Annotated in this window: 57 protein-coding genes and 1 pseudogene (1 of these 58 running past the window's edge); 23 read left to right on the top strand and 35 right to left on the bottom strand. The window is 39.2% G+C overall.

The window, feature by feature from the left end; all coding sequences use genetic code 11:
- On the top strand, positions 1 to 299 hold the end of the coding sequence (locus JCM9152_RS13010; RefSeq protein ID WP_035345011.1) for a M23 family metallopeptidase. Its footprint begins 637 nt before the window's first position; 299 of the gene's 936 nt are visible here — the last part of the coding sequence; its start codon lies off the left edge, out of view; its stop codon occupies positions 297 to 299.
- 29 nt (positions 300 to 328) lie between these two features.
- Positions 329 to 727, top strand: a complete 399-nt coding sequence (locus JCM9152_RS13005) for a bactofilin family protein (RefSeq protein ID WP_035345009.1) — start codon at positions 329 to 331, stop codon at positions 725 to 727.
- Positions 728 to 1042: 315 nt separating this feature from the next.
- On the opposite strand, the gene JCM9152_RS13000 is transcribed toward JCM9152_RS13005, so the two are convergent.
- Entirely contained in the window at positions 1043 to 1834 is a 792-nt protein-coding gene (locus tag JCM9152_RS13000) for a TIM barrel protein (protein WP_052015943.1), read from the bottom strand.
- 173 nt (positions 1835 to 2007) lie between these two features.
- On the opposite strand from JCM9152_RS13000, the gene JCM9152_RS12995 reads away from it, so the two are divergent.
- Positions 2008 to 3561 carry a histidine kinase N-terminal 7TM domain-containing diguanylate cyclase gene (locus JCM9152_RS12995; RefSeq protein WP_035345006.1) on the top strand — a complete coding sequence of 518 codons (1554 nt, stop codon included), beginning with the start codon at positions 2008 to 2010 and terminating at the stop codon, positions 3559 to 3561.
- A 69-nt stretch (positions 3562 to 3630) separates the two neighbouring features.
- Positions 3631 to 3810 (top strand): H-type small acid-soluble spore protein, encoded by a 180-nt coding sequence (locus tag JCM9152_RS12990; protein ID WP_035345003.1) that lies wholly within the window; start codon positions 3631 to 3633, stop codon positions 3808 to 3810.
- A 49-nt stretch (positions 3811 to 3859) separates the two neighbouring features.
- Here the strand turns inward: JCM9152_RS12990 and JCM9152_RS12985 are convergent, their stop codons facing one another.
- Positions 3860 to 5383, bottom strand: coding sequence for an AbgT family transporter (locus tag JCM9152_RS12985; RefSeq protein ID WP_035345000.1), 1524 nt, complete (start codon positions 5381 to 5383; stop codon positions 3860 to 3862).
- 333 nt (positions 5384 to 5716) lie between these two features.
- Between JCM9152_RS12985 and JCM9152_RS12980 the strand changes: the two genes are divergently transcribed.
- Complete coding sequence (locus JCM9152_RS12980) at positions 5717 to 6217, top strand: cupin domain-containing protein (protein WP_035344997.1); 501 nt, start codon at positions 5717 to 5719, stop codon at positions 6215 to 6217.
- Between the two features lie 432 nt (positions 6218 to 6649).
- Here the strand turns inward: JCM9152_RS12980 and JCM9152_RS12975 are convergent, their stop codons facing one another.
- From JCM9152_RS12975 to JCM9152_RS12950, 6 genes are read right to left on the bottom strand one after another with little or no spacing between them, the layout of a single operon-like run.
- Positions 6650 to 7726 carry an ABC transporter ATP-binding protein gene (locus tag JCM9152_RS12975; protein ID WP_035344995.1) on the bottom strand — a complete coding sequence of 359 codons (1077 nt, stop codon included), beginning with the start codon at positions 7724 to 7726 and terminating at the stop codon, positions 6650 to 6652.
- Positions 7723 to 9450 (bottom strand): ABC transporter permease, encoded by a 1728-nt coding sequence (locus JCM9152_RS12970; RefSeq protein ID WP_035344991.1) that lies wholly within the window; start codon positions 9448 to 9450, stop codon positions 7723 to 7725. Before JCM9152_RS12970 ends, JCM9152_RS12975 begins: the two co-directional genes overlap by 4 nt.
- Before the next feature lie 15 nt (positions 9451 to 9465).
- Positions 9466 to 10539, bottom strand: coding sequence for an ABC transporter substrate-binding protein (locus tag JCM9152_RS12965; protein ID WP_035344989.1), 1074 nt, complete (start codon positions 10537 to 10539; stop codon positions 9466 to 9468).
- Complete coding sequence (gene surE, locus JCM9152_RS12960) at positions 10536 to 11330, bottom strand: 5'/3'-nucleotidase SurE (protein WP_035344985.1); 795 nt, start codon at positions 11328 to 11330, stop codon at positions 10536 to 10538. The genes JCM9152_RS12965 and surE overlap by 4 nt, the downstream gene beginning before the upstream one ends.
- A complete protein-coding gene (locus JCM9152_RS12955) occupies positions 11327 to 12124 on the bottom strand; it encodes a sugar phosphate isomerase/epimerase family protein (protein ID WP_035344981.1) in 798 nt (265 codons plus the stop codon). The genes surE and JCM9152_RS12955 overlap by 4 nt, the downstream gene beginning before the upstream one ends.
- Positions 12121 to 12951 carry a PHP domain-containing protein gene (locus tag JCM9152_RS12950; protein ID WP_052015941.1) on the bottom strand — a complete coding sequence of 277 codons (831 nt, stop codon included), beginning with the start codon at positions 12949 to 12951 and terminating at the stop codon, positions 12121 to 12123. The genes JCM9152_RS12955 and JCM9152_RS12950 overlap by 4 nt, the downstream gene beginning before the upstream one ends.
- A gap of 351 nt (positions 12952 to 13302) precedes the next feature.
- Here JCM9152_RS12950 and JCM9152_RS12945 point away from each other — a divergent pair, with 351 nt between their 5' ends.
- Positions 13303 to 14502: a YecA family protein gene (locus JCM9152_RS12945; protein ID WP_035344979.1), complete on the top strand. Its 1200-nt coding sequence runs from the start codon at positions 13303 to 13305 to the stop codon at positions 14500 to 14502.
- Positions 14503 to 14558: 56 nt separating this feature from the next.
- Here JCM9152_RS12945 and JCM9152_RS22665 read toward each other — a convergent pair whose 3' ends face one another.
- Complete coding sequence (locus tag JCM9152_RS22665) at positions 14559 to 14720, bottom strand: hypothetical protein (protein WP_156314996.1); 162 nt, start codon at positions 14718 to 14720, stop codon at positions 14559 to 14561.
- 11 nt (positions 14721 to 14731) lie between these two features.
- Positions 14732 to 15706: a helix-turn-helix transcriptional regulator gene (locus JCM9152_RS12940; RefSeq protein ID WP_035344976.1), complete on the bottom strand. Its 975-nt coding sequence runs from the start codon at positions 15704 to 15706 to the stop codon at positions 14732 to 14734.
- A 110-nt stretch (positions 15707 to 15816) separates the two neighbouring features.
- Here JCM9152_RS12940 and JCM9152_RS12935 point away from each other — a divergent pair, with 110 nt between their 5' ends.
- Positions 15817 to 16650, top strand: a complete 834-nt coding sequence (locus JCM9152_RS12935; protein ID WP_035344975.1) for an SDR family NAD(P)-dependent oxidoreductase — start codon at positions 15817 to 15819, stop codon at positions 16648 to 16650.
- Positions 16651 to 16789: 139 nt separating this feature from the next.
- On the opposite strand, the gene JCM9152_RS12930 is transcribed toward JCM9152_RS12935, so the two are convergent.
- From JCM9152_RS12930 to JCM9152_RS12910, 6 genes are all read right to left on the bottom strand, one after another.
- Positions 16790 to 17431, bottom strand: coding sequence for a lipase family alpha/beta hydrolase (locus tag JCM9152_RS12930; RefSeq protein ID WP_052015939.1), 642 nt, complete (start codon positions 17429 to 17431; stop codon positions 16790 to 16792).
- 76 nt (positions 17432 to 17507) lie between these two features.
- Positions 17508 to 18062, bottom strand: a complete 555-nt coding sequence (locus JCM9152_RS12925; RefSeq protein ID WP_035344969.1) for a maltose acetyltransferase domain-containing protein — start codon at positions 18060 to 18062, stop codon at positions 17508 to 17510.
- Between the two features lie 198 nt (positions 18063 to 18260).
- Positions 18261 to 19157: an alpha/beta hydrolase gene (locus JCM9152_RS12920; protein ID WP_035344967.1), complete on the bottom strand. Its 897-nt coding sequence runs from the start codon at positions 19155 to 19157 to the stop codon at positions 18261 to 18263.
- 84 nt (positions 19158 to 19241) lie between these two features.
- Positions 19242 to 20492 (bottom strand): multi antimicrobial extrusion protein MatE, encoded by a 1251-nt coding sequence (locus tag JCM9152_RS12915; RefSeq protein WP_235715708.1) that lies wholly within the window; start codon positions 20490 to 20492, stop codon positions 19242 to 19244.
- A 519-nt stretch (positions 20493 to 21011) separates the two neighbouring features.
- Positions 21012 to 21161, bottom strand: coding sequence for a hypothetical protein (locus JCM9152_RS22660; RefSeq protein WP_156314995.1), 150 nt, complete (start codon positions 21159 to 21161; stop codon positions 21012 to 21014).
- Between the two features lie 81 nt (positions 21162 to 21242).
- The gene (locus tag JCM9152_RS12910; RefSeq protein ID WP_035344963.1) at positions 21243 to 22049 is read right to left on the bottom strand and encodes an undecaprenyl-diphosphate phosphatase; all 807 of its coding nucleotides are present in this window, start codon (positions 22047 to 22049) and stop codon (positions 21243 to 21245) included.
- 120 nt (positions 22050 to 22169) lie between these two features.
- On the opposite strand from JCM9152_RS12910, the gene JCM9152_RS12905 reads away from it, so the two are divergent.
- Positions 22170 to 23111 (top strand): arsenic resistance protein, encoded by a 942-nt coding sequence (locus JCM9152_RS12905; protein ID WP_035344958.1) that lies wholly within the window; start codon positions 22170 to 22172, stop codon positions 23109 to 23111.
- Between the two features lie 167 nt (positions 23112 to 23278).
- On the opposite strand, the gene JCM9152_RS12900 is transcribed toward JCM9152_RS12905, so the two are convergent.
- The 4 genes from JCM9152_RS12900 to JCM9152_RS12890 form a co-directional block, all read right to left on the bottom strand.
- The gene (locus JCM9152_RS12900; RefSeq protein ID WP_035344953.1) at positions 23279 to 24100 is read right to left on the bottom strand and encodes a carbohydrate ABC transporter permease; all 822 of its coding nucleotides are present in this window, start codon (positions 24098 to 24100) and stop codon (positions 23279 to 23281) included.
- Positions 24101 to 24499 (bottom strand): carbohydrate ABC transporter permease, encoded by a 399-nt coding sequence (locus tag JCM9152_RS23335; RefSeq protein ID WP_235715715.1) that lies wholly within the window; start codon positions 24497 to 24499, stop codon positions 24101 to 24103.
- Positions 24499 to 24975 (bottom strand): carbohydrate ABC transporter permease, encoded by a 477-nt coding sequence (locus tag JCM9152_RS23330; protein WP_235715707.1) that lies wholly within the window; start codon positions 24973 to 24975, stop codon positions 24499 to 24501. Before JCM9152_RS23330 ends, JCM9152_RS23335 begins: the two co-directional genes overlap by 1 nt.
- 220 nt (positions 24976 to 25195) lie before the next feature.
- Positions 25196 to 26500, bottom strand: a complete 1305-nt coding sequence (locus JCM9152_RS12890) for an ABC transporter substrate-binding protein (protein ID WP_035344949.1) — start codon at positions 26498 to 26500, stop codon at positions 25196 to 25198.
- A gap of 154 nt (positions 26501 to 26654) precedes the next feature.
- Here JCM9152_RS12890 and JCM9152_RS12885 point away from each other — a divergent pair, with 154 nt between their 5' ends.
- Together JCM9152_RS12885 and JCM9152_RS12880 are read left to right on the top strand one after the other, a co-directional pair.
- On the top strand, positions 26655 to 28514 hold the full coding sequence (locus tag JCM9152_RS12885) for a cache domain-containing sensor histidine kinase (RefSeq protein WP_035344946.1): 1860 nt from the start codon (positions 26655 to 26657) through the stop codon (positions 28512 to 28514).
- Positions 28515 to 28517: 3 nt separating this feature from the next.
- Positions 28518 to 29267 (top strand): response regulator transcription factor, encoded by a 750-nt coding sequence (locus JCM9152_RS12880; protein ID WP_035344943.1) that lies wholly within the window; start codon positions 28518 to 28520, stop codon positions 29265 to 29267.
- Between the two features lie 236 nt (positions 29268 to 29503).
- On the opposite strand, the gene JCM9152_RS12875 is transcribed toward JCM9152_RS12880, so the two are convergent.
- Positions 29504 to 33523, bottom strand: coding sequence for an LPxTATN C-terminal sorting signal domain (locus tag JCM9152_RS12875; protein ID WP_081728039.1), 4020 nt, complete (start codon positions 33521 to 33523; stop codon positions 29504 to 29506).
- 471 nt (positions 33524 to 33994) lie between these two features.
- Between JCM9152_RS12875 and JCM9152_RS12870 the strand changes: the two genes are divergently transcribed.
- Genes JCM9152_RS12870 through hepT form a run of 4 tightly spaced genes read left to right on the top strand, consistent with a single transcriptional unit; the run spans position 33995 to position 35975 of the window.
- Positions 33995 to 34909 (top strand): response regulator, encoded by a 915-nt coding sequence (locus tag JCM9152_RS12870; RefSeq protein WP_035344937.1) that lies wholly within the window; start codon positions 33995 to 33997, stop codon positions 34907 to 34909.
- Entirely contained in the window at positions 34891 to 35136 is a 246-nt protein-coding gene (locus JCM9152_RS12865; RefSeq protein WP_035344934.1) for a hypothetical protein, read from the top strand. The genes JCM9152_RS12870 and JCM9152_RS12865 overlap by 19 nt, the downstream gene beginning before the upstream one ends.
- A 43-nt stretch (positions 35137 to 35179) precedes the next feature.
- Positions 35180 to 35578 (top strand): type VII toxin-antitoxin system MntA family adenylyltransferase antitoxin, encoded by a 399-nt coding sequence (gene mntA, locus JCM9152_RS12860; RefSeq protein ID WP_235715706.1) that lies wholly within the window; start codon positions 35180 to 35182, stop codon positions 35576 to 35578.
- Entirely contained in the window at positions 35568 to 35975 is a 408-nt protein-coding gene (hepT, locus tag JCM9152_RS12855) for a type VII toxin-antitoxin system HepT family RNase toxin (RefSeq protein WP_035344928.1), read from the top strand. The genes mntA and hepT overlap by 11 nt, the downstream gene beginning before the upstream one ends.
- Before the next feature lie 125 nt (positions 35976 to 36100).
- On the opposite strand, the gene yicI is transcribed toward hepT, so the two are convergent.
- Entirely contained in the window at positions 36101 to 38422 is a 2322-nt protein-coding gene (yicI, locus tag JCM9152_RS12850) for an alpha-xylosidase (protein WP_035344925.1), read from the bottom strand.
- 126 nt (positions 38423 to 38548) lie between these two features.
- Here yicI and JCM9152_RS12845 point away from each other — a divergent pair, with 126 nt between their 5' ends.
- Positions 38549 to 39412: a helix-turn-helix transcriptional regulator gene (locus JCM9152_RS12845; RefSeq protein WP_035344922.1), complete on the top strand. Its 864-nt coding sequence runs from the start codon at positions 38549 to 38551 to the stop codon at positions 39410 to 39412.
- 444 nt (positions 39413 to 39856) lie between these two features.
- Here JCM9152_RS12845 and JCM9152_RS23325 read toward each other — a convergent pair whose 3' ends face one another.
- Entirely contained in the window at positions 39857 to 39946 is a 90-nt protein-coding gene (locus JCM9152_RS23325) for a putative holin-like toxin (protein ID WP_235715705.1), read from the bottom strand.
- A 350-nt stretch (positions 39947 to 40296) separates the two neighbouring features.
- Between JCM9152_RS23325 and JCM9152_RS24115 the strand changes: the two genes are divergently transcribed.
- Complete coding sequence (locus tag JCM9152_RS24115) at positions 40297 to 40596, top strand: TIGR04104 family putative zinc finger protein (RefSeq protein ID WP_035344920.1); 300 nt, start codon at positions 40297 to 40299, stop codon at positions 40594 to 40596.
- A 273-nt stretch (positions 40597 to 40869) separates the two neighbouring features.
- On the opposite strand, the gene rbsB is transcribed toward JCM9152_RS24115, so the two are convergent.
- From rbsB to JCM9152_RS12805, 7 genes are all read right to left on the bottom strand, one after another.
- Positions 40870 to 41790, bottom strand: a complete 921-nt coding sequence (gene rbsB, locus JCM9152_RS12835) for a ribose ABC transporter substrate-binding protein RbsB (protein ID WP_035344917.1) — start codon at positions 41788 to 41790, stop codon at positions 40870 to 40872.
- Between the two features lie 14 nt (positions 41791 to 41804).
- Complete coding sequence (locus JCM9152_RS12830) at positions 41805 to 42749, bottom strand: ABC transporter permease subunit (RefSeq protein ID WP_035344914.1); 945 nt, start codon at positions 42747 to 42749, stop codon at positions 41805 to 41807.
- Positions 42739 to 44232 (bottom strand): sugar ABC transporter ATP-binding protein, encoded by a 1494-nt coding sequence (locus tag JCM9152_RS12825; protein ID WP_035344911.1) that lies wholly within the window; start codon positions 44230 to 44232, stop codon positions 42739 to 42741. Before JCM9152_RS12825 ends, JCM9152_RS12830 begins: the two co-directional genes overlap by 11 nt.
- Before the next feature lie 16 nt (positions 44233 to 44248).
- Entirely contained in the window at positions 44249 to 44638 is a 390-nt protein-coding gene (gene rbsD / locus JCM9152_RS12820; RefSeq protein WP_035344908.1) for a D-ribose pyranase, read from the bottom strand.
- Positions 44635 to 45531 carry a ribokinase gene (gene rbsK, locus JCM9152_RS12815; RefSeq protein WP_035344905.1) on the bottom strand — a complete coding sequence of 299 codons (897 nt, stop codon included), beginning with the start codon at positions 45529 to 45531 and terminating at the stop codon, positions 44635 to 44637. The genes rbsD and rbsK overlap by 4 nt, the downstream gene beginning before the upstream one ends.
- Entirely contained in the window at positions 45524 to 46510 is a 987-nt protein-coding gene (locus tag JCM9152_RS12810; protein WP_035344902.1) for a LacI family DNA-binding transcriptional regulator, read from the bottom strand. The genes rbsK and JCM9152_RS12810 overlap by 8 nt, the downstream gene beginning before the upstream one ends.
- A gap of 237 nt (positions 46511 to 46747) precedes the next feature.
- Entirely contained in the window at positions 46748 to 47884 is a 1137-nt protein-coding gene (locus JCM9152_RS12805) for a type II asparaginase (protein ID WP_035344899.1), read from the bottom strand.
- Positions 47885 to 48620: 736 nt separating this feature from the next.
- Between JCM9152_RS12805 and JCM9152_RS12800 the strand changes: the two genes are divergently transcribed.
- The 3 genes from JCM9152_RS12800 to JCM9152_RS12790 all read left to right on the top strand — a co-directional run bounded on the left by JCM9152_RS12800 (position 48621) and on the right by JCM9152_RS12790 (position 51200).
- Positions 48621 to 49526 (top strand): Abi family protein, encoded by a 906-nt coding sequence (locus JCM9152_RS12800; RefSeq protein ID WP_052015937.1) that lies wholly within the window; start codon positions 48621 to 48623, stop codon positions 49524 to 49526.
- 236 nt (positions 49527 to 49762) lie between these two features.
- Positions 49763 to 50617 carry a serine/threonine-protein kinase gene (locus JCM9152_RS12795; protein WP_035345084.1) on the top strand — a complete coding sequence of 285 codons (855 nt, stop codon included), beginning with the start codon at positions 49763 to 49765 and terminating at the stop codon, positions 50615 to 50617.
- An 85-nt stretch (positions 50618 to 50702) separates the two neighbouring features.
- Positions 50703 to 51200, top strand: coding sequence for a hypothetical protein (locus JCM9152_RS12790; protein WP_035344896.1), 498 nt, complete (start codon positions 50703 to 50705; stop codon positions 51198 to 51200).
- Positions 51201 to 52113: 913 nt separating this feature from the next.
- Here JCM9152_RS12790 and JCM9152_RS12780 read toward each other — a convergent pair.
- From JCM9152_RS12780 to JCM9152_RS12770, 3 genes are all read right to left on the bottom strand, one after another.
- Positions 52114 to 53100 carry a sporulation-delaying protein SdpB family protein gene (locus JCM9152_RS12780; RefSeq protein WP_035344890.1) on the bottom strand — a complete coding sequence of 329 codons (987 nt, stop codon included), beginning with the start codon at positions 53098 to 53100 and terminating at the stop codon, positions 52114 to 52116.
- Positions 53085 to 53597, bottom strand: a complete 513-nt coding sequence (locus JCM9152_RS12775; protein WP_035344887.1) for an SdpA family antimicrobial peptide system protein — start codon at positions 53595 to 53597, stop codon at positions 53085 to 53087. The genes JCM9152_RS12780 and JCM9152_RS12775 overlap by 16 nt, the downstream gene beginning before the upstream one ends.
- Before the next feature lie 93 nt (positions 53598 to 53690).
- Positions 53691 to 54278, bottom strand: coding sequence for a sporulation delaying protein family toxin (locus JCM9152_RS12770; RefSeq protein ID WP_158318438.1), 588 nt, complete (start codon positions 54276 to 54278; stop codon positions 53691 to 53693).
- Positions 54279 to 54399: 121 nt separating this feature from the next.
- Here JCM9152_RS12770 and JCM9152_RS21430 point away from each other — a divergent pair, with 121 nt between their 5' ends.
- From JCM9152_RS21430 to JCM9152_RS21940, 3 genes and pseudogenes are all read left to right on the top strand, one after another.
- Positions 54400 to 54837 carry a PH domain-containing protein gene (locus JCM9152_RS21430; RefSeq protein ID WP_052015936.1) on the top strand — a complete coding sequence of 146 codons (438 nt, stop codon included), beginning with the start codon at positions 54400 to 54402 and terminating at the stop codon, positions 54835 to 54837.
- Positions 54838 to 54974: 137 nt separating this feature from the next.
- The gene (locus tag JCM9152_RS24110; protein WP_035344880.1) at positions 54975 to 55355 is read left to right on the top strand and encodes a thiol-disulfide oxidoreductase DCC family protein; all 381 of its coding nucleotides are present in this window, start codon (positions 54975 to 54977) and stop codon (positions 55353 to 55355) included.
- 237 nt (positions 55356 to 55592) lie between these two features.
- Positions 55593 to 55736, top strand: a pseudogene (locus JCM9152_RS21940) (transposase); the annotation flags it as partial.
- Here JCM9152_RS21940 and JCM9152_RS24105 read toward each other — a convergent pair.
- Both JCM9152_RS24105 and JCM9152_RS12750 read right to left on the bottom strand, forming a co-directional pair.
- The gene (locus JCM9152_RS24105; protein ID WP_052015934.1) at positions 55694 to 56080 is read right to left on the bottom strand and encodes a COX15/CtaA family protein; all 387 of its coding nucleotides are present in this window, start codon (positions 56078 to 56080) and stop codon (positions 55694 to 55696) included. The pseudogene JCM9152_RS21940 and the gene JCM9152_RS24105 overlap by 43 nt on opposite strands.
- Entirely contained in the window at positions 56077 to 56769 is a 693-nt protein-coding gene (locus JCM9152_RS12750; RefSeq protein ID WP_052015932.1) for an alpha/beta fold hydrolase, read from the bottom strand. Before JCM9152_RS12750 ends, JCM9152_RS24105 begins: the two co-directional genes overlap by 4 nt.
- 19 nt (positions 56770 to 56788) lie before the next feature.
- On the opposite strand from JCM9152_RS12750, the gene JCM9152_RS12745 reads away from it, so the two are divergent.
- The gene (locus JCM9152_RS12745) at positions 56789 to 57346 is read left to right on the top strand and encodes a PadR family transcriptional regulator (protein ID WP_268870732.1); all 558 of its coding nucleotides are present in this window, start codon (positions 56789 to 56791) and stop codon (positions 57344 to 57346) included.
- The last annotated feature ends 325 nt before the right edge of the window (positions 57347 to 57671 follow it).

Genomic DNA, 57671 nt, shown 5'->3' with positions numbered 1-57671 from the left:
GTGGACCTACAGGAACATCTATCTATGCCGGAGCAGATGGATCAGTCACTTTAGCTCAATATTACGGTGGGTATGGAAATACAATTATTATCGAGCATTCTTCAACCTATGAAACGTTGTATGCTCACCTCTCGGAAATTAAGGTTGAAACTGGACAGGAAGTGGAGAAAGGGGAAATAATTGGATTACTAGGAAGTACAGGGAGAAGTACTGGGCCACATTTACATTATGAAATTTGGAAGTATGGTGAGCCAGTAGACCCGTATCCATATATGACTCTATTTTTAGATTACGAGTAAGCAAGCTCTATCATAGAAAGGAAGATTCGATGTTTAAAAATGATAAAACAAAAGTATTCGACACAGTCATAGGTGCTGATACGACTATCGAAGGAACGATTAAGACACAAACAAGTCTACGAGTGGAAGGTAAGATACTTGGAGGAGTTGAATGTGAGGGTGATGTCATCGTCGGTAAGGATGGCTTAGTAGAACCATCTATTTCAGCTAGAAATGTCATCATTGCAGGAACAATCAAAGGAAAGCTTCACGCCACAGAGAAACTACAAATTCAAGCAGGGGGCTCTTTCTCCGGGAAAGCCCAAATGAACGGAATGATTATAGAAGATGGTGCACGCTTTAACGGTGAAAGTCAAATGAACGAAAACAACGAACCAACACCTTTGGAAAAGAAGGATCAGTCAGAGAAGATAGAAGTTGCAGAGTAAGGAGGTAATGGAAGGTTCTTCATTACGTCGTACTGAGCCGTTACAAGCGCTAGAGCATTAACATGAATTGGTTCCTCATTCCGCTATTCAACCGCTTCATCCTCATTTTTCACAATTATGATCAGCGGAATGAGGATTCCTTTTATTCACTTTCTAGCTCCATTTCCCCTAATTTACGGAATGAGGATCCTCTATGGTGTTAAGGTTAAGCAAGCGATAGTCGGAAACCACACTCTTCTATGCCCCCTTGATTCTCCTAGGTTATCTTCAAATAAGTTACTTCAGCTACACACCCTAGTATCCTGTTCTAGTAGTTTATACCTTTGCAAAATACGCCGCACTCGCAAGCATCGGACTACAATCCAAATGGTCTGAATCACTTAATCCGATCTCGAAAATAAAATCTGTATCAACGACAAATGGCTTGACCATCTTCCAATCAATATTCCCATCACCAAGTGGCAATGAATCATGCTTGAGGCCCTTGCTGTCGACCACATGATAATATTTAGCATAATAAGCGTAATTTTCAAGATGTTTTTGAAGTCGTTCATTCGATCCGTTTAAAGCTATAAATGAATGACTAATATCGATAGTGAGAGGTAAATTTAATGGCTCGATAATTTCTTTACGTAAAAAAGGGTTTTCAGCTGAAAAGATTCCACCTATTGTATCTTCCCATAAAAAACATGTCGGATGAATCGATAATATTTCTTCGATACGCTTACGTACATTCCATCGTTTGACCTGATCATCGATTCCTCTTGAGCTTTCCGAGTTAGCATAATGACAATGAATCACACATTTCACATTCATTTTTTCACAAATAGTGGCAAGTGCACTTGATGACCAATCATAAAAATAACGTCTTTCCTTATCATTACTAATAATATCTAAATAGTAGCCTTTGTACTTAGAAGGATGATGAAGGTATACCGTTACCCCTTGACTCTGTAACCACTTTATCGTATCAACAAGGCGTCCAGGTTGATACATATCCTCCTCGTTCAAATGAAGCTCTAAAATTTCTGGGTTGTACTTTAAGCGATTAGCGAGATGATCCTCTTTTAAGCCTGATTTTAGCCGGATCCATTTCATTGTCATCATCCTCTCCATCTCCTTATTAGCTCATAATCTCTCTTTATGTAAAGATCTTAGTTCTTCCTACACACATTTCAATGGATAAACACACATAGATCATATATGATAGAGACGTTAGTGAAATTGAACTATATTTATTCGTTTTCACACGATTATCATTTTAAAATGGGAGAATCGACATGAATTTCGATACACCACATCACTTTATATTAACTACATCATCAATCATCTCAATTTTATTAATTATATATGCCCTGCGCAACCGTCATGCTAATGGAGCCATTTCATTTGCTTGGCTAATGGCGTGTGCCCTTGTTTGGTCGTTTGGTTATACATTTGAAATACTTGTTGAAAGCTTTGAAGCAAAGAAATTCTGGATGCGTTTTTCTCAAGTTGGTATTTATGGATCGGCCTATTGCTATTTTATCTTTGCTCTCCAATATTGCGGACACGACAAATGGGGAAAGGGGAAATATCTGGTTCCCATTTGCCTTCCGCTCATTGTAACACTCATTCTTATATGGACCAATGACCATCATTTTCTGTTACATACAAATGTTTCTCTAGAACAGGTCCGCTCCTTAACGGTTATTCAGTATGATCGAACAATGATAAGCCTTCTTTTCATTGTTTATGCCTATTTTCTCATTTGTATTAGCTTTTTCATTTTATATCGTTCTTATAAACATTCTATACATCCTTTTAATCGGCAATATGTCCTATTAATTACCGGGCTGTTAATTCCAGTTATTTCGATGCTCTTGGATTTATTTGACTTCAATCCATTTGCACCATTTGCTCCAACTTCGATTGTACTTATTTTCAGCGGCCTTTTCATTGCATGGGGCCTATTTCGCTACAGACTCTTTTATATTTGGCCAATCGCTAGAGATCAGCTCATTGAAAAGATGAAAAGCGGTGTTATCGTTACTGATATTTCAGGTACACTAATCGATCAAAATCCCGCAGCGTCGGAGATCATCATACAAGATTTCCGAAACTTTGGACAAGGCCCTCTTACACTAGGACACAATTGGTATGAACGCTTAGACGAATATGAGCAATGGAAGAAAAGCTATTCCAATTTAAGAGAAGTTCAAATTGAAGTTTCACCTGACTCCAAAGTCTATTATGAAGTATCTGTTTCGCCATTGAAGAATCATAAAGGGGAATTCATTGGTCACTTAACAACGTTAATGGATATTACATCACGAAAATGGACAGAAAAGCGACTCTTCATTCAAGCAACTACGGATTATTTAACAAGAGTTCACAACCGTCGTCATTTTGTCGATTTATCAAGAAGTGAGTTTGCTAAGTCACTTGAGAAACAAACTCCTTTTTCTCTTATGATCATTGATATCGACTTTTTCAAATCGATTAATGATACGTACGGGCATAACGTTGGTGATCAAGTATTGCACCAATTCGCAACCATCTGTAGTGATTTATTTGAGCACGATGAGATTTTTGGTCGCATTGGTGGTGAAGAGTTTGCTCTCACATTACCGCAAACATCATTAAACCAAGCCTTCGAAACAGCGAAAAAAATTCAGCAAACGTTTGAACACACGGAATTAACTGCTGGTATTAAGCTTACATTAAGCATTGGCCTTTCTACAAAAGAAGAGAATGATACGTTTGACCACCTACTTCTTGAAGCAGATCAGTTACTATATGAAGCAAAAGAAGAAAGAAACACGATTAAAACACCTTCTACGTTCAACTTATAACGAATCACATGCATAACCTCCATCAAATTGATAAATAGTAAGGATAAAACCATTTAGGAGGTTAGTGTCATGGAAACAGAACGAGCACAAGAAATTTCTTCTTCCGAAACGATGATTCCAGTCATGCACAACGGTCAAAAAATTTACATTGAACATGTTGACCGCAGCAACGGAAAAGCAACCATCCATCCGATTGACAACCCTGAGCAAAAGCAAAGTGTTGCAATTAGTGAACTAACAGAAGACTAAGAAAAGCGTAAGGCAAAGCCACAAAGGCTAGCCTTACGCTTTTTTAATTTTAATAATAAGTCGGCGAACCAGGTCCTAAATCAATACCTAATGTCATCCAGACGATTAACATAATGATCCAAACGATCGAAAAAGCAATTGAATATGGAAGCATCGTTGAAATCAAAGTTCCGATCCCAACCTTTTTGTCATACTTTTGCGCAAAGGCAATTACGATTGCAAAATACGGCATTAAAGGCGAGATAATATTTGTCGTTGAATCAGCAATTCGATAAGCAATTAACGTTAATTCAGGAGAGTAGCCAACACCCATCATCATCGGTACAAACACAGGTGCCATAATCGCCCATTTTGCAGAGGCACTTCCGATAAATATATTAATAAAACCAGCCACAACAATAAACGTTAAAATAAGTGGAATTCCGGTAAAACCTGTATTCTCCAAGAATTCAGCACCTTTAATCGCTAAGATTTGACCGAGGTTCGTTTCGTTAAAGTAAGCGACGAATTGACCTGCCGCAAAAGCTAAGACAATATACGCACCCATTGTCGCCATCGTATCAGACAATTGATCGGCAACATCCTTATCATCCTTAATCGTTTTCGTTAGCTTCCCGTATACAAAACCAGGAATGAAAAACATAATTAAAATAACAGGTACAAGTGATGAGAAAAATGGTGAACTAATGATTGCACCATCTTCACCTCTCATCGGTCCCCATTCAGGAACAATGAGTAGAGCTAAAGCCGCACATGTAACAACAAATGCAATAAGTGCTCCCCATAAGCCTGTCTTTTCTTCGGCTTTTAAATAATTGACCTCTTCTTCTACTTGGCCTTTAAATGTTCCTAACCGTGGTTCAACAATTTTCTCCGTCACAAGCGTTCCAACAATCGTTAACACAAACACGGAAACAAACATAAAATACCAGTTCATCGCATAGTTCATCGTTTCCGCATAGCCTGGATCAAAGGTTGCTGCCGCTTCCTGAGCCAATGAACCTAATAGCGGATCGAGTGATGTTAGCAAGAGGTTCGCACTATAACCTGCTGACACCCCTGCAAAAGCGGCAGCTAGTCCAGCTAATGGGTGTCTCCCTAAACCAGCAAAAAGAACCGCACCAAGAGGTGTTAACACAACATAGCCTGCATCCGCTGCCATACTTGACATAATACCACCAAAGACAAGTGCAGCCGTTAATAGCTGCTTTGGAACAGAAGTAACGAGCCCGCGCAGCATCGCACTAATTAAGCCTGAACGCTCCGCAATCCCAATCCCTAGCATCGTTACAAGTACCGTGCCAAGCGGAGCAAAGCCTGTGAAATTGGCTACTGCACTTGTGAACATATAAGAAATTCCTTCAGCGCTTAGTAAGTTCTTAACCTCAATGATCTCCCCTTCATTAAGTGGATCTTGCACTTGTAAACCAACCAGTGAAAAAATAGCCGATAATATTACAATAGCTAAAGCAAAATAAAAGAATAATGTCACTGGATGTGGGAGTTTATTTCCAACAACCTCAATTGTATCTAACGAACGAAGAACAAACCCTTGCTTTTTCGCTTTCTTCATTATGGATACTCCTTCCATCTCCAAAATATTCTGAAAATTAATATATTGAAATACTATAAAAGTATATTGAAATGCTTACATTTTGTAAACAGAATAAAAAATATACATACAATAATGATTATTTTAAAATAATAAAAAGATTTACTTTTTTAAAATAATTTAAAATGTTCTTAAAGTTTAATGAAAGCTTTATCCATGATGTAGGATTTCCACTAAATCAGTCGAATGAGTATGATTGAACAAATGATTTTGAAAGGAGAAGGAAGATGACAACTAAACCAAACCACAACAAAACGATTGTTCATGCGATTACAGGAGAAGAAATTACCTTCCTTGAATCTTGCGAGGAAATCCGGTGGAAAATATGAATATATCGAAGTTTTTCTACCACCGAAAGGGGCAGGTCCCCCGTTACATTACCACCGCAAATTCGAAGAAACGTTCGAAACAGTAGATGGCGAGTTGAAGATTTTACTTGCTAACGAGGAAAAAATCTTACCGCCAAGTGAAAGCTTCACTGTAAAAAAAGAAGAGCATCATGCCTTTTTAAATGCTTCTGATAAGCATCCAGTGACATTTAGAGTCAAGTTAACTCCTGCTAATAACTTCGAAACGTCGATGAGAATCATTTATGGGCTGGCTGCTGATGGGGAAATTGACGAGAAGAAGGGGACACTCAAAAATCCGATGCATACAGCACTCGCACTTGATATGCAAGATACTCGTCTCGTACACGTACCTAAGTTCATCCAAAAATTTATGCTTGATCGCCTCGCCAAAAAAGCGAAAAGAAAGGGGATCGACCAGCAATTAATAAAAAAGTACGTGAAATAAGAAAAATGTGACAGCGTCTTTTCTTAAGTGCGTTGTGCAGAGCTGTTAACAGGGTTTAACTCATAAATGCGTGTATCAGTTCCACCCAGCAAAGGGAATCCTCATTCCTCTAAATAGGAGGAGAAAGGCTTCCTGAGAAGAAAACGTAGTCCTCATTCCGCTATTTTGGCTTTTATTTCTCCCTTTGGACTCATTTTGCTTACATAGAGGAATGAAGAAACCGCATCGACATAAAACAGGGAATGAGGGGAGAAATAGAGGAATGAGGAACCGCATCGAGCACGTGACCTTGGCATGGCGAGGAGCCGTTACAACGGTTTTCAGTTATTCTCACATTTCTCCCTCAAATTGTATGCTTTCTAATCGTTTGAAAAAGGACAAAGCGATTTTTTCAGTGCCTCCTATGTCGAGTTGCGGTGCTTTTTCCTTTAGCTAGTAGGATGGGATTTCTTCTACTGTCACTCTCTCATTTGTATAACTCGTATGAGCTAGCACTACCTCGTCTCCAAGTTCGACCTTGGAGCTATAATCACTATGCACATTCAACAGTTGGCCATTTACATCCACGGAATAATGAAATTCCTTCCCTTGGAACATCACATTACGCACGATTCCCCGTAAGCCATTACCTGCCCGTGAAATGGTAAATTGTTCAGGTCGAACTGGTAGTACATGATGCTTCTTCATTTCATCGGTCACATCAGGAGCAATCCAAAGAACTTCTTCATCGTGCAGCGGTTTAAATGCATCACCGAGCCATTTCCCTTGAATTAAATTTGCCTTTCCAACAAATGTAGCAACAAAAGGCGTCTTCGGTTTCATGTAAACCTCTTCTGGTGAACCGAATTGCTCGATTTGTCCATCCTTCATAACAACAATCTTATCAGCCATTGCCAATGCTTCAGCTTGATCATGTGTTACGTACACAATGGCCGTATTCATCATTCGGTGAATCGTCTGAATTTCCTTTCTAAGCTCCATTCTCAGCTCTGCGTCTAAACTACTTAACGGTTCATCCATTAATAGCAATGCGGGCTTCGGTGCTAGAGCTCGGGCGATGGCTACTCGTTGCTTCTGACCACCTGAGAGTTCGTTCGGCATTCGTTCAGCATAATCGGCAAGGCCGACAAGCTTCAGCATCTCGATAACTCGTTCACCACTATATCGCTTAAGCTCCTTATCAACATAGCGATGATGCTGTAGCGGGAATAGTACTTGCTCTTTCACCTTTAAGTGCGGCCAAAGGGCAAAGGATTGAAAGACCATACCGATATTCCTCTTCTCAGGACGAACAATTCGTCGTGCGTTCGCAACAACTTCTGTATTCATTTCAATTTCACCAGACGTAGGAGAATCAAACCCAGCTAACAACCGTAGCAGCGTCGTTTTTCCACAACCAGATGGACCAACAATCGCCACGAACTCACCATCATGAATTGTCATATTAACAGCGGATAAAGCCGTCGTCTTTCCAAACACTTTCGTCACACTTGATAATACTGTACTCATCGTTGTGCCACCTTTCGTTCGTATACCTTCTGAAGAATAAGAAGGACACCTGTTAAACTAAGCATGGTTAATACTACAACCGTTGAAAATGCTGTCGAATACGTCGTATAGCCTGATTGCTCAAAATTAAAGATCATCAAGCCAATCGTTTCCGATCCACTTGACCAAAGCAGCGCCGAAACGGTTAACTCTGTTAATGTCGTCAGCATAACAAGAAACGCCCCACTTAATAAGCCTGGTAACAAAAGGGGCAGCATGACAAAGCGCCATTTGGCAAAGAAGGATGCTCCTGATACATGTGCCGCCTCCTCCATTGCCGGAGCAACTTGCGACATCGCCGTCATACTTCCACGAACTTGTAAGATCATAAATCGTGTCACATAAGCGATAAACAAAATCCAAATGCTACCGTAAATGCCTGGATTCCAGCTTGGAATGGGTTGCATCCATGCTAAGATCATCGCAAGCGCAAGCACCATTCCCGGCAAGGCATATGGCAAGCCAACCGCTAATTCCATCACCTTACTTACCAAAGTCTTCTTCCGCAAACGATAATAGGCGATCGCTGTACCGACGACTAAGCATATAACCCCAGTACCAATCGCTAGCTTCAAACTATTCGCCATCGCTCCACGTACCTTATCGTTCTCAAATAAAATAAAGCGGTAATGATCAAGCGTCAAATTTTCAAAAGCAAAAGAAAGTCCGTACGCACGAATAAGCGAAGTTCCTACCATTGAAAAAAGCGGCACAATGCTTATAACAATTAAAAAACCCCAAAGAATCCCTTCCACAACAAGACGGAACTTACCTAAAGTAAAACGGGGCTTATGGTCAATCTCACTGCTTTCCCCTTCCTTAGACCGTCGTAAAAACAACCATTGGAGTAATGTTCCAAGCAAAGCAATAACACCTAAAATAACGGAAAACGTCGCTGCACGAGCAAATGCACTTGGACCAAAACCAACGACTTCCTGATAAATGACTGTACTTAATACAGATATATTAGCAGGTATCCCGAGAAAAGCCGGTATTCCGAAGTTATCTAAATTCGCTAAAAAAGCTAGTAGACCACCACTTGCGATTCCCGGTAACGCTAAAGGAAACGTTACCTTTCGAAACACGGTCCAACCACTTCCACCTGAAGAGCGAACTGCCCACTCTAAGTCACGCGGAATCCGTCTTAACACACTCATCGTCAATAAAAACACAAGTGGATAATGAGAAAGCCCTAGCACGAGAATAATTCCAAAATAACTATATAAATTAAACGGTTCAAGCTGACCTGGCAACCAATCTAATACAGAAGCGACCAGCCCATTACGACTAAGAAACTGCGTCCACGACAGCGTAATAATATACGAAGGAATAATAAAAGGAAGCAGCACAAATACATGTAATAGCTTTTTCGCACGAATGTCACTATATGCAACTAGCCACGCTAAGGACACACCTAGTCCAACTGACAAAAGCGTCGATCCAGCAACAACAATCGCTGTATTTTGTAAAATCCGCCACGTCCTTGCCTCTTGTAAAACCGTTGTATAATTCGTTAACACATGACCTTCCTCAACCGAAAAGCTCAATCCAATAAGCTTCATAATCGGCCAAACAAAAAGGATGAAAACAAAGACTAACGACAAAAGCAGCCAAAACGTTCTACCGTTACGTGTAAAGGAGAAGGAAGACTCAAGCGGGAGCCTTCCTTGTACAGTTTGATTCATGATCGTACACCTCGTCTATTCTCCAAAGATATCAACAAACCTTTGCTTATCTTCCTCTCTCGTCGAAAGCAAATCAGCAACGTCCGAACTTAATATATCCATTTCATCAATCGTCTTTAAGCCTTCAGGTGCAGGTATCTCTTCACGAATAGGTGTGTAACCAATGTCAGCCGCCATCTGCTGTCCTTGCTCTGATAAAACGAAGTCAACAAATGCTTTTGAAGCTTCTTCATTGTTCGTTCCACTCATAATTCCGATTGGCTCTGTAATGACAGGTACACCTTCCTCTGGATAAATTAAATCAATCGGTGACCCTTCTGTTTTCGCACGAGCGACAATAAAGTCCACAACCATGCCATACGATTGCTCTCCGCCAGCAACAGCTTGAAGAACGGCGCCATTGCCTTGTACGACTGTGACATCTTGTCCACTAAGATTTTCAAAAAATCCCCAACCGAAGTCCCCTTGTCTTGAGAATACCCCAACATTATAAGCCGCAGCCCCTGAGTACAGCGGGCTAGGCATAATTACTTCACCATTAGCACCGTCTTCATTTAATTCGTGCCAAGACGTCGGAAGCTCGGTTACATTATTTGTATTAACAGCTAATACAGTCGCCATTACTTTCGTTCCCGCGTACATATAGTCTGAATCAATGAACTCATCCGGAATATGAGCAAACTCTTTAGACTCATATGCCAATAATAAATTTTGTTCCTTTAACGACTCAAACGTAACAGCATCAGCCACTAACAGGACATCCGCTTGTATATCACCTGCCTGTTGCTCTGCGAGAATCTTACTAATAACCTCCTCCGTACCTGAACGGAAGATCTTCACTTGTACATCTGGGTATAGCTCATTAAACGTACTAACAAGCTGTTCTGCATCCGCATCTGGCTGTGACGTATAAAATTGAACCTCCCCAGAAATAGATGCAGGTTCTTCACTATCCACTTGCTCCGTGTCTTGATCCGTCTGTCCATCTTCACTGTTCGTTTCAGTATCTGTCTGACTATCCTCTGTCCCACATGCTGTTAAGACAAGTCCTAGCATCAAAATCATTGCCATCAACCATTGCTTCATCATATCGTTTCCTCCTTCGTTTCTGGTATTGCACGTAACCAACGTTCAAATTTGCGTAAATGCTTGCGTTGACTCACTTTACCCTCTAGCGGAGTCACCGTAATATAGCCCGCTTTCAGCTTAGCGAAATCCCCTTCATTATCAAACTCCGTCAGCTGCTGCAAACGATCCTTCAACCAATAGTAGACGTTACCATACGGATCATTTAGACCGACATATCGGTAGCGCGCAACTGATAGATCAAGTGGTGCTACTGCAATTCCACGACAGTACTCTTTTTTCACATAAGGCAAATTCACATTCACAAAAACCCCATCAGGTATCTTATTAGCCAATAATGATTCTAGTACTTGATATAACAACCGTTTTGGAACTTGAAAATTAAGATCCTTAACTTCTAACCGATCAATTGAAACAGCCATTGCTGGAATTTGATATAGTGCTGCTTCGGCCGCAGCTGCCATCGTTCCTGAATAATAAACATCTCGACCTAAATTCGGGCCAATATTCATTCCAGATACAACAAAGTCTGGTGGCTCCTTCATTAAAACGTCCATCCCTAGCTTCACACAATCGGCTGGAGTTCCATTCACTGCCCATGCGTGCACATTCCCACCAAACAGCTTTACAGGTGATGCCTTTAAAGGCTGACGAAGTGTAATAGAATGGCTAATCGCACTCCTTTCTTGATCCGGGCATACAACATAAATTTCACCAAAGTGCTGTAACACTTCAATTAACGCTGCCACCCCAGGAGCAAAGATCCCATCATCATTTGTCACAAGAAACTTCAACTTGTCACTTCCTCCATATTCTTTTCGGTATATGCTTTCATATAGTGAGCATGCTTCTTTAATAGTTCACTTTCCTCGCTTGCATCATATCCTTCAAGGACAACAGGTAGCTCACTATCTCGTATACGCCCTAAAAAAGGCTCTAACTCTAGCTCTCCTTCTCCTAAGGCAACATGATAGATAGAGGAGGTTGAATCACTTAAATGGATTTTGTTGACTCTTGTCATTTGTTCAAATTCAGCTACAATATTTTTATCCAAAGAAATATGGGCAGCATCAAAAGTCGCTTGCACATGCTCAGACCGATTAAATAAAAAGGGCGTCATCTGCTGTCCAGATGTAACGAACTCCTTTTTTTTCACTTCCATCAGCTCAAGAGACATCGTAACCCCGAATGTAGCTGCGGCTTCCTCCAAAAAGTCCAAGCTCTCTTCTAGCTTGCGAATGTGCCACAACGTCCAATCTTCTGAAAGTGTCCGTTTACCAGGGTGAACCGTGACATTCGTCGCACCGATTGACGCTGCTAATGCAAATGACTGAACGACCTCATCCATTGATTGCTTTCGAATCCCTTCGTTTAACGAGCAAATATTTAAATCCCAGCTCGCCGCATGAAAGCTCACTTCAAGGTTATATCGTTTTAGCATTCGCTTAATCTCACGGACTGTCATTTTGCTATACCATATTTGCTCTGCCCATAGCTCGATTCCATGCAAGCCATAATATGAGGTAGTCGCTCCGATATCATCAATGCTCTTTCCCCATAACAAAGTAGATGATGCATATAGCTTCACTTCTCCACCTCACCTTCTCGTTGCCCAAAGATCCATTCCAATTGCTTAGTGTCATAGTCCACTGAACCAATCGGATGTGGACTTCGCGAATCGTAGCCGTGAAAATCACTGCCGACACTGACAAGCAATTGATGCGTTGCCGCTCGTTTGAGCCAATCCTCACGTTCACGATGCTCATGCTTAGAGTAGTACACTTCAATTCCATCTAGTCCCGCTTCAAGTAATGCTTCAAAGGAATAGCTCCAATCATACAAGCCTGGATGAGCGAGAAAGGATTTCCCTCCACATTCATGAATAAGCCCGATTGCAGCTTCTGCCGAAAGTCCGCTTCGACTAACAAAAGCTTGTCCGCCCTTTTTCAATAGCTGATCATACGCTTGCTTCGACGACGAAAAGAAGCCTTTCGCTACGAGCTCATCCGCAATATGAGTTCGCACAATCACTTGTCCTCCAGCTCTTTGCCAGCAGTCCTCCCAATTAATCGGATAGCCGAGATTTTGAAGCTGAGCAACGATTTTCTTTGACCATTTACGTCGTTCTTCCTTTCTCCATTCCACATACTTCATCATGCTCGGATGATGCGGCTCAAAGCCGTAACCAAGTATATGAAGCTCTCCCTGAGCACCGTCTGTATTGATTTCAATGCCAGGCAATAATTGAAGTCCACGAGAAGCCGCTACATCCTTCGCTTCAAAATAACCGGAAATTTCGTCATGATCCGTAATAGAAATAACCGAAAGGCCAAGACGTAAAGCCTCATCGACAATTTCTTTTGGATCCATCTCTCCGTCTGAGTGTGTGCTATGCATATGTAAATCAATCCGCAACCAATCACATCCCTCCATTTCTTTCTGCTACCATCGTATAAAATGAATATCAAGTGAGAATAAAGAAGACTTAACCATTTTGTAAAAGGTTTGTGAAGTTGATATTTGTAAAGATAAGGTAAAATAAGAATATAAATGAGGTATTGCAACGGTTATATGCGCACTAGGAGGAGGATAATTGTAAATATATTGTAAAAAATTAATCATTCTTTTACATTATTCGGCATCGTTCTCTTTACAATCCACTATTTATTCAAAATTAGCGGTTCGGTAATTAGGATATAGATCTATCATCTCATCCTATTTCCCGTTATAATGACAACTAACAAATCCCAAGGAAGAGGGTAAAAAATGGATTATACTAAAAAAGAAATGAAGCAATTGGAAGAAGCATTACATCAACTATCTACCGACACGATCATGAGAGAAACACAACAACTCTATAAAAAATTCGGTCAACTTCAAGCTCCGTTCACATTAGAAGAGGCGTTAACGAGCTTAACGAAAGATGAACTCGATGGATGGCGTCGGCTTTATTCCGTCCCAAGAGCGAGCCACTTAAAAAAAGCTGAGCTTATCCGTGTCCTCGCAGAACACATCCCACTTAAGCTAGCAGATCAGGTAAAAACTTGGGATGAGGATCGGTTACAATTTCTACGACAAGCGTGTAACAATAACGGTATTCTCTCTATTGAACAGCTAGAGCTAGATATCGAAAAAGAAATCTACTTCACATCTACTGGCATCTTCTACATGTGTCATCATGAAGAACTGCCTGTGATTTCTTTACCGAGTGATTTGATTGAACCTGTACGAGAACTAGCAAAGGATAAAGAGATTCAAGCGCTAAGCAAGAGAAATACAGAATGGATTAAATTAACACAAGGCTTATGCTTTTATTACGGTGTTCTAACGATTGAGGATATAGACAAGCTATTAAACCGTCATACAACGATTGATTCATATGGAGATTATTTCCGTGTCATCCATGATGCCATCAACTATCATCAGGAATTGGAATCGACTAACGACGGTTTTTCTCATTATTTAGTCGACGATATTGAAGTCGTTTTACAGGAGCAAAAGAGTCGAGTCGGATTAGACTACTATCCATTTACGAAGGAGCAGCTTTTACAAGCAGGAGAGCCTGAGTATGTCGATCGCAATGAAAGTTATCAACAATTCGTTTCTGCACTCAAGCGTCACTTCGGGTTTGAGCACGAGGACGCTGATATATTGACAGAGGAAATCACTATTGGCATTAAACAAGGCGTCCCATTACAAGGTATTATCAATACTGTGACAGCTGATCTGGAATTAGACAATGAAGCCGAAGTCAATAAACTACTTCATTCACTCGTTCCCCTTATGAATCATACACGTGAATGGTTTTTGAAAGGCTACACATCTGTTGAATTACAACCAGATCCATCTCCATCAAAGGCGAATCTAGACAACGTGATCAGCTTTCAAACAGGGAAGAAGATCGGACGCAACGAACCATGCCCTTGCGGAAGTGGGAAGAAATATAAGAAATGTTGCGGAGGTTAAAACCGTCTAACAAAACACGTATCGAGAGTCCACTGAAAAAGTATAAATCAACTTTTTCAGTGGACTTTGATATGAGCACTACCGTCTTTTGACACACTTTTTGAAATACGGGTTCCTACCTTGATCTTTCTTATTTTCTTCCAAATTGGTAGTAAAAAAACAAACCCAGTAATCATAAGTATCAGTCCAATAATATTTACAAAGTCATACCATTCCATTCCGTTTTCTCCTATTCATTTTGATTGAAGTTATAATGCACAACAACAGATTCTGCCAGTTCACATATTTTGTTACGTAAATAAGTAGGTTCAATCACGAACATTTGATTAGAAAATCCAAGTATATACCTAATAGCTTCCTCTTGCGTATCAAAAGATAACCTAACAAGTACCCAGCCTTCCTTGTCGTCCTCACTCATTTCAATGACTCTTACAAAATGACTAGAATAAGAAAGTCTTCCTACGATGTCAAGAGTAACCCTCACTCGAACTTCATAAGTCGGTAATTCTTTAACAAAAGCCTCCGTTGAAGACTTCCAATACTGAGCAATGTCAAAGCTCTTTGGCCGTTCAAATGTCTCGTTAATAGGAGCAGCGTGCTGAATTCGTGAAGCTCGATAATTTCGAATCTCACCATTCTCCTTTGCTGCAATAAAATACCACCTATTCCCTTTAGCCACTAATCCCAATGGCTGTACAATACGTTCAATTGTTTGTCCATCTGCACGCTGATAGATCATATTTAATTTATGATTTTGCCATATAGATTGTTTAAGGGTTTCGAAAGATTTGAGCTTTTCTTTCTCGTTTCGCCATGAACTAGTATCAATATAGATTCGATTCCATACTTCTTTTGCATGTTCACGGTATTTATCAGGAAGAGCGGCTATCAGCTTAATACGAGCATCTTCAGAAGTGCCAGTTAAACCTAAGTCATCAAGTAATTGTATAGAAGGCGAGACAAGCAAGGCATGAATTTCAGCTTCCTTTAAACCTGTTAAGTTAGTCTGATATCCTTCAAGCAATGACCAGCCGCCATTTTTTCCGCGCTCAGCAACAACGGGAATACCCGCACCACTTAAGGCATCCATATCCCGATAAATCGTTCGCTCAGACACCTCTAACCTTTCAGCTAATTCATTTGCCGTTAACTGTCCTTGAGATTGCAACATCAAAAGAATCTTAATTAATCGATCTCCTCTCATTATGACCACCTTATATATAAATAGATAACTTTAATTTAATTAAATATGACATACGATGTCAAGATTAAGACCTTATAATAAAAGCACATTACTAAGAAAGGATGAGAATCATGAAACCACTTAAAGGGAAAATAGCTCTCGTAACTGGAGGAAGTCGAGGAGCAGGACGATGCATTGCTCTAGAATTAGGCAAGGCTGGCGCAACCGTGTACATTACTGGACGAAGTGTTATAGGGAATGCGACTAATCAGTGGCCTGGAACCATTGATGACACTGCTTCACAAATTAACGCTTCAGGTGGAAAAGGGATTGCCATAAGATGTGATCATACGAATGATGCTGAAACAGAAGCAGTCATCTCTTCCATTCGAAAAGAACAAGGTAAATTAGATCTAGTAATCAATAACGTGTGGGGTGCACATGACCTCGGCGTTGAAGCAAAACCTTTTTGGGAATTACCATTAAAAAATTGGGATACGATGTTCACTGCAGGCGTCCGTGCCCAACTAGCTACTAACCATTTTGCCATTCCATTACTACGTGAAAATAAAGCAGCTCTCATTGTTCACACTACCTTTTGGGATCATAACAAATACGCTGGTCAATTCTACTACGATTTAGCAAAGAACGCTTTAGTAAGGATGGCATACGGACTCTCATTAGAATTAAAACAAGACAATATTACGGTTCTTGCCGTTTCACCTGGTTTTATGAGAACCGAACTTGTCCTGAAACACCATGGATCAGATGAGGAACATTGGGAAGAATCAGAGGATTTAAGACGAACCGAATCACCCTTTTATATCGGTCGTGGAATTACAGCATTAGCAAGTGATCCAAATATTATGGAGAAAAGCGGACAAGTATTAAAAGTAGGTGATCTAGCAAAAGAATATCAATTTACTGATATAGATGGACGTTATGTTCCTCCATTTACGATGTAATGTCTAGACTTAGCTATTAGTCTTGCCAGTTAAACTAAGGTGATAAACCTTTTGCTTATCACCTCTTCAAAATCTCTATTATAAAGTCTTACGAAAGCGCAGTGATATCGGACACTGTATTTTCTCGTATTACTGCCATCTACCGTGGCAGCAATCTCCCCTCACGCAAAAACCGATCAACCATTGCTGCCGTTTCCTTTTGATGATGAATTTCCTTATGGCCATATGGAAGAGTGGCGAAGTCTGTTAGCTCTGGAAAATAAACAGAAGCCACCTCGACACGTCCATCATTCGCTTTATCGAGAAGTCGTCCTAGCCATAGCCGGCTCTTATTTCCGGCTATCGCTGCGATTTCTATTTTGTGGTCATGACTAAATTGATAGGAGTCAATCTTTTCTTGCGTTAGCGACTTAACGGTCTTATAGATTTTCGTGTACAGCTTCACCTTACTTGCAAGCATCGCCAGTTTATTACCTTTGTTCGGTGTTGCAATTAAGACACAGCGTCCTATTGTATCCATATACTTACGATTTGTAATAAGCTTACGAATAACGAGTCCACCTGTACTATGGCCAATCAGATGAACCTTCTCACCTATAGAAGTGTCGAGCTTACTCATAACTTCCTCTAACAATGCCGTCGCATCCTCGACATCCTGAAAGGTAAGTGGAAGCTCCGGCAGCAAGCACGTATACCCAAGCTCCTCTAAATGGTGTTGCAGTGGCTTCATATCATCTGATTGTTTATTAAAACCATGAATGAGCATTGCTCGAATGACCACCATCTCCTTTCGCTTTTGTTAGCACGTCCTCATGTCAGCCATCGATTTCATCATAGATAGCCTTCTCAGTAGACACTTAAAGACGCTTGATGATTTTCGCAGGATTCCCGCCTACAACGACGTTATCTGGAACATCTTTTGTGACAACCGAACCTGAAGCAATGACAACATTATGACCGATTGTCACACCAGGGTTAATAATCGCTCTTCCGCCAATCCAGACATTGTCCCCAATACGAACAGGCTTTCCAAATTCAGCACCTGAAATTCTTTCCTCGGCTTGAAGCGGGTGTGTAGCCGTATAGATGTGAACACCAGGTGCTACAAAACAACTCTCACCAATATGAATGTCACAAACATCTAAAAAGACACAATCAAAATTGGCATAGAAATGATTGCCAACATGAATATTGTAGCCATAATCACATCGAAACGTCGGCTCAATATACAGATGCTCGCCCGTTGAACCGAACAATTCCTGAATTAATTCGATTCTTCTCTTTTCTTCTGTTTCATTTGTTTCGTTAAACAATCTCGTTAATCGCCGCGCATGTAATCGTTCTTTTGTTAATTCAGGGTCATTCGCTTGATAGAGCTCCCCTTGGATCATCTTTTCTTTTTCTGTTTTCATAGGAATGATACTCCTTTTTTTCTCATTAGTGGCTTTTCTCACCGCTCAGTATCGCCGTCGCAACACCTTTGCCTACATTCTATCACTTCTTTGCCAAAACAAAAAAAGATGAACGCTGACCTTTTGATTACAGCTTACTACTGAAAAAAGCGAACTTTATCACAAATCAAGTTCGCTCATCTTGCTATATCCTATTCATTACACTCGCTTCTTCAACCATTTCAACGCTAAATCGACCCACACTTCACACTCTTGATTGATTTGTGCTGGATCATTCGCTGTCGTTTCATCACTTAGAGACAAGCCGTGTACCCCATTTTCGAAAACATGCAGCTCATATGGAACTTTTTCCTTTGCTAATGCCGTCGCAAAATTCAAGGCATTTCGCGCATAAACTAAATCGTCATCAGCTGTATGCCAAATAAATGTGGGTGGCGTTGACTCCGTTACGAAACGGACAGGACTTCTCCCTTCCAACTCCTCTATCGAAGGCTGTTTTTTTCCAAATACAGCCTGATTGGACACTCTCCAAAGCTCCCGTTTCCCTTCGTCAACTTCCTTTTCCGCTTCTTCCTTCATCACTACATAATCGGTAAGCGGATAACCAAGAATAAGAGCATTTGGCTTCAGATCCTCATTAGCAACGGATAATGATTCCTGTAAAAAGGATTCGTGCCAATGAACACCCATACTTGCAACTAAATGCCCCCCTGCTGAAAAGCCGCATAAAACAATATGATCTGGATCGACATTCCACTCTTTTGCATGCGTTCTCACCGTCGAAATTGCCTTACCTAAATCAAACAAAGCTTGTGGCAATACAGGCTCCTCCCGCCCTTTTTCACTGAAATCCGCTGGAAACGATGGATAGTATGTCGTATAGCGAAGGACAAACGTTTGATAACCAGCTGTCATAAACCTTAAAGCAACGGGCTCTGCCTCACGGTCAGACGTTCCTAAATAAGCGCCTCCAGGACAGATGATCACAGCTGGTCTCTTCTTATTTGGTTGCAGTTCTTCTGAACGCTCCCAAACATACGTCATTAATTTCGCTTCGTTTTCATCGTTCCATAATAATGTTTTTTTATGAATCATTATTCTCACTCTCCGATCTTTATCAATCTAGGATATTTGTATGAGCACCTATTCTATTCCTTTAATCTTTCAGCTGTTATCTCCCTACACACCAAGACCCTCCACCTTTTTCTTCATCAGTCTAGCTCGTTTCCCTCTCGTCACAATATACAGTAACACAACGAGCTCTACAGCCATCCCAAGTGACTGCGCCATCGCGCCAATCATTCCATTCCATGCAGGAGCTAGAATCGTCATACTTATAGCAACAATAGATGTAATGAGAAGATTAGAGGATTGAGAGATTACCATACTATTCGTTTGATTCCGCACCATAAGAATTCCATTGCAATAATCGATAAACGGAAACACAAGTGTCATAACCATGAACACTTTCAACGTATCAACGGTCGCAAGCATCAGCCTTTCATTTGCACCAAGCACATGCTCAACGACAAGCGGTCCAATTGGTGTAAAGCAGAACAAGGCTAATACCAACGTTGGTATAAAACCGATCATTAATGTGAATTGCCTTACCTTTCTCGGATGATCCTTATAAAAGGTTAGAACTATTTGGTGAGTGTAGCTGAAAAAGCTTAAAAACAATTGCGTCAAACTTAAAGCAAGGGCATATGAAGCAATGGCCAGTTCAATCTCAGCTGTTCTTCCTAGAAAAATATTAATAACAGGACCAACCATAACGATAATGAGCGAGGATATAATAAGAGGATAGTAGAAACGAAAAACTTGCGATTTCCGTTCAACGTGATGACTCGGATCTTTCTTCGTCATTTTCTTCACAAGAAGTCGTCCTTCAATGAAGCTTACTAAACTCTCAATCATCATCCCGAATAAGAAAATATACGCGCCTGTTTTTGCGTTAATATACCCTGTGTGAATAAATACAAGAGATAACAAGTACATCCCAATTAAACGAATAACCATCCCAATCGTCAGCCATTTCGTTTGCCGATTTAAGATAATCACACCTTGAAACAGGCACCGAATAGCCGAAAAGAAGGTGACAATAATCAAAATTTGATACACATCAACAATCTGGCCAATCATCGCCGACTCCGCTCCAAAAATATGAGCAAAAATCCACGGCCCGATCGGTGTATAAGCAATCGTAGCAGATAAGAGCATGAGTGTTGCAACAACGTAGACAGCAACCATTGACATCGCCTGAAATGAAACACGATCGCGAACTAATGCCGAGCAAGCATTCCGTAATAACACTCCGAGCCGCTCCATGATCGAAAACAAGCTCATCGCAATTACATAACTAGCAATAATGACCTCTGCATCATTCGCCCGTGCCAAAGTACCATTAATAATAATATGAGACAGCGTCACTAGGATCGCCGATAATCCTAATGGGACAAAAAAGGCTAATATTTTCGACGTCTTCAGCGTTTCCTCTGTTTGTATGAAAGAAATCCCCTTCTTTCTTCGTATCTAGACTGTGATTGAAATCGCTTACTATTCTATTATGCCACAAATAAACGGACTTGAAAAAAGAATTACCTCTACGGGCACATTCGAGCGCGCCTTAAGCGGTTCCTTATTCCTCTATTTGCTCCACCTTGCTAGATTTCCTTTCTTTGCGGAATTCTCTTTCCTCTATTTCACCTTTTGTACTGTTCTCGCTGCTCTATTAGACCGAATAGCGGAACAGTGATTCCCTTTTTCCTCGTTTGCCTCATTTCTTCTTATTTAAAGGAATGAGGATTACCCTTTTGCCCCCTACAAATCGCCTATATCTTCCTCTATTTCACCTAACTTCCTTCTATTCTGGTTCTATTAAAAAACCTGATAGAGTGTATTTCTCCTATCAGGCGAGCAACCGACTTTTTTATAGACCAAGCTGAGTATTTATTTCGTATCTATTTGCCTTGATTGAATACGCGCAACCATTTCCTTCGCAAGTCTCTCTGCATTAACGTTCACGTCTTGATCTAGTCCTTTATCATGTGCATCCTCTAGTATTCTCTTTAAATCATCTTGAGATAATTCAATATTCATATCTATCTTTCTCCTTCTTAATGACAAGCATTCACTTCACGATAGTGAATACCCTCAATGGAGAAAAGTTAAACCTCCCCATCAAAAGATCCAAATAAGAACAGAGACTGCAAAGCAATACATTGCAAAATATAGAAGCTTTCCGGACGTTACCACATCAATAAGCAGCTTGATAGCCAAGATCGATACGATCAATGACATCACAAAAGCAATCACATACAGCCACAGCAAATCATTATGCACGATTGCTTCATAGATCGTCGTCGATTCAAGTACGAGGCTCCCAATACTAACTGGAATCGATAAAAAGAAGGAAAACTTCAATGCCGTTTCTGCTTCTATCTTTCTTGCTAATGCCGCGACAATCGTCGCACCTGAACGACTAATACCTGGAGCGAGCGCAAGCATTTGGGCTAGCCCTACGATTACCGCATCAAAGATTGTAATGCCGCGATCCGTTTTATGCCCACGCAAATTACGGATGAGCCACAAAGCAATCGCTGTGATCATTAACGAAATTGCTACATAGCGAAGCGCTGTTAATTCCCCTCCAAAGAAATCACGAAATAACCCACCAATGACAACAGCTGGAATCGTCCCAATGATTAACAGACACGCTAAACGGAACGATTCATAATGCTTTTCATTACGAGCTCGTACATACTTGATTACGTCAGTTGTTAATTCGATTAAATCCTTCCGATAGACGATGAATACAGCAAGTAACGATGCTCCGTTCAGAAATACCTCAAAATGAAGGTCAGGGACATCCACCCCAAAGTAATGCGATACAATGCGCAAATGCCCACTTGACGAAACAGGCAAAGGCTCAGTCGCGCCTTGAACGATTCCAAGAAATATGTATTTAAGCAACTCAATAAACTCCATAGTGAACTCCTTTTTAAAACAAAATCATCTGTAAGTGTAGCATACAGCAGTCACATTTGTAGATAGAGACTAAAAATATGATAAAATTGTCAAAGAAAAAGAGGATAGAAGGTAAAGACAATGAACTTATTGGAAAAAAGCTATACATTTCTCATTTTAGCCGCTATCATCATCGGCCTTAGCCTCGGACGAGTTAGCGGCATACCGATATATGCTGAAGCTGTGATTACACCGCTTTTAATGCTAATGCTTTATTTAACCTTTTTGAACATTCCGATCTCTGATATGAAAAAAGCGTTTCAAAACATTCGCTTCACCTATACATCGATCATCATTAATTTTGCATGGACACCACTTTTAGCATGGGTACTTGCCCTCATCTTTCTAAGTGACCATCCCGCATTAATGATAGGCTTTATCATGCTGATGGTCACACCTTGTACAGATTGGTATTTAATTTTCACAGGAATAGCAAAAGGGAATGTCGCCTTGTCGACAGCCATTCTACCATTAAACTTACTTTTACAAGTCATCTTACTGCCGCTTTACCTGTTTATCTTTGCCAGAGCTTCAGGGGCGATTGAGCCTTCTCTTTTACTTGAAAGCATCGTACTTGTATTGATTCTTCCACTAGCACTCGCATTCGCAACGAACCTTGTATTAGGAAGGAAACCGGCCTTAAAAACAAAGCTGCTACAAACGCTAAGCGTATTCCCCATGCTCTTATTAAGCCTCGCAATCGTAGCCTTATTCGCTGCGCAAGGCTCCTTATTATTCGAGCACCTTGACTTACTATGGTTACTCATCCTACCGATTCTTTGCTTCTTCGTCATTAATTGTGTGATCAGTCAAAGGGTTGGGAAATGGATTGGCTTTCTAGCACCTGATCGTGTAAGTTTAAGCTTAACGACGTTAGCCCGAAACTCTCCGATCGCCCTTGCGATAGCGATGACTGCATTCCCTAATGAACCACTCATTGCCCTCGCGTTAGTGATTGGTCCATTGCTTGAATTGCCTATTTTGGCAATTGTAACCCAAATTTTGATGGTGAGAAGGCATTGAACGGCTAGTATAATGAGAGCACTAAAAAAGTTAAAAATAAACTTTTTCAGTGCCCTTCATTATCTTAAGTTCGTTCTTACCTCAAATCTCTTTACATACGAGATAGCGTATTTTCACCTTAACAATAAAGCACACGAAAAGTCCCCCGACTCTCCGTGTGCATTCCACTACCCCTTCACCGCACCAGACGTCAATCCCCCAACAATATGCTTCTGTCCAATGATAAAGACAATGAGTACAGGAATCGATGTAATCACAATATTCGCACTCACTAAATTCCACTGAGCACTAAACTGTCCAAAGAAGTTAAACACAGCTAATGTCACTGGCCACTTATCAACAGAATTCAGAAAATACAACGGTGCCGTAAACTCATTCCAGACATTCATGAAATTCAACACAAATATTGTCACGAGTACGGGCTTCAATAATGGTAATATAACGCGGTAAAACAAGCTAAATGCATGACAGCCATCAATGACCGCCGCTTCATCAAGCTCTCGCGGAATATTCCTCACGAATGCGTAGGCGATAAATAATGAAATCGGTAGTCCCATTCCCGTGTAAAGCAGGATCATTCCCCAATGCGAATTAATTAACCCAAGCGTCTTCATCACATTCATTAACGGAATATAGTTAAGCGGCAAGGTAATCCCTAATATAATGAAGAAATAGATGGCTTGATTGAGCTTCGACGGATTACGTGCTAACACAAAAGCTGCAAAGGCGACGAGAATGACTAAGATCGATGTACTCACAACCGAGTGTAAAATACTATTAAAAAACGATACAGCCAAATTGCCACGTTCAAATACGATCGCGTAATTTTCGAACATCCACTGCTCCGGTAGTCGCAGTGTCAGAACGGTCGCCTCTGCATCCGTTTTAAAAGAATTAAGCAAAATAACAGCAAACGGAAGAATTACAATGATACTTAACAGCCAAGCAACGAAATTTAGTAGAATCGATACTCCTTTTTTCGCTTTCATTTAGTATTCCACCGCCTTTTTGTTCATCGTACGAATAATGAAGAAGGACACAACAACCATAATGACGAATAATAACGTCGACAACGCACTTCCTAATCCCCAGTATCCTTTTGCAAATGCTGAGTAGACAGCTGTGTTAATGACGTCTGTTGCATTACCTGGTCCACCGTTCGTTAAGACGTATATGATATCGAATACACGTAATCCGTACGTAATATTTAATACCGTCGTAATCGTAATCGTTGGCAAAAGCATCGGCAAAGTAATCGAGAATAAACGCTTGAAAAAGCCCGCGCCATCGATTTCTGCTGCCTCATAGTAATCGTTCGGAATGGCAAGTAATCCCGCAATGAAGAGAACCATAATATAGCCCATCCCCTTCCACGTATCAACTGCCATCACTGACGCATCGCCCACGCTAGCGAGCCTAACCAATCCATCGCCAAGAAATCTAAACCAAATGAACGTAACGTATTATTCACAAAACCAAAATTCGGATCTAGCAAACTTTTAAAAACCAGTCCGATAATTAAAAAGGACAGCACTTGCGGTGAAAAAATCACCATCCGATGAAAATTTGCTGCCCGCACCCCATTAACTAGCAGAATCGCAATTAAAAGCCCTAATACCGTCTTGGCGATCGACGTCACAAGCGTGAACACAAATGTATTTTTAATGAACGTCATATACACTTGATCTCCAATCAAAATCGTCCGATAATTGTCCAATCCAATGAAATTCTTAATATCCGAATAACTATTCCAATCTGTAAATGAATAATAAATCCCCATAAAGGAAGGCAATACAATAAAGATAAAATAAATGACAATCGCCCCAAGCGAAAAATACCACGGATACAGCTTATTTCGATCCAATCCTCTCACTCCTTCCACATCCTATGAATGTAACAACGATGTTATAGGTCTCTGTTTATTGGTTGTGAGCAACTCGTTCTCACATAGGCACTGAAAAAGTTAGTTTTTTAACTTTTCGATGTCTTTCTCGCCTTTTCTCTCCCAATGCACCAAGGCAGCTATCATTACTTTCAGGGGTGTTCCAAAAGGTAAACACCTCTTAGGACACCCCCTTGCTTCATTAATCCCATGCAGGGTCTTGCTGAACTTTTGCTAGTTCTGCGCGACGGTTGTCGATATTCTCAAGAATTTGCTCTGGTGTCATGGCACCGGCAAACATACCAGAAATATCTTTACCGATATCCATCCACTGTGGATCGATGTAAGTGACAGCTGCTTGCATAACCGTTCCTGAGTCGAGATTTTCTTCATATTCGATATAATCAGGCGTTAGCTTTGGTTCAATTTCTGGCCAGCTGATCGTTAAGTTCCCTTCACCGCCATCAAAGAAGCGTTGAATGTTTTCATTTTTCGTCATCCAACGGAAGAATTCGCGAATTTCTTCCTCATGCTCACTATTTTGATTACCAAACATCGCTGCTGATCCACCTGGATTCACCCCAATTGTCTGGTTATCGCCCCATGGCATCACGAAGAATCCGATATTCCCTTCCATTTCAGGATGCGCGTCAATGATTTCTTGCTCGGTACCAGGGACACGAAGAATCATCGCTGCTTCTTCACGACCGAAGGCGTCTAAGCCTGCTTCTACCGTATTAGAGATGAAATTCTCACCATAATAGCCAAGCTCAGCAAATTCATTCACTTGCTCAATGACCGTCTTCAAATGATCCATTTCGGCTACGAGCATTTCATTATTGTTAAGCTTCTCATATGTGCCTGGCTCTAGCTTTTCATAATGTGGTCCAGTTTCAAACAACGGAAGTACTTGGTACCAGCCACTTCCCGGTGCTTGCCAGAACGGAATGACACCTGTTTCATGAATCGCTCCAGCGACATGCTTAAATTCCTCATAGGTTGTTGGAACCTCCAGCCCTAAGTCTTCAAATATACGTTTATTGTAATAGACGTACCAAATTTTCCTCGGCGCATAGGTTACGCCATACACTTTGTCGTTATAGCTGACAGACGGTAAAATTTCTTCATCCATCCGACTTGCAAACTCTTCATCCGTTAAATCAATCGCATTATCTTCAGGTCTTAAGTTCGCATTTAAACTGAGTGGATCGACATCTAAATTAATAATATCTGGCGCTTCCCCTGTTGATAATTTCGCTCGAATTAAATCACGCCACTGGGCATCTGGTACAACTTGGAAATCAATCTTAATACCGGTTTCCTCTGCGAAATCCTCTGCCATCTCTTGCATAATACCTGTTCGTGGAATACCAGATTGATGTGTTCCAAACGTTAATGTCACATCTTTTTGTGCTTCTTCACCTGTTGAATCATCATTTGAGCCACAAGCTGCTAGAACGATGAATACTAATGCCGACATCATGAGTGCAATCCACTTTCTTTTCATAAATTGTTGAACCCCCTATATTTTTGATTTACTATTATCTAGAACGGCGCCGCCTACTAAATTAAGAATACGCTTACATCCAATCTTGCTCAATAGACAAAAACGGTCTATCGTTTGCACTTTTTAGAACGGTACAACCATTGGAGGAACAAAGATGTTACCGCTTACCCATCAAACGCTACAGTCACGATTATTTAACTATTATTCTCTTTTCTTTTGTATCGTTTTATTTTTAATTGCGGCTATTTTGTTCACCGCTTTATACAATTACAACCGCAATAATATCGCTGAGCAGCAACAGCAGCTAAGCCGTTCGATCTCACATGCGATAGATCAAGAGCTAGAGAAAATGAACCATTTTTCAATGAACATTGTCTACTCCAATTTAGTGAAGGAGCATTTCAATAATGATCTCACTCCCATCTCAGAGGAGTATGAAGGTGGCATTATCATTGACCTTGAACGATATGAAAGCACGACAACATTAATCGATGTCATTCTTGCCATTATTAGTAGCTCACAAACGGCCAAGCAAGCGAACATATACGATTTTGACGGCAAAATGCTCGGAGCTGGTCTTTTCAATGGCGAACTAACCATCGACGTCACGAATCGAACGTGGTACCCAGAAACAAAAGCGCAAGATGGATTTAAGCATTTAAGCCTCGTACGCGAGGAGGATCTCCCATATTCGATCAAACAGCATTCGACAAACCCAACATACGTGGCATTAACAAGAGTGTACAAAGATCGCCATTATGTTGAACAAGGGATTGTTGAAATTTTACAAGGAGCCAATACGGTCTTTAATACGATTCACAATACGATGAACTCTAATGAACAAATTGACATTTATGTCGTTGATGAGCAAGGTACCTTTTTTTATCCTTACGAACAGCAATTAGATTCCTTTTATGGAGACGACTATGTGGACTTGATTCAGCAGCTTTCGCTAATAGAGGATAAGACTCATCATATAACAAGTCCCTCTGACCAAAGTAAACAGCTCATGATCCATACGTCTTCTTCCCAGACAGGATTAAGCATTATCCTAGTCCAGAACCAAAAGGAGCTATATGCCTTCTTAAATCGAATGACCTATTTGTTCGTCGTCATTTTCATCGTTGCACTAGGAGTGATTCTGTGGATTTCTTTCATCGTTTCCAAGCGAGTAACTCATCCGTTGAATCAATTAACGAAAAAGATCAAGCAGATGGATCTGACCAATTTAGCTAATACAAATGATCTTCATACGGAAAGCTTTTCGATTGGCGAAATCGACACATTAAACCGTTCGTTTCACGCGATGAATCAAAAGCTGTCGCATTCCCTTGATGAGTTGCTTATTGCACGTTCACAGGAAATGGATGCGAAATTTCTCGCCCTTCAGTCACAAATGAACCCGCATTTCTTATACAACAACCTTTCAAACATTAGCGCAATGGCGGAGGCTGGAATGGATCGGGAAATTGTAAAGCTTTGCGAAAATATGTCCTTTATGCTGCGATATATATCTACAGAGAGCAAACAAGGGGTTCCGTTACGAGACGAACTGAGTTATACGAAGCACTACCTTGAATGTATGGATATTCGTTATGAAGATCAGCTTTCCTATACATTTGATATACCAGACGAAATGAGCACAATCATCGTTCCGAAGCTGTCGATTCAACCACTCGTTGAGAATGCGATTAAGCATGGGCTACATGTCTCACCACCTTGGCATATGACAATTTCTGGCCAACAAACACATACAAACTGGTCCATCACTATTACCGATAACGGCCCAGGCTTTGACCCTGATATTATAAACCAATTGCAAGCCTTTCTTACTGAAAACAACCTTCGTGCGTTACCGAAGCTTAGTATTAACGGAATGGGCTTGAAGAATGTCATAACGAGGCTGAAGCTCATGTACCAAAACGAACTGAGCTTAGATATTAAAAATAGACAAAATGGAGGAGCTATGATTACGATCAGCATCTCCACTCAAGAAAGCAAAATGGAGGAATGAACGATGACAACTAAATTCAAAGCGATCGTCGTCGAGGACGAGGCGTTAATAAGACGAAACATCACAAAAAAAGTGCACGAACTAAACGAGACGATCCAAGTCGTTGGTGAAGCCATGAATGGCAAAGAAGCTTTAACTCTGATTGAAGAGCACTTACCTGACCTCGTCATTACTGATATTCGCATGCCTATGATGGATGGACTTGAGCTTGCCAAGCAGCTATTTTTCGGCTACCCGCATATTAAAGTGGTCATTATAAGTGGTCACCACGAATTTGAATACGCACGCCAAGCCATTGCCTTTCAAGTGAATGAATATTTATTGAAACCAATCGTCAACGAGGAGCTCGGTGCCACATTATCTCGAATCGAATTACAATTAAAAAACGACCTTGAGTCACTTGCTCATGTCGCAAATTCCTTAGCTGGTCATGACATTGAGAATCTCATTCAAACGATTAAGCTTTATATAAAAAATCACTTTCATGAGGACTTAACCTTAAAGGAAATTGCAGCTCAGCTTAATTTCACTACCGATTATTTAAGCAAAGTATTCAAAAAACATACTGGGGAAACACCCATCAAATATTTAACCCGTTTACGCATTAATGAAGCCAAGCGCCTTCTCACAACGAACGTAAATATGGATATTAAAACAGTCGGTAAGCTCGTTGGATATCCGGATCAGCACTATTTCAGTCGTGTCTTTAAAAATAATACGGATTATTATCCGAGTGAGTATAGGGAACGTTAAAAAAGTGTAAGAGCCATTACCGTACTATACACTGCAATTGCTCGCACATTCACTAGGTACAGTCAAAGAAAAGGGGGTATCTCAAAGGTAAATTTGGACCTTTTGAGATACCCCTGAAAAATGTACGGAGTCGCTATATTTTTTCGTGTTATGAGAAGTCGTTTCTCCTTTCGAGGTGAATAGAGCTAAGCTCCATCGTTATTCCTTACATTTGAAAGCAGTCTTCTCTCAACGATCTATTGTACATTCACTCTTCGCTTACGTTTCCTTAATAACAAAAATGTCAATCCTACAAACAATAATCCTAATCCAAGGAACATATAATTAAATAGAGCAGTAGCTGTATTAGGTAATTCCTTATACTCTTCAAGCCCTTCGCTAGCCTTGATTAATTCAGCTAACGCCTGATCTATTTCTAATTGAGTGGCATTAGGGTCATTTAACACGTCCAGCGCTCTGCTTAAAGCTTCTTGATAGCGTTCCCAGCTTTTACTCGTGTAATCAGAATTGTTTAACCCTTTCGCATAATCGACAGCTTCTTGAAGTGCGGTTTTGTCGACAGTTAATGCTTGTCGCGCAGCTTCTAGGTCCGCTCTTGCTTGATCGATCTCCTCTTGTGTAGATGCCGGATTATTCAATACTTGCTTAGCAGCCTCTAAGGCTTGTACATAACGAGCCCAGCTCTCTTTCGAATAATGTGCTTCATCGAGCGTTTCTGACTGTGCTACTTCTTCTTTTAAACCTTGCTTATAAACAAGATTCTTATAAGCCTCTTCAAGATTCGCCAGAGCTTGATCTACTTCATCTTGAGATGCTTCTGGATCTGACAGTACATTTCTTGCATGTTGTAACGCTTGGTCAAAATCATTCCATGAATCACCGGTATATGCAGAATCCTGTAATCCTTTATTTGCAATACCTTCTTCTAATTGAATAAGTGATTCCTTATCAACAACAATAAAGCTATGATATTTTGTAACATCTGTACGACCTTCTTGTGATGATGTCACTTCGACCTGATATTCACCTGGTTCAAGCTTCTCTAGAACTTGATACGACCAAGTTCCATCTGGGTTGATGATTAAATCATCTTGATTGACGACCATTCGTTCTCCGTCTGGCGCAATAATAGTTATAACCGCATGATCTGCATCAGGATCGACAGTACCTCTTATCGCTGGAGTCGTATCATTTGTGATTCCATTCGGTCCTTCAATTTGCAGAGCTTGGCCGAAGCTATCGTATGCAGCAAATTCAAAATTAGCTACTGCCGTTCCGTTTTCTTCATCACCAATGAAATTGGAGCTACCAGCTTCTTCATCGTACAATACTTGGATATCTGCATCACTTGAAAGCTGTGTGCCATCAGCCAAAGTAAGCTTTAACTGATTTGATTTCCCTTCTTGATCTAAGCCAATTCGTTCAACAGCAATCACTTCGACTAATTGTCCATCAACAGTAACCGTAAATCCTGCTGTTAAATCAGCATTTTCATCTATAAAAGTTACATTCTTTCCAAACTCGACAATGATTTCACCGTGTCCATGGAGAAACTTTGCATCTTCTGCAATAGGTGCATGCTTCTCTAATCCCTCTCGCGCTACTCGTAAATCTTCTAACGCTTGATCTACTTCATCCTGTGAAGCTGTTGGATTATTTATTACTTGTTGCGCATTTTCTAATTCTCTAACAAAATCATCCCATCCTGATCGATAATCATTTTCTTCAAATTGAACGACTTCATCAAATACTTCTTGAAGAACGGATTTATCAACCACTGTGAATACTTCTTCCTTCACAACTGCAGAACGACCTTCTTTGGTTGCTGTCACAACTACTTGATAATCACCTGAATCAAGTGGCTCCAAACCTGTCCACTCGCTATCAGATACCGTCCACGTGCCATCCTCCTTATTGACTACAGCAAGAATTTCCGTCACAACGTTCCCATCTGCGTCAACGATATCAACCTTAACAGAGTCTACTTCCCCGTCTACTGTACCATTAAATGACGGAGTTGAGTCATCTGTGTTACCAGTCGTTCCTTCAATTTGAAGCGCTGCCCCAAATTCATCCGTTGCAGGGAAATCCCCTTGGAAATCTCGAACTGGTCCTGGATTGTCTTCTTCAGCACCAATTAAGTTGCTACCTGCTAATTCTTCATTATATGCAACAGTGACTTTCACATCACTATCTAACTCCTCATCAACAGTTAATATCACGTTAGCACCATTAGCGACTGCATTTGTAACTGTTAATTGACGTTCATGTTCACCTTCGCCTACTGTTACAGTAAATCCATCTGTCGTATTTTCCAAATTTGCAAACACAACACTTTTATCAAATTCAATCACAAGCTCATTTGAACCATGTTCAAAGCTTGCAAATTGTTCTACTGGAGACACTCTAACTAAACCATCTTTTGCATTTTGTAATTCACTTAAAGCCTGATCAATAGCTGCTTGGCTCGGATTTGAACCACCTGCATTAGCTATTTCGTCTAAAATATCTTTTGCATTTTGAAGTGCTTCTGAAAATGCAGGATCACGATCTGATGAATCACTATCCCATCCTGACTGATACTCGGATTCAACTAAATCCTTCACTTCATTATAGTAATCTTCTAATTCAGCATAATCGACAAACGTAAAATTTGTCACTTCTACATCAGATGTTGCGCCACCCTTAGATGCAGTAGCTTCTATCGTGTACTCGCCTCTTATCAAATCATCAGCAAGCTCAATAGACCAAGCGCCATCCTCTTCTACATTTGCTGGACCATTGTAGACGATATGGCCTTCAGGACTAGTAACGACTACATCTACAGATGAACCTGGCTGCGTCGTACCAGCAATTCCTTTTTGCATTGGATTATAGATGAGTTCACCATCTTCCGGTCCAACAATCTCTAAATCAGATGTTAACTCTGCACTTGCTTCCTCTTGCGTATTCATTTTAATAACAAGCTCACTATCTACTAATTCAACACTTCCATTGTTGGCATCTGTTAACTCAATGTTAACTGGACGGTCACCACTGTATTCCGTATTCTGATAGTAGACAAGCTGAGCAATCGCCTCTACCACTTCTGTAGAAACTTGACTACTAACAACACGGACATTATTAATACGTAATTCTGCACCTAATGCTCGGCCACCTGTTCGATCAAATGAACCTGCTACAAAACGGAATTTATAATTTCCGGTTTCATCAACAGTTCCATTCGTCGTTGTCCAGTATTGATCAAAGCCTCTACCATACATTAATAAACTAACGACCTCTTCCGTATTAGCATCTAGAAGAAAGCCATACACTTCATAATCGTCATGTGTACTCGTATTCGATGTCGTTCTCGCTCTCCAATCAAAGTACAATTGATCGCCTGCATTCGCATAAAACGCACTACTTGTTGCCTGTACAGCAAAAGCTGATGTCTGCGCAGAAGGCGTTGAATCGTTCACTAGTCCTCGTTGAAATCCTAATTTTAAATAATTACTACTTTCAGGTTCATCATCATTAGGATCATTCGCTATAAAAACCCCTCTGTATAAATTATTTATATCTCGAATATCAAATTGGGTCGATTCTGAACCTTCATAATTAGGTCTTCCCCCCGTCCCATCATACCTTACATCCGTTATGTACGTATAATCTGGGCCAGAGACCGTATATGGTGGTCCACTGTCTGAAATTTGCGTGTACGGTCTCCCTTGTGTTCTAGAAGCTAATTCACCTAGAATAATAGGTTGATAGGTTTCATAGGTTACATGTTCATTAGGATAGATATCCCAATCAGGGACATAACCAGTGTGTCCAACTTGCTCAAAGTTCCCATTCGGTAATGGTGTAGACAAATCAATTTGAAGTGGACCCGCTTCTCCGTTATTTATACGATTAACAGAAGCAATCGGAGCTCCATCTAGAAGAATTTCTCCATTCGCATTAATCGTAATCGTCTTTAATTCTCCATCCACATCAACTGTCGTCGTAGCACCTTCTGGGATAACTAACTTATCCGTACTCACATATGGTTCTTCAATACGAAAGATTAATTTCCCCTCAGCTAATGACGGAGCAGCGCCTTCACTAATTTGAAAATTAGGAGCCACTTGTACCTCATCGCCAATAAGCGGATTGTATTCAATGTCTTCTAATTCAGCAGCCAATACTGTTTGACCACCAAATCCAGGTACGATAATTCCCCAAATTAAAATAAAAATCATAAAAATGACCATTTTGGACTTGTAGCGTCTCATTTCCGCATCACTCCTCCTATTTCAAATTTTGGTTAACTTCTCCAAAAGCCTTAGACTTTTATTCTAAGGGAGTAGCCACCACCTTTTTAGTATAGAAAGATCACATTCACAAAAACTAAACACAAACGACCTAAATAGAGATAAAGTAATAGTCCTTTATAATGACTTTGTCAGTTTTTGCTGAATATAGAACTCTATTTTCATTTAAAATGATCATATAGTCCTATTTTTTATATTTATATAGATTTCTGACTATTATACTTTTATCATATTCATTACTTACTCTTTAGGAGATTGCTACAAAACGATTCCATAAATAGTTTTGTAGTAGGTTATCATTATATCAATATAGAAATATGTATTTTCGCTACACGGAACGATATTCTTTCGAACTAGCAAATGCGTACTATGTATATCCAATAAATTTATATGTTTATTACTGAAAAAATCATCTGAAAAGGAGAATATAATATGAATGTTTGTTTGTTTGATGATGAACCTTTAGCATTAGCGTTTTTAGAACGGAAATTAGCTGAATTAAAATATATTAATATACTTTTCCAATCAACTAAACCTTCGATCGAGGATAAGGAGAAGCTATTAGCTGAAGCCGACTTAGTTTTCTTAGACATCAAGATGAGAAAAGTAAATGGGCTCGTTCTTGCAGAAAAGATACTTCAAGTTAACCCTTCTATTAATATTGTCTTTGTCACCGCGCACGACCAATATGCAATTGAAGCCTTTGAATTGAATGCCTTAGATTATATACTAAAGCCTGTCTCCCCTGAACGATTAGAAAATACAATTCAACGAATCGAAACACTCCCTTCAACTATAAACAAAACAAAATCAGATTCTACTAGTCCACTTAGAATAAATGTATTAGGTGATTTCAAGGTGCGCTATTCTCATTCCTATAGCTTTGAAAAGATTACTTGGAGGACAAGTAAATCCAAGGAATTATTCCTGTATCTACTTCAACATGAAGGGAAAACAGTCTTAAAATCGCAAATTATTGACGTATTATGGGGACAGCACAACCTAAAGAAGGCTTATTCTAACTTGTACATGAGTATTTACAATATTCGAAAAACCTTTGGGGCATTTCAAAATTATATAGTCGTATCTAATGTACATGAAGGATATTTACTAGAATTAAAAAACGTTATACTAGATAAAAATGAATGGATACGAAAATTAGAAGCAGCTCCTTCAATCATTAATAATACTCTTGAGATTCATGAAGACATGATGTCCTTGTATTCAGGGGCTTATTTAGAAACCAATGATTACATATGGCTAGAGAATGAAAGGTTCGAATTAGAGGAATTATGCTCCATCGTGCCAGACTTATTGCAAATTGTTATATGGAAACCAATGATTTAGAAAAAGCGGTTCAATGGTATTTAAAAATACTTGAAATCAGACCTGAAGATGAACAAACATCCTTTTCCTTAATGAAAACATACGCAAGCTTAAACTACCGAATGTTTGTCGACTATCAATATCAACAGTTATCGAAAAGTTTATCTAATATGAACTTAGCGATAGATCCAGTTATTAGCGATTGGTACTCACAGTGGAAACAACAATACAATGCGCAAGGCCTATAAGAGATGATATAATAGTTGCAAACAGGAAATGGAGGGATTTCCATTGGTGGATAAACATGCCATTATAGCCTGCCTTGTTGAAAGAGTTTCTCCTATTTTCATTGTTCTGTTTGGTTCTGCAACGAATGGGTTTTTCCGAAACGACAGTGATATTGATATTGCTTACTTAAGCGAAACGTCTTTGACTAGTTACGAACGCTTTATGCTTGCACAAGAATTAGCGTCACAACTTAATCGCGATGTGGATCTCATTGACTTGAAAGAAGCAAGCATTGTCTTTCGAGTTGAAATTATCCAATCAGGCAAAATCATTTACTGTTCCGACGATACAAAGCGAATGTGGTATGAAATGAGAGCGCTCAAAATGTATGCAAAACTGAACGAGGAACGCAAACCCGTTTTAGATACTATCAACGAAAAGGGGACTATATATGGAGAATAATGTCATATTAAACAAAGTAAGTACTGTGGAACGCTGCCTAACACGAATTAAAGACGTTTATGACAATAACCGTAACAACCTAACAGATTTTACCAAACAAGACTCCATTGTTCTCAACTTACAAAGAGCTTGCGAAGCGTGTATTGATTTAGCGATGCATATTGTGGCAACGAAGCAGCTAGGCATTCCACAAAACAGCTGGGATGCCTTTACAATCATTGAACAGGAAGGCATCATACCTTCATCGTTATCCAATCGTATGAAGGCAATGGTAGGTTTTCGAAATGTAGCCGTACATGATTATCAAGAAATCAACATTCAAATTTTAGAGAAAGTGATTGAGAATCATTTAATTGATTTCACCTCATATACGAAAGCGATCCTTACTCATAAATAATATCCATCCTACACTCGCACCTAGAGAAAAAAAAGCATCCCATAAGGTCAGCATTGACCTTACAGGATACGTCCTCTTACAAAAGGGAACTGAAAAAATTGATTTGTAACTCTTTCGGTACCACCTTATAACGTAACGACAATCGTACTTTCTCCTTCTGCAGGAGTTAAGCTTACACCAATTTCGCTATCCTCAGCTGTTGCTCCAGTCACACCTGCTACACGATTCACACCACGTAACGTAATCGTATATGGCTTACTGGCTCCTGTAACCGAGATCGTAATCGTTTCTCCTTCTCGCGTTGCCGTAAACGAAACTTCCGCCTCGCCTTGCTCAGAGTAAACAGTCGTTTCCGCTTTGTTTCCTGCTTCAAGCGCAAATAGCTGGAAATCGACGTGATCAGCGAAATCATAGTCAGGCTTCGTATCATTGTGACCAACCGCAATGACAGAATTCGGGCGAACCAAAAGTGGCACACTTAAATAATCATGGTGCTCCTGCTTCCACACTCCACCTTCAACCGTACGACCTGTTATAAAGTCCGTCCATGTTCCTTCTGGCAGGTAATATTTAGCAATTCCTTTTTCGTTGAAGATTGGTGCTACGAGTAAAGACTGACCTAACATGTATTGACGATCAAGCTGATCACAATTCGGATCATTCGAATATTCAAGTACCATCGGTCGCATCATCGGAATTCCTTTTTGTGAGGACTCATTAGCCTCACTGAATAAATATGGCATGAGCTGACACTTCAGCTTCGTGAAATGCCGGACGACATCAACGGCTTCTTCATCATATAACCACGGAACACGATATGACCTACTCCCATGGAGACGGCTATGGCTTGATAATAAGCCAAATGCGGCCCAACGCTTATATACATCCGCTGTTGCCGTACTTTCAAAGCCGCCAATGTCATGGCTCCAATAGCCAAACCCTGACATTCCTAACGATAATCCCCCACGTAAGCTCTCCGCCATCGATGCGTAGGTTGCCGTACAATCTCCACCCCAATGAACGGGGAATTGCTGACCACCAGCCGTTGCTGAACGCGCGAATAAAGCAGCCTCCCCTTTACCAAGCTTCTCCTCCAACACGTCAAATACGACTTTATTATAGAGGAACGTATAATAATTGTGCATCTTCACTGGATCAGAACCATCATGATAGACGACATCCGTCGGAATACGCTCACCGAAATCCGTCTTAAAGGAATCGACACCCATATCAACAAGATGACGGAGCTTATCTGCATACCACTGGCACGCTGCAGGATTCGTGAAATCGACAATTCCCATTCCAGGCTGCCATAAATCCCACTGCCATACATCGCCATTTTCTTTTTTAATTAAATAGCCGTTTTCCTTTGCTTCCATAAATAAGCTCGAACGTTGTGCGATATACGGATTAATCCAGACACAAATCTTCAAGCCCTTCGCCTTCAAGCGCTCAAGCATCTGCTGAGGCTCAGGAAATATACGATCATCCCACTCAAAGTTACACCATTGGAATTCCTTCATCCAGAAGCAATCAAAATGGAACACATGTAGCGGCAAGTCACGCTCTGCCATTCCATCGATAAAGGAATTAACTGTTTCCTCATCATAATCTGTCGTAAAGGAAGTCGTCAGCCATAAACCAAACGTCCACGCAGGAGGTAATGCCGGCTTACCCGTTAACGTTGTATAATTTTCCAAAACTTCCTTCATCGACGAACCACCAATGATAAAATAATCAAGCTTCTGCCCTGGCACACTAAATTGTACCTTTGACACATGCTCTGAAGCCACTTCTAATGAAACTTTTTCAGGATGATTGACAAAGACACCGTAGCCTTTATTCGTTAAGTAGAAAGGGATATTTTTATATGACTGCTCAGAGCTCGTACCGCCATCCTTATTCCAAATATCAACGACCTGACCATTTTTCACAAATGGTGTGAAACGCTCACCTAATCCATACACATATTCACCAGGATCAATGCTTAACTGTTCACGCATATACGTCTGTCCATCATCAGCAATGACGTGGGCGACACTTTTGAATTCACTCGCTGTCAAAAGCTCATCTTTATAATAGAAGCCTAGCTCCCATCCACCTTCTTTACTAATTTGTGCGCTTACATCTCCACTTGAAAAAACAACACCTTCATCGCTATTTTTAATTGAAACGGTTACATTTTCATCCTCTTTAATTTCAAAATGAGGTCCAAGATCGCGCGCTCCTTTATGATGATACACTTGTACCCGAATAACATCTTTCAGCGGCGAAGATAAATTCACTTCAATTAACGGTGTATCAAGTTGTCCCGAACGATTCACAATTGGTTTTGGAGGTCCAACTAGTGTAACCGAATCCTTATACTGATCAACATCAAACAATTCGACTGGACTAATTAATTGATAGCCCTCTTTTGTCAGCCATTGTCCATTGCTGAATTTCATTTAGCATTCCCCTCTCATTCACTAATTTTATTTTGCTAATTAAAATAATACTGATTAAACACGCGTATTTCTTGTATAATTGACACATAATCATAACACAATTCTGATATATTGGAGAGAATGAGCATGAATAAGGATACATTATTGGAGGATCGGATCCACGGTGACCCGATGTTTGCCTTTCATATTTATATGGTCGACTATCTTGATGGGGATGTGATTTTTCAATGGCATTGGCACCATGAGATGGAATTTCTCGTCATGGTGCACGGTCAAGCGCTTATTCGGGTCGGTACATCTGAAATAACCTTGCACAAAGGAGAGGCGTTATTCATTCCGAGCGGACAACTGCACGCTGCTTATCCAGTTGGCAACGAGCCCTTTCGCTTGCAAGCGATCGTCTTTCATAGTCAGCTCGTCAGCAGCGCGACCTATGATACGATGCAAAGTCATTTCATTGACCGACTGTTAGAGTGGGACGATGACAAACCAATTCTCATTAAAGAATCTAGCGCTTTTCGTCATATCGAAGCCATCCTTTCACATTATGAGGAAAAGAAAGCAACCTACCCTTTGCTAATAAAAGGGGAGCTCTTTCTCATATTCGCTTACCTTATGAACGAATATGAAGTTAAACGGAAATCACCTGCTCGAACCGAAAAAAGTGAAAACATTGCCCGGCTGAAACAGGTATTAACGTATATGGACAAAAACCTTCATGAACGTCTTACTGTTAACGACCTTGCAACACATATTCAAATGAGCGACGGTCACTTCAGTCGTTTTTTCAAATCGTATATAAAAATGACACCCATTGACTACATGAATCACGTCCGCATCAATAAGGCAGCGAAGCTTCTAAAAGAGACGGAACGCTCCGTCCTCGATATCTCCCTTGAGGTTGGCTTTGAGAACACGAGTTATTTCATTCGCATGTTCAAACGAAAAAAATCATGTACACCTTCTGAATTTCGGAAAGACCGTGGGTAGTTGGGGTAGGCATTCTCGGTGTAGCGGTTTCTCATTCCGCTATTCTCTCTCTAGTTCGCTTTTTCACAGCGTTTGTGTTCCTCATTCCTCTATTTAAGCTTTTCAGACCCATCTCATCCTATTTTTGCTCGATTAGCGGAAGGAGGAGCACCCTATCTTCACAAACTACGGTTCTTTCGTTATTTAACGGCAGGAGGATTACCTATTCACTCTCTTGATGGCGGGCGATCTCATAGTTCATGAGCCCATTCTTTGCACTCAACCATTTGCGAATTGACTCATTTTATGGTATTTTTAACCTATCAACACATACACTAAAAAAGCGAATGGCCAATGCTGGTAACATTAGCCATTCTAAGCATTAGATATTCCCAGTTTTGGGAAGCTGTCATCTTCAAATCCGGTGACATACAAGCCACCCTTTATGCTGCCAGCAAAGGGTGGCTACTTCTTGTCCTCATCCTTAAATGATAAGATTGAAATCACAAGCATTCCAAACATAATCATCAATGAGATGCCCTCAAAAGTAGTCAACGCATCACCCCCTTCCATTAGGGGATCAGCTAACCCTTCACCTTCTTATCTAACGCCTGTCTTCTAGTATACCTTATTTTTCCTTCGAGTTCCTCCCTTCTTGATATTTCTAATTAGATTGTAAAATAACGTCATGCCATCATCAAAGTGAACGACTATTTAACGATAGACTTGAAGAAAATTGATCTCAATTGCGCCATTCACTCCATTTAATTAAACGTTTATTTAATTCCAACAACTTCTCTCTTTTGCTTATGATGTAATTAGGTAATATTTATTAATTTTATGTTATTATTGGTCATAAAGGGTTTTATTACGTACAAGAAACAGTAGGAAAGGAGCGTTTATCAATGAGCTTGCCTAAGTGTTGGTCATGTCAATATACGTTCAAATACAAAGAAGCTCTTACTTTTCTCGCTATCAAACAATGTCCGAACTGCCAGAAAAAACAATACCTAACATCTAAAAGCAATCTAAAAACTGGCATTCCACCTGTATTAATCATGCTTATCCCTGGATTTATACTGAGATTATTTGTGGATATCTCCTTTATTCTTTACATGTCCATAATCGTTGGATTATTCGTTTTGGCCGTATTAGCATTACCTTTTTCCTATGAATTCACAAAAAAGAAAGAACCACTATTTTAAAGGCCACTAGAAAAGTCGGAGTTTACTTTTTCAGTGGCCTCATGAAAAGAAAAGGCGAGCCCCGCAGTGCGTAGGCACGAGGAGGCTCACCAGCTTCCCGCGGAAAGCGAAGTATATTTCAGGAGCGGTGCATGTGCTCCACTCTAGATTTGTTCGGTATCTCACTTATGAAATACTTTTGTCCCAGTCTCTCTTGTACCGTACGGAGCCAAAATTCATTTACAACTCAACCTAAGCTAAGCATCACTGCTCAGCTTAGGCGGTCCAGCTTCATTAATCTCTAATCAAATCAAGCTCAACTGGAATAAATTCTTCTATATCCTCACCATTAAATAGACTCATTGCCGCTTCAATCGCTTCCTCTCCGATTAAGATAGGCTGTTGTGCAACTGTCCCAGCTAAACGCCCTGCATTCACTTCTGCAACAGCGTCATCTGTCGCATCAAACCCTACGATTACTAAATCATCACGTCCAGCCGCAACGGCTGCTTCTAATGCTCCAAGTGCCATTTCATCGTTATGAGCAAAAACACCAACGATATCTGGATTGCTTTGGAGAATGTTTTCCATCACGGATAAACCTTCTGCTCGATTGAAGTTCGCTGATTGTGCCGTTACAACATCCAGCTCATCTGCTGCTACGTTATTAAACCCTTCTCCACGTTCACGTGCTGCTGATGAACCTGGAAGACCTTCTAGTTCAGCTACTTGAGCGCCTTCACCAACTAACTCAACTAATAATTCTGCCGCCATTTCGCCACCTGCTACATTGTCTGAAGCAATATGGGCTGTAATCTCTCCACCATCAGATCCACGATCAACTGTAATAACTGGAATGTTCGCAGCATTACTAGACTCAACAGCTGACACAACGGAAGAAGAATCGGTCGGGTTAATTAAAATAATATCAACACCACGCTGAATGAGATCTTCGACATCGTTCACTTGCTTTGCATCATCATCTTGAGCATCAACTGTAATTAATTCAATTCCTAGCTCATCCGCCTTAGCTTCCGCCCCTTCCTGCAATGTCACAAAGAACGGGTTGTTTAACGTTGAAATGGAAAACCCTACAACTAATTCATCACTATCGCCGTCTGCACGATCACCATTATCTACTGGAGATTCCATCGAGCACGCCATTAACCACATGCTCATAACTGTTACAACTAACATCATTAATTTCTTTTTCATTTTAACCTTCCCCTTTACGCATTTTTTTTGCGGTCTAATAGTACCGCTAATAAGATCACACTACCTTTGACAACCTGTTGAAAAAATGAACTCACTCCCAATAAATTGAGACCATTGTTCAGAACTCCTATGATCAAGGCACCTATTAACGTGCCGACGATCCAACCTCGTCCACCAGTTAAGCTCGTTCCTCCAAGTACAACCGCCGCAATTGCGTCAAGCTCATACATCTGCCCCGCAGTTGGCTGCGCTGAGCTTAATCTTGACGTTAAAATGACACCTGCTAACGCTGATAAAAAGCCTGTTAACGAGTACACGTATATTTTAATGCGACTCGCACTAATTCCTGACAAGATCGCCGCTTCTTCATTCCCACCAACGGCATATACACGACGACCAAATGTGGTCTTTTTCAAAATTAAATACAAAACAACAAATGCTAGCATCATCGTCACAGCTGGCATTGGGATGCCAAAGAAGTAGCCTCGACCAATCATCGCGAAAAACGAACTGTCCCCAATACCGGAAATAGGTTGTCCACCCGTAAAGAATAACGTTAATCCACGATAGATTGTCATTGTCGCCAATGTTGCAATGAAAGGCGCTACCTTCCCTTTTGCAATGACAAATCCATTAAAGGCGCCGAGTATTGTTCCAACAATTAGGCCGATTAACACCGCTAGCACCGGATCAACGCCCGAGGCAATTAATGAAGCTGTTACCGCTCCAGAAAATGCGAGAATAGAGCCAACAGATAAATCAATTCCCCCTGTCAAAATCACAAACGTCATTCCAAATGCAATTAACGCATTAATCGATACTTGCCGCAAAATATTTAATAAATTCGGTGCGGATAAAAAGCTCGGATTCAAGATTGAAATGATGATAACAATAAGTATGAGTCCGATAAAAGGGCCTAACATACTTAGCATAGAACTTAGTCGTTTATTAGCGAACATGCTTATCTCCCCCTGTCGCATAATGCATAATTTTCTCTTCTGATAATTCCTTCCGATCTAATATTGTCATAAGCTCGCCTTCGCACATTACAGCTACTCGTGAACTCATTCCAATAATTTCAGGTAGCTCAGAGGAAACCATGATAATCGCCACACCTTGACTCGCTAAATCATTTATAATCGAATAGATTTCTTTCTTAGCACCAACGTCGACTCCGCGAGTAGGCTCATCTAAAATTAACACATCTGGCTTCATCCCAAGCCATTTGGCAATGACAACCTTTTGTTGATTACCTCCACTTAATGACTTTGCTTTTTGTTCGGAGCCAGAAGAGCGAATGTGAAGCTTTTTAGCCATCTCGGTATACAATGCCTTTTCACGAGATTGAATCATCCATCCTTTTTCAGACAGGGTCTTTAAATTGGTTATATTCAAGTTTTCTCGAATCGAAAAATCAACTACTAATCCTTTTGATTTTCGATCTTCTGAAACGAAAGCAACCCCTTGTGAAATCGCGTCACTTGGTTTTCGAATGGTTACCTTTTGACCATCGATATACACTTCACCACGATCAGCCTTTCGATATCCAAAGATCGTCTCCACTAATTCGGATCGACCAGCACCCATCAAACCTGAAATGCCAAAGATCTCGCCTTTTTTCACATCTAAGGATACGTTTTCAAACTCATCCTTACGCGACAGCCCCTTTACAGAAAGCTTTGTCTCACCTACATGTTCCTTCCGTTCAGGAAAACGCTCACCAAGCTCTCGCCCAACCATCATTTGCACAATCTCATCAAAGGTCGTGTCCTTAATCGTTTTCGTTCCAACATATTGTCCATCTCGTAAAACAGTAATTCGATCACATATCGAAAAAATTTCTTCCATACGATGAGAAATGTATACAAACGAGACGCCAGTTTGCTTTAACTTTTCCACCATTTCAAATAACGTATCGATTTCACGATCAGTCAGAGCGGCAGTTGGCTCATCCATAATAATGACCTCCGCATTGGTCATGAGTGACTTAGCAATCTCAATAATTTGCTGTTTCCCAACTGAAAGGTGTTTCGCTAACGTCGTTGGTTTTAGCTTTAAGCCTAGCTTCGCCAGCTGCTTCTTAGCTATCTCGTTCATTTCCTTCGTTTTCATCCAGCCCGTTTTCCCAAGCGTTTTTTCATTCCCTAGAAATAGATTCTCTGCAACTGTTAGCTCTGGTAAAATATTTAGCTCCTGATGAATAACGGCAATACCATCTTTCTCCGCCTGCTTCGGATTCGTATAGCGAACGTCCTTACCTTTTACAACAACAGTGCCTGCATCTCGCTCGTAAACACCTGAAAGAATTTTCATTAACGTTGATTTACCAGCACCATTTTCCCCCATTAATGCATGAATTTCTCCTTTTTTTATTTCAAAGTTGACCTGCTTCAATACTTGATTCCCATTAAAGGACTTGTCGATTCCCGTCATCTCAATCATTTACACTCACCTCCAATTAGAAAATAACACCCGCCTGCAAAATAATATTGGCATATGGAGTCATCTCACCTGTACGAATAACAGCCTTTGCAGATCGGCACTGCTTCTTCAACACTTCATGATCTACGAAATCAATTGGAAATTCATATTGCTGAATGGTTTCACAAATATCTGTATTTTCCAACTTGATTTCCTTCGCTACAATACCCTTTTCCACTTCCATATCAGCTAATACGACATTTAACGTCCGTAAAAAGGTCGGATCACCTAACTCCAATGACAAATCAATACATGGTACACCCTCGGGAATAGGCAACCCACAATCAGCTATGACAATTTGATCCGTATGGCCGAGCTTAGCCAGAACGCTCGAAATATCTCTATTTAAAATTCCCTGTTTCTTCATTCCGCATGAGTCCTCTTTTCTAAAAAATCTCTCACCTCATCATCCGTCGGCATCCCACCTTGTGCTCCAAATTGTTGCACAGATAATGCGGCGGCGGCATTCGCGTATTGAATCGCTTCCTTCATCTTTTTTTGACGTCCAAGCGCCACAGCCAAAGCAGCATTAAAGGTATCACCAGCACCTGTTGTATCAACCACTTCAACCTTATAACCTGGAATGACTTCTTCCACCTGCTCATCTGTCATATAACTGACACCTTTTTCACCTAACGTAATAATCAACTTTTTCTTATAGGTCACTCTATCAATCTCCAGCTCATCTCTTTCCTTCTCATTAGGTGTCAAATAAGTCACAGCATCTAAGATAGCAGGTGGTAATGGATGAGCTGGGGCAGGGTTTAATATAATCGGTATTCCTTTTTCATAACAGTAACCGGTTACACACTCAACCGTTTCAATTGGAATCTCTAATTGAACGATGACCATATCACTTCGGTCAATAATAGCTGAATGTCGCTTTACATAATCAGGGGTCACATCATCATTGGCCCCCGCTGATACGATAATACGATTATCTCGCTCCGATAGTAGAATGGTCGCAACACCTGTATGATTATCTGTAACCGGTTCCACACCATCAACATTAACATTTTGCTTCTTCAAATGGGACTGAAGCTCTTTACCAAAAGAATCCTCACCTATTCTGCCAATCATGTGAACTTCTGCTCCAAGACGAGCTGCCGCAACGGCTTGGTTCGCCCCCTTTCCACCGGGCATTGTGCGAAAGCACTCACCCATGACGGTCTCACCTTGCTCCGGTACCCTGACCGTCGTTGTCACCATATCCATATTGATACTTCCAATAACCGTAATAATGGGATTAGATTTACTCATATTGTTCACTCCTCGTCGTTTCGCGTATATTCAATTCTGTCTCTAACTCATAATGCAACGTTTCTAATGGTTGCTTTTCAATTTGCTTAATTAATAGCCTTGTAGAAATGGCACCCATATCATAAATAGGCTGGATGACCGTTGATAAAGAAGGGGTCAGCATCTCACCAAGCGGGATTCCATCAAATCCAATTAATTGCACGTCTGTTGGAACCTCTTTTCCCATCTGCTTTGCTGCCTTCATCACTCCAGCTGCCATAATATCACTACTAGCAAATATCGCATCGATGGATGGATAGCGCTCAAATAGATCAAGCGCGGTCTTTTTAGCATGATGAATGTTGAATTCAGACTCCACGACTACATGGGCAATCCCTTTCTTTTCCACCACTTCTTTGAATCCTTTGTAGCGCTGGTCAGCTGTTTTCACTCCAACCGGACCTCTTAAATGGGCCAAAAACGTACTACCATTGTCTATGAGGTATTCTGTCGCCTGCTGTGCTCCTATAAAATTGTTCGCTGTTACGATTGGAACCGAATCACTAATAGAGCGATCAAGAGCAACCAATGGTACGTGCAAACTTTTGTAATCATCGATCGATAACTGATTCGTCGATAAGATCAAGCCATCAATATATTTCTGCTTTAGCGCATCAACATATTGCTGTTCCTTCCTTTTATCTTCATCTGTATTACAGATCACAACCGTATATCCGTATGTTAATGCAACATCCTCAACGGCACGTGCTAACTCCGGAAAAAAAGGATTCGAAATGTCTGGAATGAGTAAGCCGATCATCTTAGATGTCTTATGATACAAAGATCGCGCAACTGAATTGGGCTTATAATTTAAATCTTTAATCGCCTTTAATACAGCCACTTCTGCATCCTTACTTACATATCCTTTTTTATTTAACACTCTTGATACCGTAGCAACTGACACCTCTGCATACTTTGCTACATCTTTGATTGTTGTCATGTTCTCTCGCCTCACCTGTAACCGGTTACAGATACTATAATATGTCTGCTCTTTATTGTCAACTATTATTCTTAGTGAAAATGCCACTTTTTTATCGAGAGTGACGTAACAGGGGGTGAAAACGCTCCATTTCTATTAAAAACGCTCTAAATCGATCGAAAGCGCTCACTTGATATCCCTCAACAAAAACCCCTCCAACTTTATCCAGCTGGAGGGATTCCCATTCACATCTCTCTATTAATACGAATCATAGTATTCTTGAATTTCCTCTTCATCATCTGTAACTGTGAGCGCAAGCATGAGCAATATGCGAGCTTTGTGCGGATTCAATGAATCAGCAGTCAAATAATCATCCTTATGCGAAACCGTTCCATTCCCTACTCGAGAAGCACGAACGATTGGCATACCCTCTTCCATTATTTCCATTGCCGCCTCCTGCATGACCGATGACATCGAACCGTTACCTGAACCTGCAAAAATAATCCCCTCTGCTCCATTTTCAACTGCTGCATCAAGCATGTATGGATCATTATTTTGATGACCGTAAATGATATCGACTTGTGGTAATTCCTCTAAGTCTGAGATGTCAAATGGCGTCTCGGTCGTATGCGATTGTGTTATTTCAGTATAATAATGTGGTACACCGCCAACGATTCGTCCAAGGTACCCTTCTTCTGTAGCCACAAATGTATCAACCACTGTTGTGTCTGTCTTCGTAACATGTCTCGCTGAAGCAATTCGATCATTAAAGGAAACAAGCGTCCCGCGACCAACTGATTCCTCATGCCCCGCAACTAAAACCGCATTATACAAATTCAACGGACCATCAGCACTCATGGCAGTTGCTGGCCGCATCGCTCCAACTAACACGACAGGCTTATCACTTTTGACAACTAGGTTTAAAAAGTATGCTGTTTCTTCCATCGTATCTGTACCATGTGTGACAACAATCCCATCTACATCATCTGTCGCTAATAATTCATTAATACGATTACCTAATGTTAGCAAGTGCTCGTTCGTAATATCAGGGCTTCCTATATTCACAATTTGCTCACCAGTTATATTCGCAATCTCGGTCATTTCAGGCACAGCTTCAATCAATGCTTCAATGGCAATATCCCCTGCCTGATAATCAGTCGTATTCGTTCCTACGCTACCAGATCCAGCTATCGTCCCACCCGTTGCTAGAATCGATATGTTTGGTAAATCCTCATTAACTTCCTGCTGTTCTGCTTCCTCTTCTTCATTCCCTTCCTCCGCGACAACAGCTTCTCCGTCTTCAATCGGATCAGCCTCAGCTTGCTCAACTGTCTCCTGTGAGCACGCCACCATCAGTGTAACAAATGCCATGAGCGTAAACGTAAACTTCTTCATGCTGTAAACTCCTCCTTCATTTCTACTACTACTATTTCTACCTATGTATTGGAAAAGTAGTATGAAAGAAATATAGCAGGAACCTCCTACTTCTTGGTGATTATTGTAAGAAATTATTACATGAAAATAATTTTAGTTGCGCTTTCATTATTGTAAATATGCTCACTTTTTTATAAAATGGCTGTTTCGTAAAGATTGTTACTATTAGCATATAAAAGGGATTTATTTACTATTTTATGGTATTATTAGATGAAGTTTACTTTAAGAAGAAGTGATAAAGGTTAGAAGGAATCTCCATGGTTTTATTGAAGGTAATTTACTCGTATTACCTGATAGACCTAATGCTCTGCTCGATGAATGTATTTTCGACCATAGTTTGGACTATAAACTATGACCCTAATTCCTTTCCTGATGCGTTAGAAAGAATTGAGATAATTTTAGAAGACCATGATTATTTCAATAGTAATAAACCTAAGTGGTACAGTTCAAACTTGTAGGTTTATCTTAACAATCTTATAATTTTGTGAATACATACACTTGCACTAAAGGGGGCGTTACTTCAACAAAGAGGCAATGCTTTCTTTGTTGAGCAAGTTACGTTTGAAAGCCATAAGTTACTGTGTTTTATTATTGACTTTCTTGATCATGAAAGATAATATAATAGTAACAGAACCCACCACGCCTCTTATGAATGCGGACCAAGGTGGGTCATTTTTTATTTAAGGAGATAATTATTTTGACTTCTGAAAAGGATAAGTCTAAAATAAAGCCGCCAACTACGTTCAAAGAACAAGTGGATTTATATAGAAAAAGAAACCTACATATAGAAAATTCTGAATTTGCCGAAAAAATATTACAGCAAGTTAATTATTACCGTTTATCTGCTTATGGACTTAGTTTAAAAGATCCGTTTGTCAAAGATAAATATGTAGATGGTGCATCATTTAATAAAATGCTGTCTTTATATGAGTTTGATCGACGTTTACGGTTATTACTCTTGGGAACATTGGAAACTATTGAGATAGCATTTAGAACGCATGTCTCTTATGAGATAGCACATAAATTAGGACCATTGGGATATAGAGATAAAGAAAACTTTATTAATGAGAAGTTTCATCAAAATTCATTAACAGAACTAGATTCTTTCATTGAGAAAAGTCGTAAAGGTGAACTATTTGTACAGCATCACTTCAATAAATATAACGGTGAATTTCCTATTTGGGCGGCAATTGAAGTTACTTCTTTCGGCTTCCTCTCTAAGTTTTATAAAAACCTTAGGAAGGATTTAAAAAAACACATAGCAAAAACTTATTATAATGTTCCTTATTTTTATATGGAAAGTTGGCTACAAACTATATCAAATGTGAGAAATGTTTGTGCTCATTTTGGTCGGTTATATAATAAGCACCTCACTTTTGAACCTAAGTTATTTAGAGATGATTTCAAGCATTTTGGCAATCAGTACATATTCTCTGCTATTTATATAACTGAACGTTTACTATCCAAAACTGAAGGTAACAGATTTATAATGGATTTGGATGCTCTTATATCCGAATATGAAGAGTATATAGACTTCGCTCTTATTGGCTTCCCTTCAAACTGGAAAGAACTTTTGGGAAATTTAAATACTAATAAATCTTAATTCTAGGAGAGTGAATGAACCGCTCTCTTTTTTATATTAATAACCAACACTACTATGGAAATAAATATAATTTTCTTTGGATACTTGAAAGGAGGCGTTTTGTTATGAAAATGACGATAGCTACAAACGGGGTGCAATTAAATTAAGAGAGACGTATCAATCCCCTATAAACTACGTGATCTCTACTGACAATATAGGAGGATCATATTTTGGCAAAACAAACGAATTTCATTACTATGACACTTGATAAAGTGGATTTTCAACTACAAGAAGAGCATACTTTCAATTGGTTAAAGCAGTTAGGTGCTGTTTTTTGTGTATTTGATCAACAAGATTCAGGAAATATAAGTTTCGGTGTTGAAAATGATGGACAGAGGTATTTTGTGAAATATGCCGGAGCAAAACCTATTGACTTTACTGGGAACCCAAAGGATGCGATTGAACGATTGAAAAAGGCTGTCCCCGTTTATCAATCGTTAGAACATCCACACTTAATAAAGTTATTAGATTACTTTTCCACGGAAAATGGGTATGCAGTAGTATTTCAATGGTTTGAAGGTGAATGTTTACATTCTCATTGGTCGTTTGGTGGTGTAGCAAAATTTACAAACCCTAAGTCACCTTTTTATCGATTCAAGAAATTGGAAGTGGAAAAACGTTTAAAGGCACTAGATGCAATCTTTTCTTTCCATACTTATGTGGAATCGCAAAAATATGTTGCAGTGGATTTTTATGATGGAAGTATCCTATACGATTTCAAGAATGATGAAACAAAAATATGTGATATTGATTTTTATCGAGAGGCACCTTCTAGAAATGATTTAGGTGAGGATTTCTGGGGGTCAAATCGTTCAAAATCCCCAGAAGAATTTGAACTTGGGTCTCCAATTGATTCTATTACGAATGTCTTCAATCTTGGCGCGATTGCGTTTGGACTACTGGGTGGTGAAATGGATCGTTCCTTCTCAAAATGGGATGCTAATCAAGGTCTTTATGAAGTTGCAAGAAGAGCAGTCGAAGAAGATCGCAATAATAGATATTCAACGATAAAAGAATTCTATGATGCTTGGAAGTCTGTATTAAATCAATAAACTACTAAAAGTCACTTAGATGTTTTAAAAAGCGCATGATATAACGGTGCCACTCATAAAAAAAATTTTGCGAGGATGGGATTAGATGCACTTAGGATGGTCAATCATGATTTATGGAATATCTTTATCTATCATTCTTTCAACAATTATCTTGGTAACCTTGTATTACAACCCTAGACTGCTTTTGCAATCCTATCCTGCTGGCATTCAAAAAGTAGTTGCTGAAAAGACTAAATATGAAAAAATGCAAACCAAGTTTGTAGGTATATTCTTTATGCTCTTTCTCATAGGTATCCCAGTCGTTTCCACTTTATTAATGAAGCAGTCATATGGCGGTGAAATCTCTTTTTTAGTTGCTTTCATCAATATGTTTGGAATAATAACTGTCTTCAATGTAGTCGATTGGCTCATTATCGACTTGCTTCTAATTTGTAGCCTCACGCCAAAGTTCGTTATCATCAAAGGGACAGAAGGCATGTCTGAATACAAAAATCACTTTCACCATTTTAAAGGCTTTGTTATTGGTATTTGTCTGTCTCTTGTTACAAGCTTGGTCTTAGCGACAGTAATTTCGTTATTATAGTTATTCAATTCAGAAATGGCAGAGCTTTTACAAAAGACATGTAGAACGATAGAGAAAGCTGAAGAAGAACGTTTCTTGCTCAACTAAGAGAATTAGCAACTACTCATAGAGCGGTTTAACAAGGAGGAGAGATTTTGTGTAAAAGGCTAACTACTTATGGAAAAATATGCATGATATCGAGTATGATATTTTTTGTCTCCGGCTTAATAATATTAGTTTACAGTTTAATCAATGGTCAATTTATGAGCTTAACAATATCCTTATTGGGTTTAGGGTTTGTTTGTGCTGGAAACCTTTACTTATTTAAAGATTTTTCATTTAGAAAAACAGGAGATGAACCGGATTCAACTGAAAAATTACTATAATCGGTAAATGATGAAATCATGCACTTAACACACTATAGAATACATTGTGGCAAACTTTGACCGTTTTTATAGCCATATGGAAAGCAGTGGAGAATTTGAAAAAATCAAATTAAATGATGGAACAATTGCATTTTTAAAGAAACACCATTTCCATCATCTGAACTTCACTGGTTTAAAAATGGGATAGAATATAATCTTCATCATAATTTTGTATTTAACGATGAGAACAACACTAAGGAAGAACTTCTGAAAATAGCTAATTTTATTAATGATAAAAAAAATTAACGATTAAAGGAACGGAGGCGATAGCGTAACAACTGCTATCGCTTTTCGTGTTAACTAGCTTGATAATAGAAATTTTTTCGTGATTAAAGAGAGTGTTCCTTAGCAGGAAAGGATAGTGATTTTTTTTAGTCTTACTGTACCGCTTCCGTACAATTTGGACAGATCCCTAGTAAACTTCAAATAGTCCCCACCTATTAATGTGATGGGGACTATTTGACGCTTACCTTAAAGAGGAGACTTCTTTCGGAAATAAGTTAAATTAGTCATTTTTCGACTTTAATTTGATTAACTTCAGAACTAAGGAATTTTTTATTATTCTTTCTGAATAAAGAAATGTTGTTTATATTTTGCCTTATTGTAGACATAGAAAATTGAAATTTTTGTTCAAAAGGTCTTAAGAAAACTATTAAGGCAGCGAACATGATAGTGGAAAAACTATACAAACCTATAGCAAGAGCTATGCTACCATGTAAAATTAATCCTGGAATTAAAAAATATTTCCACGTGTATTTTGGAGCTATTAATGCTGCAAAGAGTAAAAATTCTAAAACGATTGTTCCCCATGTTAAGACAACAATAAATTGGGTTTCTAAGATTGGAGTTAAAACCATACTTAAAGTATCATTTAATCCAAGCATATAATCATTTAAAAAATAGTATATTGCCGTTCCATTGATCCAATACTCTTTAGTTACCTTAGCATAAGCTGCATTTAGATATATTATTGATACTTGGACTCGAATGAGGTAAATTACTGTTAACGATATCATGTATAAATAAATATAATTGTTTGTAATTTTTATTGGTTGAAATGTCTTCCAATGCCACTTTCTAGGATCACACAGTGTAATAGGAATTAAAAGTAATGAAAGGACTAAATGTACCTGATCACCACCATCAATCACCATTGCTGCCTCGTGGTAGCTATAAGCAATATAAAAATGTAATAAACCGGTGTATCTCGGTCTCCATCCACTTGCAATCACCACTAATAAAGCCACTACTATCCAACGAATAATATTAAGTGTTAAATAATCATTAGATCCAAAACAAAATAAACTTATATTACCTGTACACTGTGGAAATTCGGAAATACCTTGCGCCGGTATAAATATAAGCTCAGCTGGATTAATTATTAACACTAACGCCAAAGTTCCTGCCATCAATGACCTAGCTATTCCATAAACATTTGTCCATATAGGTATATTCTCAGCGGAATTTTTAACATAGTTACCTATTCTGCTAAACATTCAATATCCACCTCTACATAAAATAGTGGCATTTCTGGATCATAACTAGACCATAGCCAAGGAGTATATTCTTCTCTAGTTAGGATTTTTTTCCCGCATAAACTCTCTCTAGGACTGGTGTTGGTAATAGCTACAACATTCTCTTCATTCTCTTGTAAGCAATTTTCTAGAGACCCATTACATTCTATCCAGTGTTCTTCTGGAACTAATCCAAACAACATTCCTGCTTCAATACCGTCCGCTCTACCTTCTTTCTTTAGACCAAATAAATTTGTACTACTACTATTCGGCCAAGAAAGATCGCTTGAATACCCATTTTCATCATAAACATTTATTCTTCCTTCAGTTGGATCCTTACTATAAAATCCCCATCCTTGAGGAAACCAAGATGTCATGTTCAAATTATCAATAATGGGGATTTCAACCACATTTGGAGGTAAAGCTTTATAAATTGAGGAAAACAAAAAGCCGAAGGTTATTAAAGATAAAACGACCATACACTTCCCCAGAGTTATTACATTCAAAATTAATCACCTCTGAAATAATGTTTATTGCCGAGCAGATAAAATACCCGGCAATAAACTTATGAATTAATTTATAGCTTCGACTACTTCTACTACTATTCTCTCTTGTTCAAGAGACATAGTTGGATCTACAGAACTAGTGACCCATGCCCCCACTGAAACCCAATATGCAGCTCCAACGCCTACTTGAATACCTACTGCTGCAGTATGAGCAGCAGCTACGTACATATATACACCTGCAGCAATTACCACTACTGGTCCGACTACGCAAGCAATTTCTCCTTCGCCGTCACCATTATTTGCATAGATATCGTATCCAATTTTCTCAAGAACATTATAAGAATGCATTGATGCTTCTTGTAGTATTTTATGCACATCGACTAAATTTTTGCTATAGATTGCTTGTTCCAATCTATCAAACAATGTTTCATCTAGTTTATCAACTCCATTGACCAACTCACTAATTAATTCTAACTCTTCTTCTGTATGTTCATAGTCAACTAATTCAGGCTGTGTTATGTGTTCAAATAGTTCAGCAGCTTCTCCTTGTCCAAAGAAAATCGCCCTAAATAACTGCTCCCCCTCAAATTTCTGTCCATTGGCTATGGCTGCGGGGTTCAATAGAGAAGTAACTAACAATAATGTAATGCCCAATACAAATAATTTTCTAAACATAGAATCCTCCTCAGATTTAAATAAGTATGTTATCCTAAAACTACAAGTTCACCTCCTTTTCAGAATATATTGAAAATTACAAATGAAAGGATGTTTTACAGTGAAGTTCAATCCGAAAAAAGACTTGATTTATGGCATCATTTTGCTTCCATTAAGCTTCTTTTTAATTGCGTTTAGTGTATTATTCCCTATTTACTTTGACGCTGACGTTGTTTCGATTATCGTGATCACCGTTTTATGTTTGCCTTTAGGAGTTTACTTTTTGTGGTGTTGGTTTGGTACTTCATATTGGATTGTAGAAGATAAGTTAGTTATTAAGCAGGGGCCTTTTAGGAGATCAATTAATATTGACCAAATTGAAATCGTTCAGAAAAATACAAACCCTCTAGTTGCAAGTACTGCACTATCGTTAGAAAGTTATGTGTTACAATACAAACCTTATAAAACATTTATTATTTCGCCTATGAATATTGAGGAATTTGTTAATGAACTAAGAAATACTAGTGGTAACCATACTATTAAATTTGAAAAAGATTAATATATATAATTTTTATGAATTTACATTTTAATGTTAATACACTATTCCTTTTTTTTCAACTTTATTTGTAAATAAATTCCAATTAAATATATTTTACAACAAAAATAGATATATAGTTCATTTAAGGGAGGATAACAATGATAATTTTGATTTACGATAGTGATTGTAATATGTGTAGTTCTTTCATTCAATTCATTGTAAAGAGAAATAAAAATAAAAATCTTCGAATCACGGGCTTACAAAGTAATTGGACCAAAAAAAACTTACAGTTAGATACCAATATCGACAGTATCATTTTTATTGATAGTCAAAACAAAAAGTTCTATTATTCTAGTGCAATTATCAAACTTTTTAGTGAATTGCAAACTGCTTACAGATTTCTAAGTCTGTTACTTGTTATACCAAAACCAATCAGAGACTATATATATAAATACATTGCCAGACGTAGAAAGAAAATAAGTAACAAATTCAATTGCCCGATACCTTCAAAAAAATTTTTAAGCATGTATCTAAAATAAATGAAGATTGAACTACTCTACCTTAATTTTTCGCGAAATTTTGAAGATGGAGATTCCTACCGCTAGTTATGAGTAGGACCCGTTGCACCGATGGTTAGAAGTCTTATAATGTACTGGGGCTGATATAAAAATGAGTGTTCTTAATGTATTACTATCTTGTTTTATACAGAATTATCTAAATTCATCAACGCACAACCCGTAAAATCAGTCTTAGGTAAAAGAAAGTCTTATTTTATAATTAAATTGGATAGTAATAATCATTCAGTATTCTTAATGTATTACCATCTTGTGCTAGTTGTAAAATATCGTAGAGAAGTCTTTGATGATAAAGTATCTGACTATGCTAAGGATATGTTTGTAAAGCTAGGCGAGAAATATAATGGTTGTCCAAATACAACTTGTCCGGCTCCCATTAACCCTTGAATAATAATGGCAGCAGAAGCTACAATAGCAAAGAATTTTATTTCTCTAATATAATTCAATTTACGCCAAGACCAAAATGATAATATTAAGACTAACATTCCTGCAATGCTGGAGAATAATCTATGGGTGTATTCAATAATGGTTTCCAGAGTTGGGTCATTTGGAATGACATCCCCAAAGCAGAGAGGCCACGTCGTTCCACACCCTTGCCCCGATCCTGTCTTGGTGACAATGGAACCTTGCAAAAGGACAAATAGAACAATAATTGTTGTTGAAATTGAATAAATTCTTAACTTCTTCATTTTTCACCTTCACTAGTGACATGGTCACTTTCCAACCAATTAGCAATTGAATCTATAATGGCCGCTTGTTGTTCACTAACTGTGATCAGAGCTTCATTATCACCTGACTGACTACCATATACACCAAAATAAGCATGGTTACCGCCCGTTATTTCTATAAAATCAGTACTTTCTGGTAAATTCGAGCTGTTTTCTTTAATTTTTTCAGGTGTACTGAGTCCATCCTCTGACCCGCTTATAGATAAAACGGGTAAGTTGGATTCACTTAAAAAATCATTACTTGCTGCATATGCACCAAGTAATATTAGCCCGCTTACTTTGTTTAAATATCGATCTGCATACATAGCCGCTGCCGCTCCTCCCATTGAATGACCAGCAATATACCATTCAATTTGATTTTCATTCTCTATTATTTCATTTGCTTTTGAAACATCTAGAATTGGTAAATTTAATCTAACTGAGGGTATAACTACTGTAATATTTTGCTTTGATAACTCTTGTGCTAAATAGGCATACGCTTCGGGTTCAACTTTTGCACCTGGATAAAGTATTACACCTTTCTCAGCATTTACCGCTGTATAGATATACCAACCATCCTCTGAACTCTTTACCTCCTCTATATCGATTTGATGAGCATCTATCGCACCATATGTATTTTGAGTCCATATAAAAAATAAACACAAGCTCAAGATTACTACTACACCTAAAGTGATAAACGAAATAAATAGTGCTTTTTTGTTGAGATGCTATGCTTTATTAGGAATAATTTCAAAAAAACCAGTAACAGGTTATGATGTGGTGAGAATATTTAAGCAACAGATGATTTATTTTTGGAGTACGACTCATAGCCAAATCTACACAGAATCGCATAAAATGGAAAATGATAACTTGATTGATCACGAATTAGTGATTCAAGAAGTCTTACCAAATAAAAAAGTATACTCTATTACAGATACAGGAAAGAAGGAATTAATACGCTGGGCAATTGAAGAACCTTTAAAACCAGCAAAAATAAAAGATAATTTCTTAATTAAATCGACTATTTTTCCTTTTTTATCGGTTGTTGAAATTATTAAATTGTTAGACGAAGTTATTGAAAGAGAAGAAAAAATTTTAAGTATGACAAAAAAGTGGAAAGAACACTTTAACAGTCATGAAGAGCGAGACGTAGGTGCTATATTAACAGTTGAATATGGAATAAGGTATTCAGAAATGTACTTAGACTGGTGTAAGTGGGCAAAGCAGTATATCAATGAAATTAATTAACAAGTCAGAGGATCACGGAAAATTTCTTTGAATATAATAACAAGAATTTTCATGAAATAGGGTTGTATTATAAAGTTTCATTAGAAAGTAAGTTGAATTTTAGTAATGATGTTTTTTATGGAGAAGAGGGAGAAAGGTTGATTTATAAATGGATACATATTGATGAACTTGAAGATATTTTACTCTATCCCGAATTCCTAAAAACTTCAATTAAAGAGATGCCAGACACAACCAAACATCTTATTATAGGAAATCATAGCATTTAATAATTTTAGCGTGCATTCCTTTAACTAGGAATGCTGCTTTTTTCTTATTATGCTAAAGA

Source organism: Halalkalibacter hemicellulosilyticusJCM 9152 (assembly GCF_000513115.1).
Lineage (GTDB): Bacteria > Bacillota > Bacilli > Bacillales > Bacillaceae_D > Halalkalibacter > Halalkalibacter hemicellulosilyticus.
The sequence above is the reverse complement of the archived record's forward strand: the minus strand, read 5'-3'. Positions and strand labels throughout refer to the sequence as shown.

What these genes read in the sequence shown, in the direction of transcription:
- JCM9152_RS12885 (WP_035344946.1), top strand. Translation starts at nt 26,655, where the DNA reads ATGTTACCGCTTACCCATCAAACGCTACAGTCACGATTATTTAACTAT.
- JCM9152_RS12870 (WP_035344937.1), top strand. Translation starts at nt 33,995, where the DNA reads ATGAATGTTTGTTTGTTTGATGATGAACCTTTAGCATTAGCGTTTTTA.
- JCM9152_RS12875 (WP_081728039.1), bottom strand. Translation starts at nt 33,523, where the DNA reads ATGAGACGCTACAAGTCCAAAATGGTCATTTTTATGATTTTTATTTTA.
- JCM9152_RS12780 (WP_035344890.1), bottom strand. Translation starts at nt 53,100, where the DNA reads ATGTTTAGCAGAATAGGTAACTATGTTAAAAATTCCGCTGAGAATATA.
- JCM9152_RS12995 (WP_035345006.1), top strand. Translation starts at nt 2,008, where the DNA reads ATGAATTTCGATACACCACATCACTTTATATTAACTACATCATCAATC.
- JCM9152_RS12910 (WP_035344963.1), bottom strand. Translation starts at nt 22,049, where the DNA reads ATGGAGTTTATTGAGTTGCTTAAATACATATTTCTTGGAATCGTTCAA.
- JCM9152_RS12970 (WP_035344991.1), bottom strand. Translation starts at nt 9,450, where the DNA reads ATGAATCAAACTGTACAAGGAAGGCTCCCGCTTGAGTCTTCCTTCTCC.
- JCM9152_RS12965 (WP_035344989.1), bottom strand. Translation starts at nt 10,539, where the DNA reads ATGATGAAGCAATGGTTGATGGCAATGATTTTGATGCTAGGACTTGTC.
- JCM9152_RS13005 (WP_035345009.1), top strand. Translation starts at nt 329, where the DNA reads ATGTTTAAAAATGATAAAACAAAAGTATTCGACACAGTCATAGGTGCT.
- JCM9152_RS24115 (WP_035344920.1), top strand. Translation starts at nt 40,297, where the DNA reads ATGAGCTTGCCTAAGTGTTGGTCATGTCAATATACGTTCAAATACAAA.
- JCM9152_RS12925 (WP_035344969.1), bottom strand. Translation starts at nt 18,062, where the DNA reads ATGAAAACAGAAAAAGAAAAGATGATCCAAGGGGAGCTCTATCAAGCG.
- JCM9152_RS12905 (WP_035344958.1), top strand. Translation starts at nt 22,170, where the DNA reads ATGAACTTATTGGAAAAAAGCTATACATTTCTCATTTTAGCCGCTATC.
- rbsD (WP_035344908.1), bottom strand. Translation starts at nt 44,638, where the DNA reads ATGAAGAAACAGGGAATTTTAAATAGAGATATTTCGAGCGTTCTGGCT.
- JCM9152_RS12935 (WP_035344975.1), top strand. Translation starts at nt 15,817, where the DNA reads ATGAAACCACTTAAAGGGAAAATAGCTCTCGTAACTGGAGGAAGTCGA.
- JCM9152_RS12985 (WP_035345000.1), bottom strand. Translation starts at nt 5,383, where the DNA reads ATGAAGAAAGCGAAAAAGCAAGGGTTTGTTCTTCGTTCGTTAGATACA.
- JCM9152_RS12920 (WP_035344967.1), bottom strand. Translation starts at nt 19,157, where the DNA reads ATGATTCATAAAAAAACATTATTATGGAACGATGAAAACGAAGCGAAA.
- JCM9152_RS12880 (WP_035344943.1), top strand. Translation starts at nt 28,518, where the DNA reads ATGACAACTAAATTCAAAGCGATCGTCGTCGAGGACGAGGCGTTAATA.
- JCM9152_RS12775 (WP_035344887.1), bottom strand. Translation starts at nt 53,597, where the DNA reads ATGGTCGTTTTATCTTTAATAACCTTCGGCTTTTTGTTTTCCTCAATT.
- hepT (WP_035344928.1), top strand. Translation starts at nt 35,568, where the DNA reads ATGGAGAATAATGTCATATTAAACAAAGTAAGTACTGTGGAACGCTGC.
- rbsB (WP_035344917.1), bottom strand. Translation starts at nt 41,790, where the DNA reads ATGAAAAAGAAATTAATGATGTTAGTTGTAACAGTTATGAGCATGTGG.
- JCM9152_RS12830 (WP_035344914.1), bottom strand. Translation starts at nt 42,749, where the DNA reads ATGTTCGCTAATAAACGACTAAGTTCTATGCTAAGTATGTTAGGCCCT.
- JCM9152_RS24110 (WP_035344880.1), top strand. Translation starts at nt 54,975, where the DNA reads ATGATAATTTTGATTTACGATAGTGATTGTAATATGTGTAGTTCTTTC.
- JCM9152_RS22665 (WP_156314996.1), bottom strand. Translation starts at nt 14,720, where the DNA reads ATGGAATGGTATGACTTTGTAAATATTATTGGACTGATACTTATGATT.
- JCM9152_RS24105 (WP_052015934.1), bottom strand. Translation starts at nt 56,080, where the DNA reads ATGAAGAAGTTAAGAATTTATTCAATTTCAACAACAATTATTGTTCTA.
- JCM9152_RS12900 (WP_035344953.1), bottom strand. Translation starts at nt 24,100, where the DNA reads ATGAAAGCGAAAAAAGGAGTATCGATTCTACTAAATTTCGTTGCTTGG.
- JCM9152_RS12805 (WP_035344899.1), bottom strand. Translation starts at nt 47,884, where the DNA reads ATGAAGAAGTTTACGTTTACGCTCATGGCATTTGTTACACTGATGGTG.
- JCM9152_RS12865 (WP_035344934.1), top strand. Translation starts at nt 34,891, where the DNA reads ATGGAAACCAATGATTTAGAAAAAGCGGTTCAATGGTATTTAAAAATA.
- JCM9152_RS12790 (WP_035344896.1), top strand. Translation starts at nt 50,703, where the DNA reads ATGCACTTAGGATGGTCAATCATGATTTATGGAATATCTTTATCTATC.
- yicI (WP_035344925.1), bottom strand. Translation starts at nt 38,422, where the DNA reads ATGAAATTCAGCAATGGACAATGGCTGACAAAAGAGGGCTATCAATTA.
- JCM9152_RS13000 (WP_052015943.1), bottom strand. Translation starts at nt 1,834, where the DNA reads ATGATGACAATGAAATGGATCCGGCTAAAATCAGGCTTAAAAGAGGAT.
- JCM9152_RS12940 (WP_035344976.1), bottom strand. Translation starts at nt 15,706, where the DNA reads ATGAGAGGAGATCGATTAATTAAGATTCTTTTGATGTTGCAATCTCAA.
- JCM9152_RS12945 (WP_035344979.1), top strand. Translation starts at nt 13,303, where the DNA reads ATGGATTATACTAAAAAAGAAATGAAGCAATTGGAAGAAGCATTACAT.
- JCM9152_RS12990 (WP_035345003.1), top strand. Translation starts at nt 3,631, where the DNA reads ATGGAAACAGAACGAGCACAAGAAATTTCTTCTTCCGAAACGATGATT.
- JCM9152_RS12810 (WP_035344902.1), bottom strand. Translation starts at nt 46,510, where the DNA reads ATGACAACAATCAAAGATGTAGCAAAGTATGCAGAGGTGTCAGTTGCT.
- JCM9152_RS22660 (WP_156314995.1), bottom strand. Translation starts at nt 21,161, where the DNA reads ATGAATATTGAATTATCTCAAGATGATTTAAAGAGAATACTAGAGGAT.
- rbsK (WP_035344905.1), bottom strand. Translation starts at nt 45,531, where the DNA reads ATGAGTAAATCTAATCCCATTATTACGGTTATTGGAAGTATCAATATG.
- JCM9152_RS23335 (WP_235715715.1), bottom strand. Translation starts at nt 24,499, where the DNA reads ATGGCAGTTGATACGTGGAAGGGGATGGGCTATATTATGGTTCTCTTC.
- JCM9152_RS12825 (WP_035344911.1), bottom strand. Translation starts at nt 44,232, where the DNA reads ATGATTGAGATGACGGGAATCGACAAGTCCTTTAATGGGAATCAAGTA.
- JCM9152_RS12795 (WP_035345084.1), top strand. Translation starts at nt 49,763, where the DNA reads ATGACACTTGATAAAGTGGATTTTCAACTACAAGAAGAGCATACTTTC.
- JCM9152_RS12975 (WP_035344995.1), bottom strand. Translation starts at nt 7,726, where the DNA reads ATGAGTACAGTATTATCAAGTGTGACGAAAGTGTTTGGAAAGACGACG.
- JCM9152_RS12845 (WP_035344922.1), top strand. Translation starts at nt 38,549, where the DNA reads ATGAATAAGGATACATTATTGGAGGATCGGATCCACGGTGACCCGATG.
- JCM9152_RS12890 (WP_035344949.1), bottom strand. Translation starts at nt 26,500, where the DNA reads ATGAAAAGAAAGTGGATTGCACTCATGATGTCGGCATTAGTATTCATC.